40 protein-coding genes and 1 tRNA gene (2 of these 41 running past the window's edge) are annotated in these 57,671 nt (G+C 53.9%); 24 read left to right on the top strand and 17 right to left on the bottom strand.

Going from position 1 to position 57,671, the window contains the following annotated elements:
- The 3 genes from J0A68_RS15445 to J0A68_RS15435 form a co-directional block, all read right to left on the bottom strand.
- Positions 1–242 carry the 5' end (the start) of a bifunctional UDP-3-O-[3-hydroxymyristoyl] N-acetylglucosamine deacetylase/3-hydroxyacyl-ACP dehydratase gene (locus tag J0A68_RS15445; protein ID WP_206579114.1) on the bottom strand. The gene continues 1,153 nt to the left of window position 1, outside the view, so the window shows 242 of its 1,395 coding nt (coding positions 1–242); the start codon lies at positions 240–242; its stop codon lies beyond the left edge, outside the window.
- Between the two features lie 142 nt (positions 243–384).
- On the bottom strand, positions 385–1,407 hold the full coding sequence (gene lpxD, locus J0A68_RS15440) for a UDP-3-O-(3-hydroxymyristoyl)glucosamine N-acyltransferase (protein WP_206579113.1): 1,023 nt from the start codon (positions 1,405–1,407) through the stop codon (positions 385–387).
- 15 nt (positions 1,408–1,422) lie between these two features.
- Positions 1,423–2,655 carry an HD domain-containing protein gene (locus tag J0A68_RS15435; RefSeq protein WP_206579112.1) on the bottom strand — a complete coding sequence of 411 codons (1,233 nt, stop codon included), beginning with the start codon at positions 2,653–2,655 and terminating at the stop codon, positions 1,423–1,425.
- A 59-nt stretch (positions 2,656–2,714) separates the two neighbouring features.
- Between J0A68_RS15435 and porX the strand changes: the two genes are divergently transcribed.
- From porX to J0A68_RS15420, 3 genes are read left to right on the top strand one after another with little or no spacing between them, the layout of a single operon-like run.
- On the top strand, positions 2,715–4,274 hold the full coding sequence (porX, locus tag J0A68_RS15430; RefSeq protein WP_206579111.1) for a T9SS response regulator signal transducer PorX: 1,560 nt from the start codon (positions 2,715–2,717) through the stop codon (positions 4,272–4,274).
- Positions 4,275–4,280: 6 nt separating this feature from the next.
- The gene (tsaE, locus tag J0A68_RS15425; protein ID WP_206579110.1) at positions 4,281–4,712 is read left to right on the top strand and encodes a tRNA (adenosine(37)-N6)-threonylcarbamoyltransferase complex ATPase subunit type 1 TsaE; all 432 of its coding nucleotides are present in this window, start codon (positions 4,281–4,283) and stop codon (positions 4,710–4,712) included.
- Positions 4,702–5,913: an alanine dehydrogenase gene (locus tag J0A68_RS15420; protein ID WP_206579109.1), complete on the top strand. Its 1,212-nt coding sequence runs from the start codon at positions 4,702–4,704 to the stop codon at positions 5,911–5,913. Before tsaE ends, J0A68_RS15420 begins: the two co-directional genes overlap by 11 nt.
- On the opposite strand, the gene J0A68_RS15415 is transcribed toward J0A68_RS15420, so the two are convergent.
- Positions 5,914–6,387, bottom strand: coding sequence for a response regulator (locus J0A68_RS15415; RefSeq protein WP_206579108.1), 474 nt, complete (start codon positions 6,385–6,387; stop codon positions 5,914–5,916).
- A gap of 206 nt (positions 6,388–6,593) precedes the next feature.
- Between J0A68_RS15415 and J0A68_RS15410 the strand changes: the two genes are divergently transcribed.
- The 5 genes from J0A68_RS15410 (at position 6,594) to J0A68_RS15390 (ending at position 12,217) form a co-directional block, all read left to right on the top strand.
- The gene (locus J0A68_RS15410; RefSeq protein WP_206579107.1) at positions 6,594–7,697 is read left to right on the top strand and encodes a ThiF family adenylyltransferase; all 1,104 of its coding nucleotides are present in this window, start codon (positions 6,594–6,596) and stop codon (positions 7,695–7,697) included.
- A complete protein-coding gene (locus J0A68_RS15405) occupies positions 7,687–8,394 on the top strand; it encodes a hypothetical protein (RefSeq protein WP_206579106.1) in 708 nt (235 codons plus the stop codon). The genes J0A68_RS15410 and J0A68_RS15405 overlap by 11 nt, the downstream gene beginning before the upstream one ends.
- Positions 8,391–10,520, top strand: coding sequence for a sensor histidine kinase (locus J0A68_RS15400; protein ID WP_206579105.1), 2,130 nt, complete (start codon positions 8,391–8,393; stop codon positions 10,518–10,520). Before J0A68_RS15405 ends, J0A68_RS15400 begins: the two co-directional genes overlap by 4 nt.
- Positions 10,513–11,607, top strand: coding sequence for a hybrid sensor histidine kinase/response regulator (locus tag J0A68_RS15395; RefSeq protein WP_206579104.1), 1,095 nt, complete (start codon positions 10,513–10,515; stop codon positions 11,605–11,607). Before J0A68_RS15400 ends, J0A68_RS15395 begins: the two co-directional genes overlap by 8 nt.
- A gap of 70 nt (positions 11,608–11,677) precedes the next feature.
- Positions 11,678–12,217 carry an inorganic diphosphatase gene (locus J0A68_RS15390; protein ID WP_206579103.1) on the top strand — a complete coding sequence of 180 codons (540 nt, stop codon included), beginning with the start codon at positions 11,678–11,680 and terminating at the stop codon, positions 12,215–12,217.
- A gap of 17 nt (positions 12,218–12,234) precedes the next feature.
- Here J0A68_RS15390 and J0A68_RS15385 read toward each other — a convergent pair whose 3' ends face one another.
- Together J0A68_RS15385 and J0A68_RS15380 are read right to left on the bottom strand one after the other, a co-directional pair.
- On the bottom strand, positions 12,235–12,693 hold the full coding sequence (locus J0A68_RS15385; RefSeq protein WP_206579102.1) for a hypothetical protein: 459 nt from the start codon (positions 12,691–12,693) through the stop codon (positions 12,235–12,237).
- Positions 12,680–13,285: an acyl carrier protein phosphodiesterase gene (locus J0A68_RS15380; protein WP_206579101.1), complete on the bottom strand. Its 606-nt coding sequence runs from the start codon at positions 13,283–13,285 to the stop codon at positions 12,680–12,682. The genes J0A68_RS15385 and J0A68_RS15380 overlap by 14 nt, the downstream gene beginning before the upstream one ends.
- A gap of 61 nt (positions 13,286–13,346) precedes the next feature.
- Here J0A68_RS15380 and J0A68_RS15375 point away from each other — a divergent pair, with 61 nt between their 5' ends.
- Entirely contained in the window at positions 13,347–15,272 is a 1,926-nt protein-coding gene (locus J0A68_RS15375) for an IGHMBP2 family helicase (protein ID WP_206579100.1), read from the top strand.
- Positions 15,273–15,382: 110 nt separating this feature from the next.
- Here J0A68_RS15375 and J0A68_RS15370 read toward each other — a convergent pair whose 3' ends face one another.
- Positions 15,383–16,525 (bottom strand): DEAD/DEAH box helicase, encoded by a 1,143-nt coding sequence (locus tag J0A68_RS15370; protein WP_206579099.1) that lies wholly within the window; start codon positions 16,523–16,525, stop codon positions 15,383–15,385.
- A 214-nt stretch (positions 16,526–16,739) separates the two neighbouring features.
- Between J0A68_RS15370 and J0A68_RS15365 the strand changes: the two genes are divergently transcribed.
- The 4 genes from J0A68_RS15365 (at position 16,740) to J0A68_RS15350 (ending at position 22,156) form a co-directional block, all read left to right on the top strand.
- Positions 16,740–19,352 carry a DUF7133 domain-containing protein gene (locus J0A68_RS15365; protein ID WP_236025613.1) on the top strand — a complete coding sequence of 871 codons (2,613 nt, stop codon included), beginning with the start codon at positions 16,740–16,742 and terminating at the stop codon, positions 19,350–19,352.
- A gap of 18 nt (positions 19,353–19,370) precedes the next feature.
- Entirely contained in the window at positions 19,371–20,450 is a 1,080-nt protein-coding gene (locus J0A68_RS15360; RefSeq protein WP_206579098.1) for a TIM barrel protein, read from the top strand.
- Between the two features lie 119 nt (positions 20,451–20,569).
- Positions 20,570–21,277 (top strand): DUF2071 domain-containing protein, encoded by a 708-nt coding sequence (locus J0A68_RS15355; protein WP_206579097.1) that lies wholly within the window; start codon positions 20,570–20,572, stop codon positions 21,275–21,277.
- A gap of 84 nt (positions 21,278–21,361) precedes the next feature.
- The gene (locus J0A68_RS15350) at positions 21,362–22,156 is read left to right on the top strand and encodes an SDR family NAD(P)-dependent oxidoreductase (RefSeq protein ID WP_206579096.1); all 795 of its coding nucleotides are present in this window, start codon (positions 21,362–21,364) and stop codon (positions 22,154–22,156) included.
- Between the two features lie 353 nt (positions 22,157–22,509).
- On the opposite strand, the gene J0A68_RS15345 is transcribed toward J0A68_RS15350, so the two are convergent.
- Positions 22,510–23,841 (bottom strand): GntP family permease, encoded by a 1,332-nt coding sequence (locus J0A68_RS15345; protein ID WP_206579095.1) that lies wholly within the window; start codon positions 23,839–23,841, stop codon positions 22,510–22,512.
- A 171-nt stretch (positions 23,842–24,012) separates the two neighbouring features.
- On the opposite strand from J0A68_RS15345, the gene J0A68_RS15340 reads away from it, so the two are divergent.
- Complete coding sequence (locus tag J0A68_RS15340; protein WP_206579094.1) at positions 24,013–26,064, top strand: family 20 glycosylhydrolase; 2,052 nt, start codon at positions 24,013–24,015, stop codon at positions 26,062–26,064.
- 97 nt (positions 26,065–26,161) lie between these two features.
- Here the strand turns inward: J0A68_RS15340 and J0A68_RS15335 are convergent, their stop codons facing one another.
- The 4 genes from J0A68_RS15335 to J0A68_RS15320 form a co-directional block, all read right to left on the bottom strand.
- Positions 26,162–26,635 carry an acyl-CoA thioesterase gene (locus tag J0A68_RS15335; RefSeq protein WP_206579093.1) on the bottom strand — a complete coding sequence of 158 codons (474 nt, stop codon included), beginning with the start codon at positions 26,633–26,635 and terminating at the stop codon, positions 26,162–26,164.
- A gap of 103 nt (positions 26,636–26,738) precedes the next feature.
- Positions 26,739–28,028: an MgtC/SapB family protein gene (locus J0A68_RS15330; protein WP_206579092.1), complete on the bottom strand. Its 1,290-nt coding sequence runs from the start codon at positions 28,026–28,028 to the stop codon at positions 26,739–26,741.
- A gap of 177 nt (positions 28,029–28,205) precedes the next feature.
- Positions 28,206–29,093, bottom strand: a complete 888-nt coding sequence (locus J0A68_RS15325; RefSeq protein ID WP_206579091.1) for a dienelactone hydrolase family protein — start codon at positions 29,091–29,093, stop codon at positions 28,206–28,208.
- A gap of 325 nt (positions 29,094–29,418) precedes the next feature.
- Positions 29,419–29,883, bottom strand: a complete 465-nt coding sequence (locus tag J0A68_RS15320; RefSeq protein WP_206579090.1) for a YehS family protein — start codon at positions 29,881–29,883, stop codon at positions 29,419–29,421.
- A 197-nt stretch (positions 29,884–30,080) separates the two neighbouring features.
- Between J0A68_RS15320 and J0A68_RS15315 the strand changes: the two genes are divergently transcribed.
- Positions 30,081–33,356 (top strand): amidohydrolase family protein, encoded by a 3,276-nt coding sequence (locus J0A68_RS15315; RefSeq protein ID WP_206579089.1) that lies wholly within the window; start codon positions 30,081–30,083, stop codon positions 33,354–33,356.
- Between the two features lie 458 nt (positions 33,357–33,814).
- Here the strand turns inward: J0A68_RS15315 and J0A68_RS15310 are convergent, their stop codons facing one another.
- Complete coding sequence (locus J0A68_RS15310; protein WP_206579088.1) at positions 33,815–35,152, bottom strand: ammonium transporter; 1,338 nt, start codon at positions 35,150–35,152, stop codon at positions 33,815–33,817.
- A 205-nt stretch (positions 35,153–35,357) separates the two neighbouring features.
- Here J0A68_RS15310 and J0A68_RS15305 point away from each other — a divergent pair, with 205 nt between their 5' ends.
- Both J0A68_RS15305 and J0A68_RS15300 read left to right on the top strand, forming a co-directional pair.
- Entirely contained in the window at positions 35,358–36,245 is an 888-nt protein-coding gene (locus J0A68_RS15305) for a hypothetical protein (protein ID WP_206579087.1), read from the top strand.
- A gap of 5 nt (positions 36,246–36,250) precedes the next feature.
- Positions 36,251–36,652: a hypothetical protein gene (locus J0A68_RS15300; protein ID WP_206579086.1), complete on the top strand. Its 402-nt coding sequence runs from the start codon at positions 36,251–36,253 to the stop codon at positions 36,650–36,652.
- Positions 36,653–36,774: 122 nt separating this feature from the next.
- Here the strand turns inward: J0A68_RS15300 and J0A68_RS15295 are convergent, their stop codons facing one another.
- A complete protein-coding gene (locus J0A68_RS15295) occupies positions 36,775–36,999 on the bottom strand; it encodes a hypothetical protein (RefSeq protein WP_206579085.1) in 225 nt (74 codons plus the stop codon).
- A 50-nt stretch (positions 37,000–37,049) separates the two neighbouring features.
- On the opposite strand from J0A68_RS15295, the gene J0A68_RS15290 reads away from it, so the two are divergent.
- The 5 genes from J0A68_RS15290 (at position 37,050) to J0A68_RS15270 (ending at position 53,086) form a co-directional block, all read left to right on the top strand.
- Positions 37,050–39,590, top strand: a complete 2,541-nt coding sequence (locus J0A68_RS15290; protein ID WP_206579084.1) for a metallophosphoesterase family protein — start codon at positions 37,050–37,052, stop codon at positions 39,588–39,590.
- A gap of 81 nt (positions 39,591–39,671) precedes the next feature.
- Positions 39,672–43,229: a DUF6603 domain-containing protein gene (locus J0A68_RS15285; RefSeq protein ID WP_206579083.1), complete on the top strand. Its 3,558-nt coding sequence runs from the start codon at positions 39,672–39,674 to the stop codon at positions 43,227–43,229.
- Positions 43,230–43,247: 18 nt separating this feature from the next.
- Positions 43,248–46,412 carry a hypothetical protein gene (locus tag J0A68_RS15280; protein WP_206579082.1) on the top strand — a complete coding sequence of 1,055 codons (3,165 nt, stop codon included), beginning with the start codon at positions 43,248–43,250 and terminating at the stop codon, positions 46,410–46,412.
- 26 nt (positions 46,413–46,438) lie between these two features.
- A complete protein-coding gene (locus J0A68_RS15275; protein ID WP_206579081.1) occupies positions 46,439–51,310 on the top strand; it encodes a hypothetical protein in 4,872 nt (1,623 codons plus the stop codon).
- A 6-nt stretch (positions 51,311–51,316) separates the two neighbouring features.
- The gene (locus tag J0A68_RS15270; RefSeq protein WP_206579080.1) at positions 51,317–53,086 is read left to right on the top strand and encodes a hypothetical protein; all 1,770 of its coding nucleotides are present in this window, start codon (positions 51,317–51,319) and stop codon (positions 53,084–53,086) included.
- Between the two features lie 11 nt (positions 53,087–53,097).
- On the opposite strand, the gene J0A68_RS15265 is transcribed toward J0A68_RS15270, so the two are convergent.
- From J0A68_RS15265 to J0A68_RS15255, 3 genes are all read right to left on the bottom strand, one after another.
- On the bottom strand, positions 53,098–53,520 hold the full coding sequence (locus J0A68_RS15265; RefSeq protein ID WP_206579079.1) for a hypothetical protein: 423 nt from the start codon (positions 53,518–53,520) through the stop codon (positions 53,098–53,100).
- On the bottom strand, positions 53,517–54,071 hold the full coding sequence (locus J0A68_RS15260; protein ID WP_206579078.1) for a hypothetical protein: 555 nt from the start codon (positions 54,069–54,071) through the stop codon (positions 53,517–53,519). The genes J0A68_RS15265 and J0A68_RS15260 overlap by 4 nt, the downstream gene beginning before the upstream one ends.
- Before the next feature lie 428 nt (positions 54,072–54,499).
- A tRNA-Asn gene (locus J0A68_RS15255) sits at positions 54,500–54,573 on the bottom strand.
- 545 nt (positions 54,574–55,118) lie between these two features.
- On the opposite strand from J0A68_RS15255, the gene J0A68_RS15250 reads away from it, so the two are divergent.
- Together J0A68_RS15250 and J0A68_RS15245 are read left to right on the top strand one after the other, a co-directional pair.
- Positions 55,119–55,577: a (2Fe-2S)-binding protein gene (locus J0A68_RS15250; RefSeq protein ID WP_206579077.1), complete on the top strand. Its 459-nt coding sequence runs from the start codon at positions 55,119–55,121 to the stop codon at positions 55,575–55,577.
- 42 nt (positions 55,578–55,619) lie between these two features.
- Positions 55,620–57,671, top strand: the 5' portion of a protein-coding gene (locus J0A68_RS15245; protein ID WP_236025612.1) for a xanthine dehydrogenase family protein molybdopterin-binding subunit. The gene runs 228 nt beyond the window's last position; the window shows 2,052 of its 2,280 coding nt (coding positions 1–2,052); its start codon is at positions 55,620–55,622; its stop codon lies beyond the right edge, outside the window.

The following is a 57,671-nucleotide window of genomic DNA, read 5'->3' as shown; positions in this document are numbered from 1 at the left end:
AAGACATGCTCGACGGTGTATACTCTCGCTCCGTTTTGCTCCAAAGTGGTGCCACGGGACACGTCCACCACCAAATCGCAGTCGGCGTCCACCGTAGGTCGGCCTTCGAGGTCAATGCGTTGGAATTTGATGCCGTGATTGGGAGGTGCAGGGAGAAAAGTCATGTTGGAAACGACTCCTGTGTGGAGACCCACGCCGGAAAGTTCCACCTGCTTTTTGATGGTATGCTGTTTTACTTTCATATGAATGTCATTTGCCCTTTGGAGGCCCTCCCGAAATCTATCGGGAGGAATCTCGCATGCTTGACATTCACTCGGGGAGTGAAGTCTGGGCGATGCTCGATTTCATCTTGTTTTTTCCTCACGGAATTTCAGGGCAGCAAAATTAGTCCTTTTTTTCCAGTTCTTTGACTCGCTTTTCCAGCACATCCAGATTTTTGAACAGTGCGTAGGACTTAAGAAAGTCCTTCATGTCCATCGCCATGTACCCCAAGAGGGTTTCGCCGGACTTCTTAATGGATTTGCTGATGCCGGTGTTTGCGCCGATGGTCGTGTTGTCGGCGATCTTGAGGTGGCCTACGATCCCGGCCTTTCCGGCGATCACGCAGTTTTTGCCGATCTCGGTAGATCCGGATATTCCCGACTGCGCGGCGATGACGGTGTTTTCGCCAATCACGACGTTGTGCGCGATCTGGACTTGGTTGTCGATTTTGGCTCCCTTGCGGATGATGGTGGATCCCATGGTCGCGCAGTCCACCGTGGTGTTTGACCCGATGCTCACGTTGTCCTCCAGGATCACGTTTCCGATCTGCGGGATGGCCTTGTAAGAGCCGTCAGGCTGTGGCGCAAAGCCAAAGCCGTCGGCGCCGATGACCGCCCCAGGGAAGATTTCGCAGTTGTTGCCGATTTGGGTGTCGGCGCATATTTTGGCCCCGGGATGCACGATGCAGTTGTCCCCCATCTTCACGTTGTCTCCGATGTAGGCTTGGGGGTGGATTTTCACGTTGTTGCCGAGCTTGCATTTTTTGCCGATGTAGGAGAAGGCCCCGCGGAAGCAATTGTCCCCGATGCTGCTGCTGGAGTGCATGTAGCTCGGCTCTTCCACACCCACGAGCATGGCTTTGGTAAACTCCGCGTAGGCTTCCAGCAGTTTGGTGAATCCCAAGTAGGCGTCCTTGACGCGGATCAGCGTGGTTTTGAAGGGTTTGGAAGGGGAAAATCCTTCCGAAACGATCACCGCCGTGCACTCGGTCTCATACAGGAAGGGCTCGTATTTCTCATTGGCCAAAAAACTGATCCCTCCGGGCTTGCCCTCTTGGATCTTGTCCAGCCGGTTGACTTTTTGGTTTTCGTCACCTTCTGCCTTTCCTCCTAGAAGTGCGGCCAGCTGGCCTAAAGTGAATTCCATAGTGCGGGTTTGGATTTATCGGGTTAAAATTAGGCTTTTGGCTTTACAAACGTAGTGTTTCTCGACGATCTTGCTCATCACTTTGATATTTGGCAGGTCGGCGGCCGCAGCCACATCCATCACCTTTCCCTTTTTGGTGAGGATGTTGATTTTTTCTTTTGCCAGGTAGCCGTAGTTGCTCACGGTCCCGGAGGAGAAGAAGTAGTCGATGTCCCCCTCGGGTATTTGGAGCTTCTTCTGGGTTTTGGCTTTGATCTCCTCCAGCTCCTGTGCGGACAAGGCTTCGTTGGCCAGGGTGATCTTGAAGAGGTTTCGCGTCAGAAACATCTGGGAGATATTTCGCAGCACATAGTCCTCGTGTCTTTTCCACAGCTTGATGGCTCCCCAGATATCAAAGTCGTCTAGGCTCAGAAAGTTTTCCAGGATTCGGCGGTCGCTTTTGAAATCCTCCAGCCTGCAGTCGTTTTTCATGAAGAAGCCAAACTCCTCGCTCACGGCCAGGTCCATTCCCGACTGGGCAAGAAACTTCGCCCTGCGGATAAGGTTGATGAGCATTTTTTCGGCACTGACGGTGGTCTTGTGCAGGTACACCTGCCAGTACATCAGTCGGCGCGCGCTCAGGAAATTCTCTATGGAATAGATGCCTTTCTCCTCGATCACCAGCTGTCCGTCCTTCACGTCCATCATCTTGATGATCCGATCAGCACCGATGGTGCCCTCCGAAACTCCCGTGAAGAAGCAGTCCCGCTGCAGGTAGTCCAGGCGGTCGATATCCAATTGGCTGGATACCAGTTGGTTCAGGAATTTCCTTTCATATTGATTCTTAAAAATTCGTAAAGCGAGGTCTAATTTGCCACCTAATTGCTCATTTAGCAGTTGAATAGTCAGGAGGGAAAGCTCCTCGTGGGGTACGCCCATGAGCAGGCTGTACTCCAGCGCATGGGAAAAAGGCCCATGTCCGATGTCATGCAGGAGGATGGCGATGAGCGCCGCCTCGTACTCCTCGTCCGAAATCTCGGTGCCCTTGATGCGCAGGTTGTCCAGCGTGATGCTCATCAGATGCATGGCACCTATCGCGTGGTGAAACCTCGTGTGTAGCGCACCGGGATACACGAAGTCGGTCAAGCCCAACTGTCTGATCCGGCGTAGTCTTTGGAAAAAAGGATGGTCAATGATCGTAAAAATTAACTCACTAGGTATCGTGATGAATCCGTAAACTGGATCATTGAGTATTTTCTGGCTTTTCAATCAGCGCTCATTTGATTGACTCAAAAGTAATTATAATTTTAAAAGAAAGGGAAATCCACATGTCTCAAAAATTCTCCATACTCTGGGCCGACGACGAAATCGACCTGCTCAAGCCCCACATACTTTTTTTGGAACAAAAAGGCTATGAGATCACTACGGCCAATTCGGGGGTGGATGCCATTGACGAGGTCGAAGGTCGAAATTTCGACGTGATTTTTTTGGACGAGATGATGCCCGGTATGACCGGCTTGGAGACGCTCCAGCAGATCAAGCAGCTCAAACCTCAGATTCCGGTGGTGATGATCACCAAAAGTGAGGAGGAGCACATCATGGACGACGCCATCGGCGGCAAGATCGCCGACTACCTCATCAAGCCGCTCAATCCAAGCCAGATCTGGCTCTCGGTGAAGAAAATCCTGCAAAACAAGCAGCTCATCGATACCAAGACTACCCAAAGCTACCAACAGGAATTCATGCAGATCAGCCTGGCTCTGGGTGATGCTCAGGACCCCAAAGATTGGGCTGAGCTCTATCGAAAGCTGACCTTTTGGGAGCTACAGATCGATTCCACCGAAAACAAAAACATGTTGGAAGTGCTCGAAAACCAAAAGTCCGAGGCCAATTCCTCCTTTGCGAAGTTTATAAAGGACAACTACCTGGACTGGCTCGAGGAGAAAAACCAAGAGAAACCCCTGATGTCCCACAAGGTCTTGAAGGAAAAGGTCTTTCCCGTGCTCAGGGACAAAAAGCCCCTGTTTCTCATCGTGATAGACAATCTGCGATTGGATCAATGGGAGGACATGGAAAAGCTCCTGAGCCCCTACTTCAACGTCGAGGAGAAAAGCACCTATTATAGTATCCTCCCCACGACAACGGCTTTTGCGAGAAATGCGCTCTTCAGCGGCATGATGCCCTCGGATATGGCGCGCTTCTACCCGAAGCTGTGGGAAGACGAGGATTCGGATGAGGGAAAAAACAACTTTGAAGAGGAGTGGCTGAGGATCAACCTGACGAAGAACCGGCTAAACCACAAGTTTACCTACAACAAAATCCTCCAGACCAATCAGGGCAAGGCGGTGCTGGACCAGTTTCACACCTTCCTGCAGACTGACCTGAATGTCCTCGTGTACAACTTTGTGGACATGGTCTCCCACGCGCGCACCGACATGAAGATGATCCGCGAATTGGCTCCGGATGAGTCGGCCTATCGCTCCCTTACGCGGAGCTGGTTTGAGCATTCTTCGCTTTTTGAGCTGCTCAAGAAAATACAAAACGCTGGTGCAGACGTCATCGTGACCACCGACCACGGCACCAAGAAGGTGAACAAGCCCTACCGCATCATCGGGGACAAAAACGTGACGACCAACCTTCGCTATAAGCAGGGCAAAAACCTCAATTTCGAGCAGGGGAAGGTGTTTGAGATCAAAAAACCGGAGGACGCAATGCTTCCGCGGCTGAACGTTTCCACCTCCTATGTGTTTGCCGTTGAGGACTATTTTTTCGCCTATCCGAACAACTACAACTACTATGTGAACTATTACAAGGACACTTTTCAGCACGGAGGTATATCTTTGGAGGAAATGATTGTTCCCCTGGTCCACCTGACCCCCAAACGATAAGCTAGCTTGGTTACCTTCCAATACCCCCTTGATCAGATCAAAGAAGCCGTCCGCCGTATCCTCTCCGAAGCCGGGGATGAGAAAATCTGGATCTTTCAGGGGCAGATGGGAGCAGGCAAGACGACACTGATCAAGGCCCTTGCGGCCGAATTGGGCGTGGAGGATCAGGTCAGCAGCCCCACCTTTGGCATCGTCAATGAATACCAAGCGGCCTCGGGCGCCAAGGTTTTCCATTTTGACTTTTATAGAATGGATGATCCTACCGAGGCATTGGATATCGGAATAGAAGAGTATTTTTATGGTGGAGAATATTGCTGGATCGAATGGGCGGAGAATATTGCCCAGTTTCTGCCGGAAGATTTTCTTCTGATCAGGATCAGCCCGGATTCACAAAACACCAGGACCATCACACTTCAACATTCCCGAAATGCCCACTGAACTATCTGAACTCACGTCTGTAGGATTGATAGCCAAGGAGTCCCCGCTTCAGACCAGAAAGGGATCCAAGACCCTCCATGTGGGGATTCCCCGTGAGACCTCTACGCAGGAAAAGCGGGTCGTGCTGACGCCCGAGGCGGTGGGGCTTTTGAGCAACAACGATATACAGGTGGTCGTCGAGTCCGGTGCGGGATTGAGTGCCAAGTTTTCCGACCAGGACTATTCCGATGCCGGAGCCAAGATCGTGTACTCCAGAAAGGAGGTGCTGTCTGCTGACGTGATCCTCAAGATCGACCCCCTCACCATCGAAGAAATCGCGGACATGTCTTCCGGCAGCTGCCTGATCTCGGCGCTTCAGCTGGAGAAGCAAAGCGCTGAATTCATCAAGGCACTGAATGAAAAGAAGATCACCGCGGTGGCCTTTGAGTACCTGGAAGACAAAGTAGGGGGCATGCCCGTGGTACGCGCCATGGCAGAGATCGCCGGCAGTACCGTGATGCTGATCGCCTCGGAGTACCTCTCCAGCGTAAACGAGGGCAAGGGGCTCATTCTCGGCGGAGTCACCGGTGTGCCGCCTACGCAGGTAGTGATCATCGGAGCCGGAACCGTGGCGGAGTATGCTGCCCGTACCGCGCTGGGGCTGGGCGCAAACATCAAAGTGTTTGACAACCATATCTACAAACTGAGACGGATCAAGCAGCTGCTGGGGCAGCAGATCTATACCTCGACGATCGACAACTACAGCCTGGGACAGGCCCTGTCCGAAGCGGATGTGGTGATCGGAGCCCTCCGTGCCGAAAAAGGCCGAAACAAAATCGTCGTCACCGAAGAGATGGTGGCCAATATGATCCATGGCAGCATCATCATCGACGTGGGGATAGACCAGGGCGGATGCATAGAGACCGCCCGCATGACCACGCACGATGATCCCGTCTATCAAGTGCATGACATCATCCACTATTGCGTGCCGAATATTGCCTCTCGCGTGGCCCGCACCGCATCCTATTCCCTGAGCAATATTTTCACCCCGATTATCCTACAGATGTCCGATCTCGGCGGGCCGGAGGAAATGATTTTCAACTACAAATGGTTTCTCCGGGGAGTGTACACCTACAGGGGAAGCCTGACCAACGCGTTTTTGGCGCGGAAGTTCAGCCTAAACCACAAAGAGCTACAGCTGCTGCTCGCGGCGAGGTATTGATCAGGAGAGGAGGTTTTGCCGGAGCAAAAACTCCAGCTGCTCGTTGGCTTTGAGTAGGGAGGAGGTCAGTTTCTCGTTTTCCCTCCGGAGGGCAAATACCTCAAAGGCGTTTTTGATGACCGTCCGCAGATAGTCTTCCTCCCAAGGTTTGGTGAGGTAGTGGTACACCTGACCCTTGTTGATCGCGTCGATCACGGCCTGGATGTCGGTGTAGCCGGTGAGCAAAAGACGGATGGGTTTGGGATACTTCGGGATGATGCTTTCCAAAAATTCCACACCGGTCTTCTCCGGCATACGCTGGTCGGTGATGATGAGATCCACCTCTTCCCGGGCCAGCACTTCCTCTCCTTCTTTTGCCGAAATCGCCAGAAAAATCTTGTAATCCCGTCGGAATGTCGCTTTAAATGCCTGGAGATTATTCTCTTCGTCGTCTACGTACAGGATTCTTATTTTTTCGTCAGGCTGATTTTCCATCCAAAGTTTACCTTAAAGGGGGCGATTGTTGACACTTCAAATATTCTGTTTTTCTAAGAAAAAACAAACATAGGAGGTGATGTCTGTATTATTATGCTAAGCTAGACAGTTTTTAGTTCTTTTTTGGCACAAATTGCGGACTAAATAATTTGAGTTCTTTGCGGAAAAATTAACTTTACTCAGCTTTATCACCCCTTAGTCAAATTATGCCCACCGAACCCCGGATTGATCAGCGCGATCAAGCCCATCCCATGATTTTGAACCCAAATATCCAAAACGATTGGGAGGAGATTCAAACGCTGCGATTGGACAATCGTGTGCATACGATCGATGCCATTGACAGCCAAGTGTCTGATCTGATCAAGGCTGCGCATCCGCAAACGAGGCTTTCCCCCTCCGAAATCGAGAAGAAAATCGGAGAGTTTTTTGAAGGAAAAGACCGCGACAAGTACGGCAACTGGGTGTATTATCCCTGGAAAAATACCCTGGTCCACCTGCTTCCCGAGCGGGAGTTTACCCAGGTAAGAACCTCGCGCAACAAGTACAAATACACCGTGGAGGAGCAAGAACTGATGGCGACCAAGAAAATCGGCGTCGTAGGCCTCTCCGTGGGGCAAAGCGTCGCGGTGTGCCTGGCGATGGAGCGGACTTTTGGCGAATTGAGGATCGCGGACTTTGATACGCTTGAGCTGTCCAACATGAACCGGATCCGTACCAGCGTGACAAATTTGGGGCTGCGAAAGACAGAAATTGTTGTAAGAGAAATCGCGGAGATTGATCCATATCTAAAAATCAAAGTATATTCGGACGGCCTTACTGAAGAAAACATGGAGGCATTTTTCAACGACGGGGGCCAGCTAGACCTGTTGATCGAAGAATGCGATAGCCTGCCGATGAAGATATTATCGAGATTGAAAGCAAAATCCCTGGGAATCCCGGTGCTGATGGACACCAGCGACCGTGGAATGGTGGATGTCGAGCGATTCGACCTAGAGCCTGCGCGCCCGATTTTCCATGGCTTCCTGTCCCCATTCGGAGAGGAAAGCACGCTGCTGCAGCGCCTGGAGGAAAACAGAAACCAGCTGATGATGGCGATTTTGGATTTTGAAAACCTGTCCGAAAGAGCTCGAAACAGCATTCAGGAGATTGGCAAGAGCATCACCACCTGGCCGCAGTTGGCCTCTTCCGTAGTGATGGGAGGGGCGATGTGCGCCTATTTTGCAAAACGTATTCTGTGTGGTCAGATTTCCGGGTCCGGCCGAGTGTATGTGGATTTGGACGAGTTCTTTTTGATTGACCATGAAAGTTAGGATTAGAGTGGTAAGGGCGGTTTCCTCTCCTGAGGAAACCGAAAAGTACATTGCTGGCCACTTTCACGTTTTGGAATCCTATGGAGTGACCAAAGTGACCTCGGCAGACCGCTCTTGGGTAAAGAATCCAAACGTATACCTGCTCCTGGTCGAGGCCATGGATGGTACCGGGAGGATATTGGGCGGCGGTAGGATACAGCTTCGCAACGAAAACTTTCCACTCCCGCTGGAAGGGGCCATCCTCGAGAAAGATGTTCGCATCATCGAGTACATGAAGAAATTCAAGAATCTGGAAGTCGCCGAGTATTGCGGCTTGTGGAACTCCCGGGAAGTGTCCGGCTTCGGTTTGGGAAGCATTTACCTGATCCGCATCGGGGTGGCGATCACCTCGTTTTTGAAATTGAAGAGCTTGATGGCTTTCTGCTCGCCTTTTACGGTCAAAAATTCCCAGTCGGTCGGTTTCGAGATCATCCACTCCCTCGGGGACAACGGAGCCTTCCTGTACCCGAAAGAAGGTTTGGTGGCGACGATCATGGAAATCCAAGACGTGATCAACCTGCCTTGCTCCAGTCCAGCGGAAAAGGAGTACATTGACAACCTAAGAAACAACCCCACCCAGGTTTCCTTGGATGAGAGTCCCAAGGGGCCTTTGGAAATACATTTTGACCTCAATATAGACGACCTTACCCTACAATGAAAGGAAGCATAAAAATCCAAAGCTTGTATTGGGGATTGGCGATACTTGTGTCCTTAGTCCTCGTTTCACTGCTGATCCTTCGTTCAGATTTTTTCAAGGTGGATTACCAAGTCGGCGAAGCGAAGTTTTATCAGCGTACCCAAGAAGGGTTTGAGCTGCTTCCCGCTCCTGAGGGGCCAGTTAGGGGGAATTTCGCAATGGGATTCGTAGCCGATACCGTATGGGTAGAGCTGGACTTGAGCGACTTTCCGCAAACAGGCGAGGCCTCTATCATCGAGGTAAGAAACCCTGCCTTTCGCTCCGTCTCCTTATATAAGAGTGAAAATGGCGAGGGTATCGCCCAATCCAAGCTGCTTTCCAAAGAACATTTGGGAAAGTCCAACCCTATGACCTTTCCCTTTCCGGTTTTTCGTGCCGTCATCCGCCCAGGGGAAACCTACTACCTGAAGATCTTCTCCACAGAGCCGATCAATTTTTCTGTAGCCGTGGCTCCCGCATGGGAGTTTTACAAAAAATATACGCGTACCATCCTGCTGGTAAGCATGTATATGGGCATCATGCTGGCCCTCTTCCTGTACAATCTGCTGCTGTATTTCTCGGTCAGAGACAGGGTGTATCTGTACTATTGTCTCTATATTCTGCTGATCTCTGCCACCCAGCTTTCGCTGCTTGGCTATAGCTATTTCTACTTTTTCATGGAAAATGCGCTGCTGTACGAACACAGCATTGTCGTCTTCTCTTCCCTGTCCGGCATTTTTGGGGTGCTCTTTTTGAGGAATTTCCTAATGACCAAAAAGTACGTGCCTTGGCTCAACCGTGCCCTCTCCCTCATCGTGATCGTCTATTCCGCAGGAGCGATTTCGAGAATTTTGGGAATGGTGCCCTTGAGCTACTCCTTTACCGATATAGGGGGCTTGCTGGTGGTGGTGCTGTTCGTGACCACCGGCGTATCGATTGCCAGAAAGGGCTATCGGCCGGCCTTCTACTTCCTGGCCGCTTGGGTTTTCTTCCTCTTTGGCTTGCTGCTATTTGTCTTCCAAAACCAGGGAGCGATAGACTTGGGCTCCTTTGCCAATCTGCCCATGCTCTTGGGGACGGCCTTTGAGGCGATCGTCCTTTCTCTCGCGCTTGCCGACAGGATCAATACCCTGAAAAAAGAAAAGGAATTGGAGCAGACCGAAAAGCTCAAGGTGCTCAATGAAAACCAAATCCTCATCCGAGAGCAAAACAACATGCTGGAGGAAAAGGTAAGGATCAGAACCGACGAACTGGAGCAGGCACTCAGGTCACTGCAAAACACCCAGAGCCAGCTCGTCAACCAGGAAAAAATGGCATCCCTGGGTCAGCTGACCGCGGGCATCGCCCATGAGATCAACAACCCAATCAACTTCGTGAGCTCCAATATCACCCCCCTCAAGCGGGACATCAAAGACATCATGGAAGTCATCGAGTTTTATCGGGACTCGGGGCAGCGGGAGTTTACCGAAAGTACGAAGAAGGAGGCGAAACAGCTCGAAGAAGACCTGGAGCTGGACTATGTGCTGGAAGAAGTCGAGCAGCTCCTCAAGGGGATGGACGACGGCGCAAAGCGTACCGTGGAGATCGTGAAGGGGCTTCGTATCTTCTCCCGTGTGGACGAGCAGGACGTCAAAAAAGTGGATCTGCATGACGGGATCAACAGTACGTTGATCTTGTTAAACAGCTCCATTCCGGGAAAAATCCGCGTCATTCGGGAGTTTGGCGAGTTGCCGATGGTGGAGTGCTTGGCCGGTAAGATCAACCAGGTGTTCATGAACATCATCAACAACGCTATCCATGCCCTGGCAGACCACATGGAAGAAATCACCGATCCCAAGATCACCGTGAGGACTACCGCCTTTGCGGACCATGTGGTGGTGGAGATCGAAGACAACGGCCCAGGGATGCCGGAGCAGGTCAAGCAGCGGATTTTTGAGCCTTTTTTCACTACAAAGCCCGTTGGGAAGGGCACAGGTTTGGGGCTTTCCATAGTTTATTCTATTATTGAAAACCACAAGGGAACCCTGGAAGTGAACACCGAGGAAGGGCAGGGTACTACTTTTATTATTTCTCTTCCCATCTACCAAAATGCCCCAAAGTATGAGTGATAAAATTCACGTGCTCTATATAGACGACGAGGACAACAACCTCAAGTCATTTAGGGCTACCTTACGCAAGGATTTTAAGATTTTTACGGCTATCGATGCTGAGGAAGGACTCAAAATCGCCCAAGAAGAGGAAATTCACGTGGTAATAGCCGACCAGCGCATGCCCGGGCTCACCGGTACGGAGTTTTTTGAGCGCATGGTCAAGATCAACCCCGATCCTATCCGTATCCTGCTCACGGGATATTCCGATATCGCAAGCGTAATCGACGCGATCAACAAGGGCGAAGTCTATCGCTTTATAGACAAACCCTGGAACATCGAGCAGATCAAAAACTCCATCAAAAATGCCGCGGACATCTTCTTCATGCGCCGCGAGCTCAAGGAGAAAAACCTCAAGCTGCAGAAGTTGCACTCGGAGATGAACCAGTTTGTCTACAGTCTCTCCCATGAGCTGCGAGGCCCCCTGATGAGTATCTCCGGCGTTTCCAAGCTTGCCAAAATGGAGCTCAGCGATCCCAACGTGCTGGAGTACTTTGAGATGATCGACTCGGCTACAGGCAAGCTGGACGATTTTATCTATAAAATGCTGGACTTCTATCGGTCGACCAAGATCGACCACAAGATCACGCGGATTGACTTCCGTGAGATCGTGGACAACCAGATGTCCGCCTACAGGGAAAAGTTTGACCTTTCCCACTTCCACATGGACGTGCAGGTCAACCAGCGTGAAGACTTCTATTCGGATGATGCGAAGATCCGCGTGATCCTCAACAACCTGTTCAGCAATGCAGTCCAGTTTCAGAAGGAAGAGGGCGAAAAGCGCATCAGCATCACCGTGGATGTGGGGGATGGACAGGCTGTCATCGTGGTCGAAGACAACGGGATAGGGATAGAGGAGCGCTATCGCGAGGAGGTGTTTAACCTTTTTGCCCGCGCTACGCAGAAAAACGTGGGAACCGGCCTGGGTCTGTACATGGTCAAGGAAGCGGTGGAGCAGATGGGCGGGCAAGTCGTCCTCGACTCTGAGCCCAACGAAGGGACGACCATGACCGTCACCCTTCCTAATTTGAATAAAGAGACACTTTAGGAGATGGAATTTACCGGGGCCTTGTATCTTTGCCCCGGCATTAGGCCATTTTTTAACAAAATAGAAAAATATGATTAACCCCTGGCATGACGTCAACATCGGGAAAGAAGCTCCCGAGTTTGTAATGGGCGTGATAGAAATCCCAAAAGGAAGCAAAGGAAAGTACGAGCTGGACAAGAAGACCGGCATGTTGAGCTTGGACCGCGTGCTGTTTTCAGCGGTGCACTATCCCGCCAACTACGGTTTTATCCCGCAGACTTTCTGCGAAGACCATGATCCACTCGATATACTGATCATCTCCCAGATCGACATTCCTTCCATGACTCTGGTCAAAGCCAAGGTGATCGGCGTGATGCGCATGATCGATGGTGGCGAGGCCGATGACAAGATCATCGCCGTGGCGGCAGGAGACCAGTCCGTGAACTACATCAACGACATCGACGAGCTTCCTCCGCACCTGATGAAGGAAGTCCACCGCTTCTTTGAAGACTACAAAAAGCTGGAAAACAAAGAGGTAAAGGTGGAGGATTTCCTCGGCAAGGAAGATGCGATGAGAATCATCAACGAGAGCGTCGCACTCTACGACAAAAACTTCAGAACCCCACGTTAACATAAAAGGCCTGTTTTTCAGGCCTTTTTCGTTTTTATCATCTGCTTCCCGGCTTTCTTTTTCAGATAGTTCACCAGCTCGGTATAGGACTCATGCTCATGGTTGGAGACTGCGATGGAGTTTCGGTCCTCGAAGGCTATCGTCACCTGCCTGAATTCCTTTTTGTTTGCCAAGATGACCTCTTCCTCCCAGGCCAAAATCTCGGAGACCGGATAGGCTTTGGTGAGGCGTTTCAGTGGCAGTCTGACCACGATATGGTCCCTGCCCGCGGTGATAAACCTCCATCCGGCCAGCATCTTGACCAAAAGCATCAGGATCACCACCGTGATCAGCGAGCAGGCGATGAGATAAAACCACAAGCCGAAGGAGCCCTTGTAGGCAAAATCCCGCAGGAGAAGGATCAAGCCGGTAAACAGGACTGCCAGAATCAATCCGAGAGAGACGTAAGTGGATATTTTTGGCTTAATGACTACCATGGATTTGCCGCAGTTGGGTGAGTTTTTCCCGGGCAAAAGTCTCCAATTCTCGGAAGAATGCGAAGAAAATCGTCTCAAATTCCCCTTCTTTTTCCAATAGCAGCTCCGGGGCTTCGTCCATTTTGGAATCGAAGACGGTGCGTTTGCTCAGGCCGCTGAGCGTTTTTTGGATGCCCGAGATCTCCCGGTAGTGGTAGAGCCAGTTTTGCTTTTTCATCCAGTAAAACATCTCCCCAAAGGAGCCAGGCAGCTCCGGCAGATGGCGGTCCATGATGTCATAGGTTTGGTTTACAAAGGTTTCCAGCGGGATGCTGGAGAATTGGTCCCAATGTTTTCCCAGGAAATAGTCGAAGAAAATATCCGTGATCACCGTGGAATAGTGGCGAAACCGGGGGCGAAGGTAGCTTTGCCCCGCCTTGACGAGCGGGTGGGAATCGGTAAAGGCGTCGATCTCGCGGTGCAGCATGATGCCCGTGAGCAGCTCTCCGTGATAGCGGCGCAGTTCCTTGCCCTTGATGAAATCAGCCGCGAAGTTTCCCACCAGGATTTCTTCCTGGCCAAAAGAGAGGTAGGCGTGGGCGAGAAAGTTCATGGTGTTTTTTCGGGGATAGCCCTTTGGTTTTTGCTTAGTTTGTACCCTAAAATAAGGATTGATGCCGAATATCATCGAAGAACTCAAGCAAGGTCTCAAACTGCTCAAGCTGGAATGGAATGAAGACCTCGCCCAATACCGCAGGAAATTCCTCCATACCTCCCTGGCCGAAAAGAAAAAAGAAGGCATCACCTGGCATCCTATCCAGCTCAAAAAGAGCCGTATCGGCATGGGCGAGCGCCTACTGGTAGAGGTGGAGCGCTTGGATTCGGGCTATCCTTCTTCCTTCTCCTCGGGCAAATCGGTGTCGTTTTTTTCTACCCACGAGGGCTATCAGGGTGCTGAAAACCGCGTCAATGGGGTGGTCAACCAAGTCTCCCGGGACTCCATGGTCGTCACCCTGCAGGCCGATGAGATCCCCGACTGGATGCAGGACAGCCGTTTGGGTGTCGATTTGCTTTTTGATGAAAACAGCTACCGCGAGATGGAGGCAGCGATGAAAAAAGTCATCAGCGCCGACCATCCCCGCCTGGCCGAGCTGCGGGATATCGCTTTGGGGGAAAAAACGGCCAAGTCATCCGACCTGGTTTCCGTCGAGCTTCCCGCCCTTAATTTTTCGCAAAATGAAGCCTGCCAAAAGATCGCCGCCGCCCGGGACATCGCCGCAGTGCACGGCCCTCCGGGTACCGGAAAGACGACGACGCTCATTGCGGCGATTCGCCAGGCAGTCGAGCGGGGACTGAGTATACTTGTCACCGCGCCGAGCAATGCCGCCGTGGATCTCCTGGTGGAAAAGCTCGTAGATGCGGACATCGCCGCCCTTCGCCTCGGTCATCCCGCCCGCGTGGAGGAGAAGATCCTCAGCCAGACCCTCGATGCCAAGATCGCCAACCATGACAGCTTTCGTGACCTGAAGAAGCTGCGAAAGGATACCGAGGCCTATCTCAAACTGGCCAAGCAGTACAAGCGCAACTTTGGCCCGGAGGAGCGGGCGCAGCGCAAGCTGATGTACCAGGAAGTGTCCCGGATGCGTGAGGCCGCTGGCCATCTGGAAGACTACATTCGATCCGATATTTTTCAGAAAACCCAGGTCTTTGCCTCGACACTGGTCGGTGCCGCCCACTCCAATCTCAGGGGAATGGTCTTCGATGTGGTCTTCATCGACGAGGCCGCACAAGGGCTGGAGGCTGCGACCTGGATTCCCATTTTGAAAGCGAAAAAAGTCGTCCTGGCCGGAGACCATTGTCAGCTGCCCCCCACGATCAAGTCCTACGAGGCGGCCAAGGCAGGGCTTTCGACCACACTTTTTGAAAAGATCATCGCCCGGCAGCCCCATACTTCCCAGCTCCTGCAGGTGCAGTACCGCATGCCCGAGGAGGTGATGGGCTTCTCCAACCGATGGTTTTACGGAGGAAAGCTGCAAGCGGCAGAGAATACCCGGAGCCACCAGTTTCCCGATGGAGAGGCGGTATTGGAGTGGATAGACACGGCGGGATCCGGCTACACCGAGCAGCTGGAGGCGGAGAGCCTGAGTATCTTCAATCCCGAGGAGGCCCGCTTTGCCTGCTCCTATCTGAACGAGACGATCACGCGAATCGGCGTAGCCCGCTTCAAGCAGGAAGGCTGGACCATAGGCCTGATCGCGCCTTATTCCGCTCAGGTGCGCATGTTGAGAGGTCTGATTTTCGAGGGCTTTGAGTTTCCCAATCTAAAGGCCTTTGCCGAGCTGATCACCATCGATACGGTGGATGGCTTCCAAGGTCAGGAGCGGGATCTGATGCTGATCTCCCTGACCAGGTCAAATGATAAGGGTGAAATAGGCTTTCTCTCGGACACCCGCCGGATGAACGTCGCCCTCACCCGTGCCAAGCGCAAACTTATCCTGATTGGTGACAGCGGCACGCTTACCCAAAATCCCTTCTTTGACGCGCTGCTGGGGTACTTTGAGGAAAAAGGAGCCTATCGGAGCGTGTATGAGTTTTTGTAGGGTAAGATTGAAAAATTGGAAGATTTTGAAATTGGAAAATTGCGCTGACGCTCTCAGAAGGTCGTAAATCCCAAATCCCAAATCCCAAATCCGAAATCCTAAATCAAAAATCACTCCTCCTGCTTTCCGAAATCCTCTTCGTGGACTAGTTTGACCCACTTTCCCATCTTTTTCTGGATGACCTTGAAGTGGTGCATTTCCTCGGGGGTGATGAGCGAGATCGCTTCTCCGCTGGCACCCGCCCTGCCGGTTCGGCCGATGCGGTGGATGTAGTCCTTGGGCGAGCGAGGCAGTTCGTAGTTGATCACCAGGGGAAGGAATTGGATATCGATGCCCCTTGCCGCCAAGTCGGTGGCGACCAATACCCGGGTTTTTCCGGATTTGAATCGTGCCAAAGCTTCCGTTCTGGCGCCCTGGCTTTTGTCCCCATGAAAGGCGATGGCCTCGATGCCGTTTTTGCAAAGCTTACCTACCACATTGTCCGCCGTGCGGATAGAAGAGGCGAAGACCAGGATTTGGCTCCAGTCACCTGAATTGATCAGCTGGCGGAGGAAAGGCCCTTTGTTTTCAGGGCTGACGCGATAGGCTTTTTGGTCGATCTGGTCGGGGGTGAAATTGGGCGCTTCCACCCGGATGCTGACCGGGTCGTGGAGCAGGTTTTGGGTCAGCTTTTCCACCTCTTCGTCCATCGTCGCGGAGAAGAGGATGTTTTGCCGCTTGGCAGGCAGGAGCTCCAGGATGTGCTCCAGCTCCTCGCGAAAGCCCATGTTGAGGACTTTGTCCGCCTCGTCCAGCACAAGTGTATGGATTCTCGACACGCCCACCGCCCGTCTTCCGACCAGGTCGATCAGACGGCCTGGAGTCGCGATCAGAAGTTCCACGCCATGCAGGCGCATCATCTGGGGATTGATCGACACGCCGCCAAAGACCGCCATGGACTTGATCTTCCTCGGGAGGAAGCGGCTGAAATTTTCCGTCACCTCGGCCACTTGCATGGCCAGCTCCCGGGTAGGTACGATCACCAAAACCGGTACGTAGCGCTCCCTGGGAGCATCTTTGGCGAGCAGGCGCTGGAGGATGGGCAGGATGTAGGCCGCTGTCTTTCCCGAACCCGTAGGTGCCAAGCCCAGCAAGTCCCGCTGCTGCAAGATTGCGGGAATGGCCTCCACCTGGATAGGATAGGGGTTTTCATAGTTAGCTCTTGTGATGGAGTCGGTCAGTGCGGGTGAGAGGCCTAGTTCGGAAAAATTCATGGACGGGATTTTCGACAAAGGTAGCACAAGTCTGCCAAAGCCTCGGCCTCCGCCGCTGTCCTGTTGGCAGGCCGGTTTTTTCGGTTTAGGCCAGGTAGCCGGGCTGCGCCTCCACACGGGCCTTTCGCTTTTGGGTAAAAGTGTGATGATTCTGGGATTTTTGCCTTGATCGATCATGTAATTCGCCTTGTAAATCAGGGGAATAAAAACCATCTTGGAAAAACGGGATCGGAAAATTCTTCAGGATTTCCTTTCCCACCAAACCCAAAATGCCCAAATCACCATGCGTCGAAGTGCCTCGCTGTGCTGTGGACTTGTGTTGCTGTTTTTGAATTCCTGCCAAAATCCAGGGCCTAGTCCGGAGACTCCGGACAGTCCTCCCAGAAGTCCGGAGGAGGAAGCGAAGACCTTTCAGTTGGAACCCGGCTTTGAGATACAGCTCGTCGCCTCGGAGCCCCTCGTGGAGTCGCCGGTGATCATCCAGTTTGACCAAGACGGCAGACTCTGGGTGGTGGAGATGCGGGGCTACATGAATGACATGGAGGGCTCGGAGGAGCATCTGCCGGTAGGTTCGGTGGCGATCCTGGAAGACACGGACGCAGATGGCAGGATGGACAAGCGCACCGTGTACCTGGATTCCCTGATTATGCCCCGGGCCTTGGGACTTTTTCAAAATGGCGCTTTGGTCGCCGAAAACAATGCCCTTTGGCTTACCCAAGATTTGGACGGAGACTGGCGGGCAGACTCGAAGATCCTGCTGGATTCCACCTACTCGGCCAACGGCATCCCGGAGCACTCAGACAACGGCTTCGTCCGAAACGTGGACAACTGGTACTACAGCGCCAAGTCCCGCCTCCGCTATCGCTTCGAGGAAGGAAATTGGGTTCGAGACTCTACCGAGTTTCGGGGGCAGTGGGGAGTCTCCCAAGACGACCAAGGACGCCTGATCTACAACTACAACTGGTCCCAGCTACATGGAGACCTGGTGCCAGCCAACTACTTGTCCAGAAACAAAAATCACAAGCCTTCCTCTGGCATAGACCATGGACTGACCATTGACCGCAAGATCTTTCCGATCCGTTCCAATCCCGCAATCAACCGGGGCTACATTCCCGGAACGCTGGATTCGGCGGGGCGACTGCTGGAGTTTACCTCTGCCTGCGCGCCCACGGTGTACCGCAGTGGCTTGTTTCCGGAGGAATATTTGGGGAATGTGTTTGTGCTGGAAAATGCCGGAAACCTCATCAAACGCAATGTCGTCAGCGAAAACGGCGTCTTGCTGGATGCGCACGATCCGAATCCCGGACGGGAATTTTTGGCGTCCACAGACGAGCGTTTTCGTCCCGTGCAGGCCACCGTCGGGCCGGATGGCGCGCTGTATGTCGCCGACATGTACCAGGGCATCGTGCAGCATGGCTCCTACATGACACCTTACCTGCAGGAACAAACCAGAAAACGTGGTTTGGACTCTCCCGGGCACATGGGGCGGATTTGGAGGATGGTACCGAAAGGGGCAGCCCTCGGCCAGACCCCGAAACTCTCCCAAGCCAGCAACGAGGAATTGATCGCCTATCTCAGCCATGAAGACGGCTGGTATCGGGATATGGCGCAGCGCCTGCTGGTGGAGCGGAACGAGCCCGCTTCCGTGCCGGGATTGAAATCTCTCGCAAAAGCCGGTAGGTCCGAACTGGGAAGGTTTCATGCGCTGTGGGCTTTGGAAGGAATGGGAAAAGTGGATCCCGAGCTTCTGCTGGGATTGTTGGAAAAAGACACCGACCTGCTTCGGGCCACGGCTTTGCGACAGCTAGAGAAGCCCGCGATCCAAAACCCAGCGCTAAACAGTCGCATAGAGGAAGTGGTGTTGGCTTGGCCCAAGGACGTTTCGGAAAAGCTTTCGCTCCAGTTGGCGCTGAGTGCGGGGATTTTTTCCCCCGAAGCCAAAGGCGAGATACTGATTCGAATCCAGAGGCGGCACGGGAATCTGGCGCTCATGCGCGACGCCATGCTGAGCAGTTTGGAGGGAGAGGAGTATGGCTTTTTGAAAAGACTCTTGGCAGATCAGGCTTGGAATGAGGCTACTCCGGACCGTGAAATCCTGCTGGAGATGTTGACCATGGCGACCGTTACGCATGGGGATCCCGCTGAAATAATCGGACTTTTGGCGTTTGCGGACGTTCCGACCTTGGGCTGGAAGGAAGAAACTATCCTCGGAGGCATGGCCATCAAGGCAGCCGAAGCGGATCGGTTGGGACTCGTGGCGCTTACCGAAGCACCGGGCATTTTCGCAAGGCCTGACTTGCCCCTGGACGCTGGAAAAGCGGAGATGCTCAAGCGGCTTTTTTCCTGGCCGGGATACCAGCCGGAGAAGACGCTAGCGGCGGTGGGGAATCTGGACGAAAAAGCCATGAAGCAGTTTGCCTTGGGCCGAACGAAATACCTGACCTCCTGTGCGGGCTGCCACGGCAGCAACGGCAGGGGAGCTTCCCGAATGGGGCCGCCTTTGGCTGGCTCGGAGTGGGTCACGGGCGATGAAGTCCGGCTGTCCCTGATCCTGCTGCATGGCATCGAGGGCCCGATCGAGGTGGCTGGCCGGAAATACGACGCTCCGGAGATCTTGCCGGTGATGCCTTCCCACTCTACGATGGACGACGGCGACATCGCCGCCGTGTTGACCTATATCAGAAACGAATGGGGCAACCAGGCCCCGCCGGTCACCGGCAGGACGGTGGGTTCGACCCGCCACCTCAACCAAGGCCGGGTATATCCTTGGTCCGCTGCCGAGCTCACCCAGCATATGGCCAGCCTGGCCTCTGCCTCCAAACCTTAACTCCAAGACCCACAAGCCATGGAAAAACACCCCGACGACCTATCCAGAAGACAGTTTCTCAAGACATCCGGCCTTGCCGCCGCAGCGATGGCTTTTCCTTTTTCCACGCTTCCGGAAAGCCTGAAGAACGTGTCCATGGGCGTAGTGGTGCACTCCTACAGCCGATACGGCTCCAAGGTCGAGAGCCAAAACTATCCGGGTTTTAAGGATGCGCTGGACTTGATGCGGCATTGCCATTCCATCGGCGCTGGGGGCATCCAGACTACCGTCGGCGGTTGGGCGGGGGATTTTGGGAAAAAGGTAAGGGACGAGCGGGAAAAGCTCGGGATGTACTTGGAGGGAAGCATAGGGCTGCCCAAAGATGCCGAAGACCTTGGCCGATTTGAAACCGAGCTTTTGGCGGCAAAGGAGGCCGGTGCGACGGTGCTGCGAACGGCCTGTCTCAGTGGCCGTCGCTATGAGACATTTAAGACGGAGGCCGATTGGAGTACCTTCAAGTCGAATTCTATCAAATCGATTCAATTGGCTGAGCCGGTCATGGCCAAGCACAAAATGAAATTGGCCGTGGAAAACCACAAGGACTGGAAGGCCGCCGAGCTCAGGGAGATCATCCAAAACCTGGACAGCGAGTGGGTAGGGGTGACGCTGGATTTTGGCAACAACGTCTCCCTGCTGGAAGATCCGACGGAAGTGATCCGAACCTTGGCTCCGCTGGCATTTTCCACGCATGTGAAGGACATGGGGGTGAAGAGCTACGAGCAGGGCTTTCTCCTCTCGGAAGTCCCCCTCGGCACCGGCATTGTGGATCTGAAGGAAGCCGTGTCGCTCTGCCAAAGGCATAATCCCGCGGTCACGTTCAGTCTGGAGATGATCACGCGGGATCCCCTGCGGATTCCCTGTTTGGAAGAAAGCTATTGGGTGACTTTTCCCGATCCTTCTGCACTGGAACTGGCAAAAACGCTGAGGCTCGTTAGGGATCATTCCTATTCCAGCCGCCTTCCCGAGGTAAAGAATCTGAGCCCGGAGCAACGGCTCGCTTACGAAGAAGAAAATGTATTGAAGTGCCTAGGCTATTCTAAAAAGGAATTGTTGGGCTAAATTGAAAAAAGTATCAAGTAGCAAGACTTCAGTATCAAGAATACTTGGCTGATTGTCAGACTGAGCGGAGTCGAAGTCGGTGGTTTTCAATAAAAGAGAATAAAAAAAAACAAGTTTCAATGATGGTTCCGACAATCCACGGATATATCGACCGAAGAATATTGATCAACTTCACCGCGGATCCAAGTGCAGTTGAGAAGATTATTCCGTCGGTTTTTCGTCCAAAGATCTATAAAGGCAAGGCGATTGTTGGCATTTGCCTAATTCGGCTTAAAGGCATAAAACCGAAAGGACTTCCAGATTTCGTTGGGGTAAATTCGGAAAATGGTGCTCATAGAATTGCCGTCGAATGGGATGAAAACGGTGAGACGAAATCAGGTGTATATATCCCGCGCAGGGACACTTCTTTAAAATTAAATTCCCTTGTCGGAGGCCGCCTATTTCCGGGGAAGCACCATCAGGCAGATTTTGCGGTAAACGAACAAAATGGAAAATATAGCATGGATATTAGGAGTTCTGATGAAACTAGGATAATGATCGAAGCTAACGAAACGCACCTTTTTAACAGCGACTCAATTTTTGAAACGCTGGACAATGCCTCAGGCTTTTTTGAAAAAGGAGATCTTGGTTATTCGCCAAACAAAGACAAATTTGATGGATTGAGACTGAAAGCTTACAGGTGGGAAGTGAGGCCGCTTGAGGTCTTGAAAGTGAAATCCAGCTTTTTCGAAAACGAGGAGGTTTTCCCACAAGGTTCGGTAAAATTTGACAATGCGCTATTAATGACAAACATTGAACACGAATGGAAAAGCGAGGCCGATAAGTAAACGTCGGCTAGACCTGATTCCCGCAAGCCGTTGACTGTCTTCAGTCGACCGTTGACAAAAAATTGAAACCTAAAACGACCCATCATGCCCACCCTCGACTTCTCCCAACTTCCCGGAATTTCCCTTTTTTCACTCCAAGGCAAGTCAGCCATCATCACCGGCGGTACCAAGGGCCTTGGTTTGGCAATGGCTGCCGGTCTCGCTTCGGCTGGAGCCAACGTCCTGTTGGTCAGTAGAAACGCCGCCGACGGAGATGCCGCTGCTGCTGAGATCGCCGCGCAGTATGGGGTGAAAGCCCTGACTTTCGCAGCCGATGTGGTGGACAAAGCCGGTATGGAAGCGATGGCGGAGTTTGCGCTGGAAGCCTTTGGCAGGATCGACATTCTGATCAATTCCGCCGGGATCAACATCCGCGGCGCCATCGACGAACTGAGTCCGGGCGATTTTGCCAAGGTCATGGAGGTGAACGTGACCGGCACCTGGCTGGCCAGCCGCGCCGTGACCCCCTTTATGAAAGAGCAAAAAGGCGGCGCGATCATCAATCTTGCCAGCACCTTGGGCTTGGTGGGGCTCTCCAACCGCACCCCCTACGCGTCCAGCAAGGGAGCGGTGGTCCAGATGACCCGAGCCCTTGCGTTGGAACTTGCCCCATGGAATATCACCGTAAATGCGATCTGTCCGGGGCCGTTTCTGACGGAGATGAATCTACCGATAGCGGATACCGAGGAGGGCAAAAAGTTTGTTGTCGGTGCCACGGCCTTGGGTCGCTGGGGCGAGCTTAAGGAAATCCAGGGGGCAGCTATTTTTCTGGCCTCGGCGGCCGGTACGTATTTGGTCGGCTCCATGCTTACCGTGGACGGAGGCTGGACAGCGAGATGAAAGCTAAGTGCGATTTTTGATTTGCGAAGTACGGTGTCTGAGCCATAGCAGGTGCCCTTTTTCTTCATGATTATCCGCAATCTTTCCAGTAAGCGAATTTGCTTCTTCAATCGGACCTGTCTGCTTAGGCAGGCTGGAAGACCGATGACCGAAGACCGAAGTAGGGCAAAGCCCCTGTTTAAGCGTTTTTTCGGATTGTTACGGCTGCCTACTGGCATAAAGGCGAATAGTCAATTTTTTCTTTTCGAGCCCGCTAGCGTACCAACAGAGACGCCCAATTTTGCAATTTTCAAATTTTGCAATTTTTCAATACCGAATCTCGAATCCCGAATCTCAAATCTCAAACTTTGAACTTATCCCAGCACCAAAGTCAAAACATAAATCGACACAATGGCCGTCACGCTGGCGATGACCGTGCCCAGACTGTGCGACATGTTACCCTGCTTGATGGACATGCCGGAGAGCTGGGTGACCACCCAAAAGCCGCTGTCGTTGGCGTGGGACACGGCCAATGAGCCCGCTCCGATGGCCAGGCAGGAGAATACCTTCATGGTCTCTGAGTCCAGCCCAAGCGGTCCGAGAATGGGGGCGATGATGGATGCAGTCGTGATCATGGCGACGGTGGTAGATCCTTGGGCGGTCTTGAGGGCAAAAGCAATCAGGAACGGCAAAAATATCCCCCAATTGGCATCGCTCATGCTGGAGGTGACTAGGTCTCCGACGCCGGAGTTTTGAAGCATTTTTCCAAAAACAGCCCCCGCTCCCGTGATGAAGATCACCGGCGCAGCGAGCAGGATGGATTCCCCAATCCAGCCCGAGGAGGAGAGCAGTCTCATTTCAAATTTTTTGGGCAAGGTGAAGGAGAGAATCGCTCCCAAGAGTAGCGCAATGACGGGCGTACCGATGAACTGGATGACGGTGAAAAACTGTCCCTCGCCAAAAGGGTGCGTTGGATAGTTGGCGATCGAGGCAAGAATAATCAACACCAAAGGAACCAACACCGGCGTAAGTGCCGCAAAAAATGGGGGGAGGTGTTTCCTTTCGAGCTTGTTTTCGTCTATTCCCATTTTTGCTTCCAGCGGGATTTTGACCACGAAGCGAGAGACAAAGATGTAAAGCGGGACCAGCGCAATGAGCGAGACAATCACCCCCCAAAGGATCACCTGCCCGAGATCCGCCCCGAGTATCCCCGCCGTGGCGATGGGGCCCGGGGTCGGTGGCACCAGGGCGTGACTGGCCATGGCTCCGAGCGAAAGGGCGACGATGGTGGCGGCGTAGGAGATCTTGCTTTTGACCGAGAGGGACTTGGCGATGGGGTTCATCATGATGATGGTGCTGTCCCCAAATACCGGGATGGACAGCACCCAACCGCTGATCATCATGGAGAGGTTGACGGACTTTTCGCCTATCCACTTGAGGATGCGGTCGGCGATGACGATGGCTCCGCCGGTTTTTTCCAGGAAAGTCCCCATGATCACCCCCAGCAAAATGAGCATCCCCACGCTGCCGATTACCCCGCCAAATCCGTCCGAGATGGATTTGATGATCAGCTCGGTGGGCATGCGCATCATCAGTCCATAGAGGATCGCTCCTGCAAAAAGTGCCAAAAAAGGGTGGATATCAAACTTGACAATGGCAATCAGGATCATGGCCAGAGCGACCAGGATAATCAAAAGTGTCAGCATTTTGGGTTTGTTGTGGTTATGGTTTCCACCCGGCAATTTTCCGCATGGATGCTAAAAATTAGGCAAAAATGGGGAATATCAAAGGCCTGTCGTGGAATTGGGGCATCCTGCCAAATTTTGGGGCGGGGATTCGGGCATTTTCCCTATTTTCGGCCAAAACCAACATAACCCATGCGTTTCTTTCCACTTGCCGCCGTCCTGGCACTTTTTCCTTCCCTGTATTCCTGCTCACCACAGCCCAAGTCTGAGGCCCGCTTTGTGGTCTTGCCCAGCCCCACCTCATTTGCTGTCACCGGCGATTCGAAGCTGGACGTCGCCGAGGTCGAGCAGTCTTTTCAAAAAGCCAAAGACACGTATGTAGGCGGTGGAGATTTGCTGGCTTTGGACAGCGAGGAGCTTGTTTTTGAGCTCGATCCCGATTCGGGGATTGCCGCCGAGGGCTACGAATTGGCGATTGCATCCGATCAGATCCAGATCAAGGCCAGCGAAAAAGCGGGTCTTTGGTACGGGCTGATGACGCTTTCGCAGCTCTTGGAGGATGCCAAAGACCAGGATGCGCCGCTGCCGGTTTGTAAGATTGCCGACGCCCCGGCCTTGGCCTATCGTGCCGTGCACTTGGACGTGAAGCACCACTTGGAGACCAAGGAGTACTACTATGAGCTCATGGACCGCTTTGCTGCGCAAAAAATCAACGCGGTGATCGTGGAGGTGGAGGACAAGCTGGGCTATGAGCTGCAGCCCAAAGTCGCCTCTTCCGACGCTTTTTCCATCGCCGAGTGGAAAGCGCTCAGCGACTACGCCATGGCTCGCAATATCCGCATCAGCCCGCTGGTGCAGGGCTTGGGCCATGCCTCTTTTATCCTCAAGCATGCCGAATACAAGCCGCTTCGCGACGATCCCGAGAGCGACTGGGCTTTCAATCCCTTGGATGAAAACACCTACAAGGTGCAGTTTGACCTCTATGCCGATGCATTGAAGGCTTTTCCCTACGCCAACTACCTGCATGTAGGCGGGGATGAGGTGCATACCACGGGAAGGGGAAGTGGCAAGTCTGCGCTGGAGCTCCAGCTGACTTGGCTCAATCGGGTCAGTGACTTTGCTGCGCAAAAAGGACTGACGCCCATTTTTTGGGACGATATGCCCCTGCAAAATGCTGGCGTCTATGGCTCGATGTACAACCGAAAGCTCACCGAGGCCCAGGTGGACAGCATCTGGACGGCCAACGAATCCAAGCTGGACGAATACGTGGGCATGTTTCCCAAAAACTGCGTGTACATGCGCTGGAACTATAATATGCCGGAGTCTCCCGGCAATATCCGCGCAATGAAGTGGTTTGCCGACAACGGGCTGAAAGTGATGGGCGCGACCGCCGGGCAGACCCGCTGGAATCTCTTGCCCCAAGACCAGAGCAATACAGCCAACATCCGGGATTTTGCCCTGATCTCCATCCGCAACAAGGCCGACGGCCTGCTGCTGACCCTCTGGGATGACGACTCTCCGCACTTTGAGTTGTATGGACGAGGCATTGCGATCTTTGCGGAATATACCTGGGCGGGGGAAAAGCGAAACACCGAGGAGCTGCATGCTGCCTACCGGCAGCGGGCGTTTGGGCCTGCCTTGGCCGACGCCGACATGGAGTTTATCAACCGGCTTGAGGAGCCGGTGGCCGCTTGGAAAAATGCGCTTTTGGACAACAAGCGTGATCGAAACAGACTCCGAAAGCTTGAGAATCCGGTGGAAGAGGCTGTGATCCCTTTTCCAAAGGCGGATTCTGCGGGTGCATGGACTCAAAAATACCAGGACAAAATCACCGCCGCCCAAGCCAATCAGGCATCCATCGATTCTGTGCTTCAATTGATCCAGGAGTCCAAAAAGCTGGCCGTACGGAATACCTACGCGCTGGAGATCTACGAGCAGGTGGCTCAGGCGGCACAGTTTTCCAACCGGGCGCTGATCACCCTTGCTGAGCTGGATGAGCCGAGTGGTGAGAAAAAAGCACAAGCCGAAGCCAAACTTGCCGGAATGCGTGAGGAGTGGACGGCGATACAAAGCCAGCTGGAAAGTGTCTATGGCAAAACCCGTCAGCTCAACAAGCCGGCTGACTATATCCTCGACCAGGACCATCACGTGCACTTGGCCAATCAGGCGCTGAAGTTCTCTGACTGGCAGTTCTATGTAGAGGGGCTGTTTTTGGATAAAGTAGAGAAGGAGCTGAAGAAATAGGAATTGTCAGCAAGACCTTCCAGGTTTTCGAAACCTGGAAGGTCTTTTACTTTCTCAACCCTCCAAGGGTTCAAAACCCTTGGAGGGTTCGGTATTCTTACTCATTAAAAAACGGCCGCATTTCCTCGTGGATTTCCCCACGAAGCCTTTTGAGCTTTTCGGCGTATTCTTCCAGCTTCTTTTCCTGATCGGTTTTGGGTACCCATGGACGCACTTTCTTGGGTTCGCCGTTTTCGTCCACCGCCACAAAGATGATGATGCAGTGGGTCTTCTTCTCGAATTTTTTCTCCGAAAAAGCCCGAGAATAGACCTCGACCATGATGTGGATGCTGGAGCTGCCGGTGAGGATCACCTGGCAGTCGATCTTGATCAGGTCGCCGATGGAGATGGGCTTGTAGAAGCGTATCCCACCGACATAGACGGTCACGCAATAAGTCTCCGCCCAAGTTCGCGCGCAGGTGTAAGCGGCTTGGTCTATCCATTTCATCACAGCGCCGCCGTGGACTTTTCCTCCAAAGTTGACGTCGGAGGGCTCGCTGATAAACTGGAAGGTGGTCTTGTGTGAGGGCATCTGGTGTAGGTCTATAGGATTGGGTAAAAATAGTCTTTTTCTCCGGTGAAATGCTTGTCTAGATCGGTGGAAAAGGCACCAAGGCTTGAAGTCTGGGAGATTTTCAAACCAGAAATACCAAAGTAGCCAAAGCCACGAGGAATACCGTTCCATAGCCGATGGAGAGATTTTTACGCAGCGCCTTGCTGCCTGCGTAGAGCCCTATGCCCATCTTGACCAAGGTGTTGGAAATGGAGGCGACCAAGACGGCGAGGGAAGCGATCCGCAGGTCTAGGGATCCGCCGGCAAGTTTGGAGATGGAGATGGTGATCGCATCGATGTCGGAGAAGCCCGCGATGGCGCTGGAGATGATGGTGCCGCCGGTGCCGAGGTTTTCGTTTGCATAGCTCACCACCAGCAGGATCAGCGTGTAGATGAGTCCAAAGATCAGTGCCCCTTTGAGGTCGAGCGCCTTTTTGAGTGGCATTTCGGCATTTTCGGAGGTCTTGCTTCTTCGCTTGAAGTAGATGTACAGCGTGACGCCGATGGCTGCGAGGAAGACGATGCCTATGGGCAGGAGCATTTTTTGGAACAGCGCTTCGCTAAAAATGGATGTCCAAATCAGAACCCTCACAAACATGATGGAGGAGGCGCCGAGTATGGCGGTCGCGCAGCTGGCGGCGAGACTTTCGTTGTCCTTGCTCTTTTTGGCATAGATCCAGGTCACGGCCGTACTGGAGACCAGTCCTCCTACGATGCCTCCGAGCAGGATGCCCCGATTGGTCCCCAGAAACTTGGTCAGCAGGTAGCCCGCCAGCCCCAGCCCGGAGGTGAGGATGACCACCCAGCCGATTTCCCGGGGGTTGAGCACATCATATGGCCCAAAAGTCTGGTCTGGAAGAAACGGAAAGATCAACAGCGCGATGACCACAAAGCGGATGAAGTCATACATCTCCTCCGCCGTGATCATGCCCACGATGGTTTTGATCCTAAACTTGGACGAAAGCACGAGCACGACCAGCACGGTGATCATCAGGCTGACCTCGATCAGGCCGAGCAAACTCATCGAGCCCAGTACAAAAGCCAGCAGGGAGCTAAACTCCGTCGTGGCGCCATGGTCGCCTCTCGCGGCGGTAGCCCAGTAGGATACGCCGATCAGGACGCTCACCCCAAAAACCAGCGCCACATACACCCAGGGCGATATCAGAAAGCCGAACAGAGCCGCAATAAATCCCAGCAGGGTCACAAAGACGAAGGTGCGGATACCCGCAAACCCTCTACTGTCTTCCTTCATGGCGCTGTATTGGCGCTCCAGGCCGATCACGGCACCTATCCCGATCGCGACAAGGAGTCGGATGATAAAGTCACCCTGACTGAGTGTGAGTGATTCCTGGTCGATGAGCAGCGTTTCCAAATTTTGGCGAAAAATGTAATGGGATGTCGCGGAGCGGGAGGTGATCCTTGTCCCGTATCGATCAAATATTCGGATTTAATAGAACAGAAGCAAATCGGGCCGTGGACCACTGACTCGCTCCTGTGGCATTGCATGCGGGGTTTTGGGCAAAAAAAAGGAGGCTTTCGCCCCCTTCTGTCAGCTTAGGTGTTCCTTGAAAAATGCGATGGTCTTTTCCCAGGCCTTGGTCGCCGCCGCCTCGTCGTAGCGTGGGGTGGTGTTGTTGTGAAAGCCGTGGTTCACTCCCGGGTAGTTGATCATCTCGTAGGTTTTGTCGGATGCCTTCAGGGCCGCCTCATAGGCAGGCCAGCCTGCGTTGACCCGCTCGTCCAGCTCGCCGTAGATGATCAGGAGAGGGGCGTTGATTTTTGGGACATCTTCCACCGGCGGCTGTCCGCCATAGAAAGGGACCGCAGCTCCCAGATCGGACACGCGCACGGCCATCATGTTGGAGATCCAGCCACCAAAGCAGAATCCGACGACTCCCACGTTTCCATCGCAATCCGGATGGTTTTTTAGGTATTGATAGGCAGCGATGAAGTCCTCCAGCATTTCGTCCCGGTTGCGCTTAGCCTGCATTTCACGGCCTTGGTCGTCATTGCCGGGATAGCCACCCAGCGGTGTGAGTGCGTCCGGGGCGATGGAGATGAATCCGGCCACGGCACATCTTCTGCCCACGTCCTCGATGTAGGGGTTCAGTCCGCGGTTTTCATGGACCACCACGATGCCGGGAGACTTGCCTGCTTTTGCAGGTTTGGACAGCAGCCCTTTGATCTGGCCGCCTCCCTTGGGCGAGTCGTACATGACGTAGTCGGAGCTTTGCATGCGCCCGTCGTTGGGCTCCACGGTCCGTGTGTTGACGTAGTCGGGCATCATCGAGCTCATCAGGGCGGTCACGGTGATACCGCCCACGGCATAGGCGGAGAGCTTCTCGACAAAAGTCCTGCGGTCCAGCTTGTTGTGGCAATAGTAGTCATACAGGTCAAAAGCCTCCTGGGGGATGTCTTCCTTTCGTAGTTTTTCCATGGGTTTATGGTTTGGTTAGTGGGAATAAGTTATTCAAAAGAATCGGAAGATTGGAAGCAGGGGGGCAGGAAGTTGGGAAGTGGGAGGAATGATTGAAAAATTGGAAGATTTGAAAATTGGGGCTTAAGTTGAAAGGTGGTAAAGTGGGAAGGTGGTAAAGTTGGAAGGTTGGAAAGTGTCCGACGGGGAGGGGTTCGACATTCAGACTTGGGAGTTCGCTGTTTTTTTCTAATCGAAAAATTGCACGGCTGTCAAAACCTTCGAGGTTTGAAAAACCTCAAAGGTTCTCCAAAACGCGCGTAAATCTTGAATCAACAATCTAAAATCAAGACTCGCTTCGGTACTTCATCTGCAAGCCTTGGAGGAAGTTGCGAAGGACCTGGTCCTTGCATTGGCGGTATTGGTGTTGGTTGGGATTTCGGAAAAAAGCACTGAGCTCATGCTTGCTCAGCCGAAAGCCCCGCAGGCCAAAAATCTCCAGCATGTCCTCATCCTTCATGTTCAGGGCGATTTTCAGCTTTCGAAGCACGAGGTTGTTGCTCACGGACTTCTCCGCAACCGGCGTGGTGTCATCCTTTGGGCCACGCTTGAGGATGATCAATCCATTGAGGAAGGCTGCCAGCTCCTTGTCGTAGATGGCCTGAAATTCCTCGTCTTCCTCCCGCTTCAGCCAGTTGCTGACCTGTGCCCGATCCACGGTCAGACCTCCCTTTGCGAAGAGGTCAATCATCACAAAGTCATTGAAATCAAAGGTGTAGCGAAGGGTTCGGAGGACGTCGTTGTTGCTCATGCGGAAGGTTTTGGGGCAAAGATCGCATTTTTGGGCAAGCAGGGAAAACTGATTTGCCTTCCTGGCCACGGCTATCCCGTTTTTCCGAAGAAAAGGCAGCGTCCTTTGCATTTGGACAAGCCCCCGCGTGATGGAGGGTCGTGGATGATTGCGGCCTTTTTCCTTACTTAGAGACTTCAAAAGACCACGCAAACCCCATGAGATTAAAACTACTTCTTTTCGCAGTGCTCCTGTTCCAGGGGGCCGCCCCACTTTTTGCCCAGGAAAAATGGGACGTGAGCAAGGGCGGCAAAGGCGACAACCACCACTCTGTGGACCTCCAGACCAACGAGGGGACCTGGATGTCGCTCGATATCAGCCCTGATGGGAATACGATTGTGTTCGACCTGCTGGGTGACATCTACACCATGCCGGCCGCGGGCGGCAAGGCCACGGCTTTGCGTTTGGGTTTGGCAAACGACCTGCAGCCCCGTTTCAGTCCAGATGGCAAAAAGATCCTTTTCACCAGCGATGCCGGAGGAGGGGACAATATCTGGGTCATGAACGCCGACGGCTCCGAGCCCAAGCAGATCACCAAGGAGACTTTTCGCCTGCTCAACAATGGCGTCTGGTCGCCAGATGGGCAGTATATCATTGCCCGCAAGCACTTTTCCTCCAGCCGATCCCTGGGTGCGGGGGAGATCTGGATGTACCACATCACGGGAGGTGCTGGCTATCAGCTCACCAAGCGCAAAAATGACCAGCAGGACGTCAACGAGCCATCTGTCTCCCCCGACGGCAGGTATGTGTACTACTCCGAGGACGTGTATCCTGGGGGCTATTTTCAGTACAACAAAGACCCCAACAGCCAGATCTACGTGATCCGCCAATACGATCGGGAGAAAGGCGAGATCGAGACCATTGCCGGAGGTCCGGGAAGTGCATCCCGTCCGGTCATCTCCAAGGACGGCAAAAAGCTGGCGATGATCCGCCGGGTGCGTACCAAGACGGTGCTTTTCGTCAAAGACCTCGAGACCAAGGTGGAACTGCCCGTGTATGATCAGCTGGACAAAGACCAGCAGGAGGCTTGGGCGATCTTTGGCTCCTATCCCAACTTTGCCTGGCATCCGGATAATACCCATATCCTGGTTTGGGCAGGGGGAAAGATCAAGAAGGTCAACACCCAGACCTATGCGGTGTCAGAGATTCCTTTCGAAGTCAGCAGCAAGATCCAGGTAGCCGAGGTGGTGCGGTTTGAGAATCCTGCCTTCGAGGAAGAGTTTACGGCCAAAGCCGTACGCCAGGCGGTCACCTCTCCGGATGGAAAGTGGCTGGTGTTCAATGCCGCGGGACATCTCTGGAAAAAGTCCCTGCCAAATGGTGCGCCCGAGCGCCTGACCCAGCTTGCTGATTTGGAGTTCGAACCGGCTTTTTCGGCGGATGGCAGACAGCTCGCCTTTGTCACATGGAACGATGAGGAAAAGGGAGCGATTTATCTCTACAATTGGACTGTCAAAAACGCAGCTCCGAAGAAGATCACTTCCGACAAGGGGATCTTCCGCACCCCGTCGTTCAGCCCAGACGGAAGCAAGATCGTCTTCAAGCGCGATGGAGGGAATGGCCTGCAAGGCTCGACCTACACCGGGCAATCGGGAATCTATTGGATGCCGAGCCAAGGCGGAGCCGAGACCCTGATCACCGAGGGCGGGGATTTTCCGATGTTCAACCAAGCGGGTGACCGTATCTTTTTGCAGTCTGGTGGTTACTTCTTTGGTTCCAATACCAAAACGCTCAAGAGCATGGACCTGAGCGGTAACGACGAGCGCGTGTTGGTCTCCTCCAACTATGGCAACCGCATCCTGCCCAGCCCGGACGAAAACTGGATTGCCTTCATCAACCTGCACAAGGTGTACCTGGCTCCTTTCCCCAAGACTGGGCAAACCGTCGAGCTAGCGCCCACGGGTTCTTCCGTACCGGTCAGCCAGCTCACCCGTGATGCGGGGATCAATATCCATTGGTCGGCAGACTCCAAAAAGATCCACTGGACGCTGGGAGAGGAATATTTCACCAACGAGGTGGAAAAGCGTTTCACCTTCCTGCCCAATTCTCCTGACAGCCTACCGGCCATGGATACCACCGGGATCAAGATCAATCTGAAGATCAAGTCCGACGTACCGACCGGCAGGGTGGCCTTTACCGGCGCCCGCATCATCACCATGAATGGGGACGAAGTGATCGAAAACGGCACCATCCTAATCGAGGGAAATAAAATTCAGGCACTTGGAAGCAATGTGGAGATTCCGGCCAATACCAAGGTGATCGACGTAAAGGGCAAGACCATCATGCCTGGCCTGGTCGATGCCCATGCACACGCTGGGCAATCGTACTCGGGGCTGAGCGCTCAGAAGCACTGGCAATACTACGCCAATCTGGCCTTTGGCGTGACAACGACCCATGACCCGTCCAGCAACAGTGAGTTTGTGTTCAGCCAATCGGAAATGGTGAAAGCGGGTTACATGGTTGGGCCACGGATTTTCTCCACCGGCATCATCCTCTATGGAGCGGACGGAGACTTCAAGGCGGTCATCAACAACTTGGAAGACGCCCGCGCGGCGGTCCGAAGGACCAAGGCTTTCGGGGCTTTTTCGGTGAAAAGCTACAACCAGCCCAGAAGAGACCAGCGTCAGCAGGTGATCCAAGCGGCGCGGGAAAACGGCGTCATGGTCGTGCCCGAAGGCGGCTCCACCTACTTCCACAACATGTCCATGATCATGGACGGCCATACCACCATCGAGCACAATGTCCCCGTGGTGCCACTCTACAAAGACGTGCAGACGCTCTGGAGCAACAGCGGCACGGCTTACACCCCGACGCTGATCGTGAATTTCGGAGGACTTGCCGGAGAGTATTTTTGGTACCAAAAGGACAACGTTTGGGAAAACGAACACCTGCTGAAATACACCCCACGATCCATCATCGACAGCCGCTCGCGGCATCGTATCATGGTGCCGATGGAAGAATATGAAAACGGCCATATCCTCGTTTCCAAGTCGGCCAAGAAACTGTCCGATCTAGGAGTCTTGGTCAACACGGGAGCGCATGGCCAGATCCAAGGCCTGGGCATGCACTGGGAAACGTGGATGATGCACCAGGGCGGCATGAGCAATCTCGAATCCCTCAGGGCAGCAACCCTGAACGGCGCTAAAACGCTAGGTCTCGACCATCAGATCGGCAGCCTGGAAGTAGGGAAATTGGCCGACTTGATCGTGATCGATGGCAATCCCCTAGCGGACATCTACCAGTCCCAAAACGTCCAGTTCACCATGATCAATGGCCGCCTGTACGATACCGCGACGATGAACGAGGTAGGCAACCACGAACACGCGCGCACCGCATTCTGGTGGGAGCTCGCTCCGTACAACGATACCTTCAACTGGCATGAGGAAGGCGAGGCCTTCGGGTTGACCGTACCGCATTGCAGCTGCGGGAGGTGAGTTTGCAGTCGCAGTGGCCAGTAGGCAGAATGACTGAATTGGTTTCCTGATGAATGGTATCTGTATAATCGGTCGCTGCTTGCCTCAAATCGTCAAATAGAGAAAGTACGGTAAGATTTTGTCAGCCTAGCACTGACCATAGTTTGGATAGGTGCGGAGGGAGGATTTGCCCCTGTCTGCCGACAGGCAGGAGCGAGCCAGCGTTCGGCCTTGTGCGGAGGGAGCTTTGGCAAATCTTGACCTTTTGGTTCTTTTGGGTCAAGCCAAAAGAACAGATGAAAAATGAGCCTAAACATATTGGAACAGCATTCGAATGCCTAAAGGGTAAATTTTGATGTAAGTCGGAATAAAGCATCTGCAGACATTGGTGGCTTAGCTGATCCTTTCTTGAAAAAGACAAAGGCCGCTTCATGTCTATCGAAGCGGCCTTTTTGTGAAAATTAATTTCTGGTATACGTTTATTGCCCTAATGTCTCCCCATGCTGCGAGAGATCAAGGCCGATTTCCTCATACTCTTCCCGTACCCGTAGGGTAACAAACTTGTTGAGCACGAAAAAGATCGCGTAGGACATCACAAAGGAAAATACGACCACGCCCACCAGGACGACCATGTGCGAGGCAAAGATTCCCCAGCCGCCGTTTAGGAGGCTGGAGCCCTCTTTTCCCGCAAAAATCGCAGTCAGGATCATACCCATGATGCCGCCTATGCCATGGCAAGCGAGCACATCCAGCGTGTCGTCGGCCTTTTTGAGAAACTTGGCATGCATGGCCAGGTTGGAGGCAATCGCGCCAATCATTCCGAAGAAGAAACTTTGGGGAACGGTGATAAATCCGGCCGCCGGGGTGATGACCACCAGTCCGACTACCGCACCGATGCAGGCCTGGAGGGCGGAGATTTTTCTGCCCTGAATACGGTCAAACAACACCCAGGTCATCATCGCCGTGGCGGAGCAGATCGTGGTGGTGGCGAAAGCCAAAGCGGCGGTGCCGTTGGCAGCCAGAGATGAGCCGGCATTGAAGCCAAACCAACCAAACCACAGCATCCCGGTACCCAGGATCACATAGGTGATGTTGGAAGGGGCGTGGTGGGGATTTTTTCTTTTTCCCAGGAAAATAGCTCCCGCCAGCGAAGCCAAGCCAGCGCTGATGTGCACGACCGTGCCTCCGGCAAAGTCAAGCACGCCAAAGTACGCTCCGATCAGGCCGCTGGGATGCCAGACCATGTGGCAAAGCGGCGCGTAGACAAACACGCAGAAGATCCCGATGAAAAACAGGTAGCCGATGAAGCGTACCCGCTCGGCGAAAGATCCCGTGATGATCGCCGGGGTGATCACGGCAAACTTCATCTGGAAAAGGGCGAAAAGGATAAAGGGAAGCGAAGAGCCCAGGGTCAGGTGGGGCAACGCGCCCACTTGGTCAAAAAACATGTACTGGAAAGGATTGCCGATGAGGCCATACTTGGTGCCGTCGATGGTGATGCCGATCAGCGGGTCGCCAAAGGCCAGGCTAAAGCCGACTACGACCCAGAGCATGGTCACCACGCCCAGCGAGATAAAGCTTTGCAGCATGGTGGAGATGAGGTTTTTCTTTCCGACCATGCCCCCGTAAAACAGGGAAAGGCCCGGGGTCATCAGCAGCACCAGACAAGAGGCCGTCAGTAGCCAGGCGATGTCCGCAGAGACCAATTGGTCTTCGGTGCCGAAGTTTTCGGCGATGGGAGGACTTTGGGTCCAGAAAAGCCCCAGCACCGGGGCGGCGATCGTGATCAGGAAAGCGACTTTCCACTTGAATTTCATTCCGGTTTTTTCCATCTGGCTACAATAGGGTAATGGTGTTTTATTCTGTTTTGCTCCAAAAATACAGAATGAAAAATCAAACATTCTCTAAAAGTTGATCAAAAAAGTGGCTAGTCTGTTCTCGGTGTGGATTTGCAAAGTCTTCTTCGTATCTTTTTAGGGCCTTGCCGAGCTGGGTTCAGGCAGTTTTTTTAAACTTGGATTTTTGACCGCATTTGCTATGGTTTTCAGTCGATTGTGCCGCGTCGGAGTCTCGCTGGTCTCTGTTTTGAGCCTCTCCTTCGGGCTCTTGGGTTGTGTCAACCTGAAGGCCGTCCGGGATTTTTCCGGAAGCTCCCTGAGCGGGATAAAAAGTTTCGAGCAACTGGGCTACACTTTTGAGGACCACTGTGTGGACAGGTGTGCCTACGAGGCCATTCGGAAGTTTGAGTTTAACCGTGTGCTGGACTGCGACTGCGGGCTATACCTCGAGGCGGACAGCGTGATGGTGAGCATGTATCAGGTGGTGGGAGGCTATTTCGAGGCTTTGGGCCACCTCGCCCAAAATGAGCTGACCGAGTTCAGCACCGAGGGCTTGGTCACTTCCCTGACTGCCGAGGAACTCGGACCGCTGACGGTGGACGCAAACATGGCTGGGGCCTATTCGTCGATATCCAACCTCATGCTGAGAAGTACGACGGACTTTTACCGAAGAAGGAAAATAGCGGCCTACATCGAGGAGGCCAATGCGCCGCTGCAGGTGTTGCTGGAGGCATTTCAAAAGACTACGCGGGAAAACCTGAAAGGGGAGCTGCGCTTCAAGAAGGAGCGGCTGTACGCCTACTACATGGACATGAAAATGAACAACACGCTGCAGTCCGACTATGAGAAAGGCAAGGCGGCGACGGACTACTATCAGACGCTGGGTGAGATCGAGAAAAAGGAAAAGCAAATGGAGCTCTTCGCGGATGCGCTACTCGAGATCGCCAAGGGACACCAGGAGCTCTACGACAAGCGGGACAAGCTGGTGGCCAAAGACCTAGCCCTAGCCATGTTGGGCTATTCCGGCCAGGTCAAGATCTTGTTGTCTGAATTCAACAAACTTAAACCCTGAGCACTATGGCCAAGCTGACCTCCGAGCAAGCAAAGCGACTTTCCGATGACTTCTTTTTCCTGGGCATGGCCATCGGGGATTTCCGCTATGAAAACTGGGGCAAGCTCACCCTGGAGGAAAACAAGGAGCTGAGCGACATGCAGGCCGCCATACTCCGCTGCGGGGAAGACATCCTGGCCTACTCGACTACGCTGGTGATGGATGAGGTGGCTGAGTCCTTGGCCAAGATCAGCGCTGTCACCGCTGAGATCAGGAATACTATCAAGAAGCTGGAGACCGTCCAGAAGGGGCTGGACACCGCTTCGGCCATCCTCATCCTCGGCGCAGCCATCTTAAACAGGGATCCCATGGGGATAGGGAATTCGATCAAAGATCTGTTTACCGTGTGGAAAGGGCCGCTGGAATAGGAGTCCGACAAATTTGATTTTTTGGGCTCCTGGCCGAGAGATCGAGGCGTTTTTAGTTTGATGATATTCCGCCCGCGAGGCCTTTTTTGTGCCTGATGGCTTGCAAAGCTTGTGGTAAGATTCTAATTTAGAAAGCTTACTGCTCTCAATTTTTGAACTTTGCTGGAGTCCATTTTTGATATCAAACCTGGACTTTTGATTCGGTACTGGATATCCGCCCCTTTGTTGGAATGCCTGTTTTTGCGGTTTGGGCGATGACATTGTCCAGTTTCTTCTGATTTGGCTTTTAGTTGCTTTTCTTCAAAACGCTCCGGTTGGGCTTGCTTGATGGGTGGTTTTTGATCCAAGGCTTTTTGGAACTTTTGCTTTCAAGGATTTTTATATGCCCTTCCAGAAAATGATTTGTGGCCCCATCCTCCGTCGTGTGGAGAAGAGCAAGGTGTCGGTATGGGCGGCCTTCATGGCCAACAACCACCTCACCCTCAAAATATGGGAGGGAGACAACATCGAGCATTCCAGCGGCACGCTTTTCACGACAGGCAACACGCCCATAGCCGAGGGGGAAAGCCACACGCTCCAGTTTGGGACAAACCTGTGGATAGGGCTGGTGACCGTGGACATTCCCAGTCCCGGGCTCGACCCCACCAAGGTATACAGCTACAACATGGTGTACCATGAGATAGACGATCCCCAGGATTTTGACTTTTTGAAGGATAAGTTTCTCGAAGATGGCAAGACGGTGGGAGACAGACCCCAGCTTGCTTTGGGATACAAAAAAAACGTGTTGCCCTCTTTTTGCCTGCCCGGCGAAACCCCGGACAAACTCAACATCGTCCACGGCAGCTGTCGGAAAATGCACGGCCATGGCCAAGATGCCTTGGCACTGCTGGACTCCAAGATCAAAGACAACCGCCAAGATCCTCTCAAGCGTCCCCAGGCGCTCTTCCTGACGGGAGACCAGATCTATGCCGATGAAGTTCCTGGTTTTTTTCTCAGAAGTCTGGGGGCAATGGACGGCAGCTCGATTTTTGGCCCCAACATCGAGAAGATGAAAATCAACGCCGAAGGTGGTGCGGCGCCGGAGCATGAAGCTGATGTGGTGAACTATCCGCCTTTTTTTCGCCAGCGACTGGTCAACAAGTTTGCCGGATTCTCCAGCCAGGCGGCTGCCAACCATCTGCTGAGCTTTGAGGAATATGCCGGTACCTACCTGAAATACTGGAATATCCGATCCTGGAGCGGGGACATGATCTCGGAGATCAAGAAGATAGCTGACGCGAGCCCCGAGCAGCTTTCCGCCAAGCTGGACGAAGTCATTACCAAGTTTGTCGATGATCCCAGTCCGGCGGCGGACACCAACCTGGTCAATCTCATCAAGGCTAGTCGGCCTACCGATGCGTTTGTCTTTAGCGAGGACTCGATCACAAGGGCGCAATTCTCCGATTCCAATTCGGACAAGTTCAAAGCCTGGCTGAAGGAGACCAAGTTTACGCTGAAGCATGAACTGAAGGATATGGCTGCCTTTATGAAAAAGCTCCCCGAAGTCAGCCGTGTACTCGCCAACGTGCCCACCTACATGATCATGGATGACCACGAGGTGACCGACGACTGGGCCATTACTAAAAGATGGAACAACCAGGTGCTCTCCAAGCCCTTTGGGCGGGACATCATCCGAAACGCCATGATGGCCTATGCGGTCTTTCAGGACTGGGGAAATAGTCCAGAAGATTACAAGGAGGCGATTCCCATGATCTTTGACGACATGACTCCCAGTACCCACAAAAAGGCCCAGTTTCTCCTTTATACGGGAGAATATGCTTTTCGCTACGCAAACAACACCAAGCTCAATACGCTGAGGACGGATGTTTTGGAGAAAATGGAAAACCTCCTGGGCATGGGAAGCCAGCCTACCTCCCTACACTGGAACTATGGCCTGAAGCTGGGCACATCCCAAGCGATTGTCTTGGACACGCGCACCCAGCGCCACTACGAAAGCCTCAACACGGTGCCCGAGCTGATATCCGAAACCTCGCTTTCGAGCCAGACTCCAAGTACCCTGACTGACAACCCTCCCTTTGTATTCATCGTCTCCCCCTGTCCGGTATTGGGCCTGCCCAACTTTGAGGAGCTGGTGCAGCCGGCCGCCACTGCGGTGATCGCTTTGAAAGGGAAAAGCGACGCCAATCCCGGGATCATCGGAGGCAATCTGAATTTCGATTTTGAGGCATGGGGCTTTAGCATTCCTGGTTTTGAAAGGCTGATTGCCAGGCTAGACAGCTACAAAAGCGTGGTTTTGCTATCCGGAGATGTGCACTACGGCTGTACCACGGTGATGGACTATTGGAAAGGCAACGCCACCGCTCCCAGCAGCCGTATCGTCCAGCTGACCTCCAGCGCCCTCAAAAACGAATGGCTGCCCAATGTGCTAATCCTCAAAAGTGCTGTGGTCCAGAAAATCCTGACGGCCTTTGGGGATGGGCTGTCCAAGTTTGGGTGGAAAGACAAACTGGTCTCTGCCGGTGGGGACGTCACTGCCCGCAATAGGCAAAGACTCAGACAGACCACTGCTGCCATCCCCATCGAGGGCTGGACTCCCGGAGCGACGGTCAGTCCTGCGCCAGACTGGAGGTGGAAGGTGCGGGTGCTCAAGGACAAGGAAGGCCTGAAGGACGATCCTGTCGGTGCCACGGATATCGTCGTCGGAAATGCCACCTCCATGAAGGATGGCTATTTCAACGTAGTCTCCAGGCACCAAAAGGCCTACATGGAAGGCAAGTCCCCGAGGATCGCCTGGAACAGCAATGTGGGCTGGATCACTTTCACCGCTGATGGGGACAGCTGGAAGCTGAAGCATGAGCTGCTGGGGGCAAAGATGGTCTATGAGGTGCCATTGAAGACGCCCGTGGGAGAGCAGGCGAGGCCCGAGTTGCCGACCTAGCGGACAGGGGCCTGCCTCTGCGGGTGTATGAGTAGTCGAGAGTTGGATGAAAAAATGGGATTCCATGTAAACTGAATCAAGATGGCAGAAGACGATAGCCAGGATTTTTTCCAGAAAGTGCTCAAGCTTTTCTACGAGATCATCAAGCCCGGTCTGGATATTTTTTCGGATGACCAGGCCAGAAATGAGCTGCTGGGTTCGCTGGGGCTTCCCCCCACGGGTGCACCCAATATTCCCATAGGCACGAGTCTGGAAGAATACGTCAACAAGGCGGACGACGAGGTGCAGCCCTTCAAGCTGGCTGGCGCGATCGCCGACATGACGGCCATCGTGGTGGCCATCGAGGGGATCGTGAGGGCGGCGATTGCTGCCAGCGGAGGAGACGAAAAGCGTACCGCAAACGAGCTCGTCACCGCTATCCTGAACCTCTTCACACTCGAATACCTCAGAAGGCGCATGCCGGCTGTCCACTCCGTGATCAGCCTGCTCAATGCCCTCGACACCAAGATGGCCGCCGCAGGTGGCTCGTCCAACTTTATCGTGGATGACATCGGTGGGTTTTTGAAAAGCCTGGGCAAAGGGCTGGAGGATGAAGACTCCGCCGATGCGCTTTCCGACTCCCTGTTTTTGGCAATTGCCGGAGGACTGTTTTTGTTGGACCATTTCCTGAGAAAGGGAGGGGTAGAAGACCTCACCATCGGCTCCAACTACGGCTACGAAGGCGTCGAGACCAGCACCACGCCTATTGCCGACAGGATCTCGAATCGCACGTTCACCTACAGCGTGGACGCTCGGATAGCGGGCGAAGTTCCTTTGCAGCTCTACAATACCTTGCTTTTTGCCCCCAAGTCCCATGGTGGAGTAGCTTTCGTCACCAAGCTGCTGGGCAAAAGTGCCCGCACCTTCAACATTGGGGAAGGGGATAGGCATTCGGTAGGCTACGATGTGACTGGGGATGGCCTTTTTAGGATCGGCACCCTGCCTGAGGCAAAGGCCGGGAGTGCAAACAAGTTTATCGTATTCTACAGCTACAATACGCCCAATCCCACCAAGATCGCGCTGCTCGACAAGCCAGTCATCAAGTTTGCTTTTGGCACCGCGAAGATGGGGGTGATGGTGCAGCCCGACGATCTATTGGTCAAGGGAATTCTCAATATCCACTACGAAGTGGGCAAAGGAGGCCTGACGGGCTTTCCTTTTAGCTTGATTCCGGATCTGAATGACAAGTTTCCGTTGGGAATAGGCTATTCCCTCAAGCATGGCTTTATCGTCGACGGAAATGGCAACATCGGCATAGACGAAAAGAAAAAGCCGGAATCGGGTTCAGGGGGTGGTTCCTCTGCGCCTGCGTCGGGCGGAGACGCTTCTTCTACGCCCGCAGCGTCGGGAGGCGATGCCGAGCCATTGGCTAAAATCCTCACCACCCTCCTCAATGCGCTGAACATGCGCCTTCCCATCCACAAAAACCTCGGCGATATCGTTGGCCTGGAAGTGCTCACCATCAAGGTGAACGTGAGCGAAGACATGAACACCATTGAGCTGGAGGTTTCCCTGGACTTTTGGCTGAAATTTGGCCCTCCGGTCACCCTGACCATCAATCGGCTGGGGCTAAACCTACAGGCCAAAAAACTGGAAGGAAATGGGGGCGTGTTTGGCTATGACCTGATTCCCGCAATCAAGTGGCCCACCGGCGCCGGCATCCGCATCAACGCAGGCGTGGTCACAGGTGGGGGATTTTTGTACCTGGATCCGGACAAAGGGGAGTACTTCGGCGCGCTGGAGCTTTCCTTCAAAAACATGTTTGATCTCAAGGCGGTCGGGATCATCAATACCAAGATGCCCGACGGCAGCGAGGGCTTCTCCCTGCTGATCATCATCACCGCGGAGTTTTCCCCAGTGCAGCTGGGCTTTGGCTTTGCCCTGATCGGCGTCGGTGGCCTGCTGGGGATCAACAGACGGGCCGAAGTCGAGGCGCTGCGTGTGGGCTTGAAAACCAATGCGCTCAAAAGCATCCTCTTTCCCGAGGATGTCGTCGGCAACATCTCCCGCATCATCAGCGATATCAAGCAGATTTTTCCCATCAAGGAGGATACCTTCCTGATCGGTCTGATGGGCAAAATAGGCTGGGGTACCCCTACGCTGATTTCCGTGGAAATCGGGATTATCCTCGAGCTGCCGGAGCCAAAGATCATCATCATCGGCGTGGTCAAGATGGTACTGCCGACCGAAGAAACCGCACTGGTCAAGATCCAGGTCAATTTCCTCGGCGTGATCGACTTCCAAAACGGCTTTGTGTATTTCGAGGCCAGGCTCTTCGATTCCAAACTGGTGGGCTTTCCCCTCACGGGAAGTTTGGCGCTGGTGGTGGCATGGGGAGGCAGTGATGCCTTTGGACTCAGCATCGGTGGCTTTCACCCCGACTTCAAGGATTATCCCACGGTGCCGACCCTGCCTGGGGCCTTCCGGGACATGGATAGGATCAGCCTGCAGCTCTTGAGCGGGGACAATCCCAGACTGAGCGTCGAGTGCTACTTGGCCGTGACCTCCAACTCCGTGCAGTTTGGGGCCAAAGTAGAGCTGCTGGCCGAGGGTCCACTAGGATTTAACCTTTACGGGGCCCTGGCTTTGGACGTCCTGTTTATTTTTGATCCGTTCAGCTTCATCGTGCGGCTGGAAGCCACCTTGGCGATACGGCAGGGCACGAGTGTGCTGTTTGGCATCCACTTTATCGGGCGGCTTTCGGGGCCCACGCCATGGAACATTTCCGGGGAAGTGTCCTTTGGTTTGCTGTTTGTCACCGTCACGATCAGCTTTGACGAGACCTGGGGAGATCCCAAGCCCGATGTGGCGATCGAGACGGAAGACCTTCGCGCCTTGCTGACCGCAGAGCTTCAAAAGTCTGGCAACTGGCGGCCGATCATTCCGGAAAACAACCACCTCCATGTCAGTCTCAGGGCCATTCCGGAGGATCAGCAGGTGGATCTGCTGATTCAGCCATTCGGCTCGATCACTTTCAGCCAGAGGAGCCTTCCGCTGAACATGGACATCAAAAAGTACGGCAACCGTAAGCCTCTGAAGGCCGACGAAGCTAATTTCCGGATTTCTGAGGTGTCCATAGGTGCCGCTAAGCCCGCATTGACCCAGGCGAAGGAACTTTTTGCCATAGGCAACTATCAAGAGCTGTCAGAGGACGAGAAGCTTTCTCGCAAGTCCTTCGAACGGCTCGAGAGCGGCGTGACCATCAATGACACCGGAGAACTGCAGCTGGCAAAGGACGAGTTGGATTCAGTGGTTTTGGACTACGAGCTGGACTACACCTATGACGACGATCTCGCCCCTCCCCGCCGCTTCATGAAGATCCCGCTGGGTGGCTTTAAGCATCTGGTCAGGGGGGCTGGGGCATCCGGCTCCAAGCTTTCCTGGAAAAACGAGGCCGCCAAATCCCTGAATGCCCCGGAGAAGGTCGCCTTGCGCACCACGGGTTTTACCGTCGCTTCCAACGATGACCTCAAGGAACTCAATCCAACCTTCCGGGCGGAGAGCTATGCCGAAGCGCTGGAGAACCTGAAAAAGGCCAGCCAGAAAAACGGGGTAAAAGAGGCAAACTATCAAGTCGTAGGCATGCATGAGTTGGTTTAGGACAATAAAATGACAGCTATGAATTTTGGGCAATACAACTTCTTCTCTTGGTCCAGGCGCGGCATCTCGGCCAACGTCATCGAGAAAGACACCTTGGGGGCAAACCCCGGGGTGCAGGTCGAGCGTGCGCAGATCCCGGTGGATATCAAGCTGAACGGTACGATGGCCGTGCCGAGGATGAATTTCACCCTCCAGGGCCCCGGCGACATCACAGGCGTCAATGCGGACATGGTCGTGCGGACGGAGCCGAGAGACGGGATTTCCAATTTCGAGCCCAACTACCTAGCCTACATCGAATTTTACGATGAGGATTTTCCTTGGCGCTATACCCCCGCATCTGCTACGGATGAGGGAAGAAAGCTCAGGCCTTGGCTGAGTCTCATCGTTCTAAAAGAGACGGAGTTTGAGGATACCAAAAGACAGAAGCCGCTCCGTTCGATCAAGGTATTGGATGCCGCGGCGCTACAGCCTCACGGGGAAATCCACCTTTGGGCGCACATGCATGCCAACCTGCCCAAATCGGGAAATGTCTTTGAAAGCAATATCGCGGCATTTCGCCAGGGGGTGAAGACCGATCCGGATGGGGTCTACAGTCGGGTGATGTGCCCAAGAAAGCTGGAACCCAACGTGATGTATCATGCATTTCTTGTTCCGAGTTTCGAGACCGGGCGATTGGCAGGACTGGAGCGCGATCCGGCAGGTGTGATGGCCCAGCAGGCCGCTTGGGGTACGGGCTCGGATTTGGAGTTTCCCGTCTACTATAGATGGCATTTCCGTACCGGAGCCAACTTCGACTTTGAGTCTTTGGTGAAATTGATCGAGCCGCGTGTGATGGACGAGCGGGTGGGATCTAGGCCGATGGATTGCTCCGCTCCGGGATATTTTCGCGCGGACTCTACCGAGGAAATCCCCGCTCCCAGCCCAAAGACCGTTTTGCTGGAGGGGGCGGTAATGGCCCCGACGGCTGTTTCGACACAGATCCAGCCCAATGAATTTCAGACGGAACTGGGCAAGCTGCTCAACCTCAACCGTGGGCAGGTCGAAAACCCCGATGAAGACCCGATTGTGACGATGCCTTTCTACGGGATGTACCATGCGATGCGAAAGGATCTGAGCAAGCCGGGGGAAAAGGTGATTCCGACTTTTGATCCTGCGTCCGAAGTGTGGTACAACGACCTAAACCGTGACCCACGAACCCGCGTGCCGGCGGGATTTGGGGTGCAGGCCGTACAGGATGACCAAGAAAATCTGATGGATCAGGCCTGGAAGCAGCTAAACGACGTGTTGGAAGCCAACAGGAAGATGCAGATGGCGCAGCTCATGGCCCAGACCATGGAGCGCGCCTATATCAAAAACATTCTCCCCCAGCCCAAGGAAAACGTGCTTTCCTTCAGTAGAAATCTTTCCTCCAAGATCCTATCTGGGGGACTCACGGTGAAGAAAACCGTGAATCAGGGGAAAATTCCGGATGCGACCCTGATGGCGGGTTTTCAAAAAATCCTCCGGCCAAACACGTCTGTGGTGCGTGCCATCGAGAAGCAGGCCTCAGTGATGCCGTCTTTCTCCCTGCTTCTGCAAAAAACCAACGCCGTCGGAGGCTTGACTGCCGCATCGATCGACAAATTCATAGGACTCGCCTCCCTGAGTGGAATCAATGTGGTGGCGATTCCGCCCAAGCTGGAAAACTTGAAGGTGTGGAGTCTGCAGTCCAACTTGGACAAGGATGCCGTTTTCTTCCAGAAGGACTTTGCTGGGGGACTTCCGGAAGTCGCTGCTTGGGACAAGCTTCTCAACAAGGATGTGGTCAAGGCGGTGAACCAGCCCAAAGTCACCGTGCCCAAGGTGACCGGCCCGACAGCAATCAAGAAGACTACCCCTGTTTCGGCGATTAGGCTGGATTCCATTGTGCTCAAGGTAGATGCCGTCTCTGTGATCAAGCCTATCGACGTGGTGAAAGACACGGGCTTTGCAGCCCATACGGCCTACAAAAATGCCTTTGTGGACTACGATGTGGTGTTCAAGTTTAGGGACATACCGCCTGCGCCGCCCAGTGTTGATACCAATAAGCTGGCTATCGACAGCCTCCAGACCTTCAAGCCGCTGGCGGCATACAAGAAGCTTCTGGACTCGAGGATTTTCTGGGGCCCGGGTACGAAGAGGCCGAGCGTGGATCCGGACTTTCTTCCGGCGATGGCTTATCCTGATTTTCCGGCTCCTTCCTATAAGTTTTTGGTGGATCGGGACAAGGAGCTGCTCCTGCCCAATCTCCACCTGATCCAGCCCAATACGTTTTCGCTGTTGCGCACCAACCAGAAATTCATCGAGTCCTATCTGGTGGGCTTAAATTTTGAAATGGGCCGGGAGCTGCTGTGGAGGGAATACCCGACTGATATGCGGGGGAGCTATTTCCGGCAGTTTTGGGATGTGAAAGGCTTTGTGACACCGGACAGCAGTCCTACCGACTCGGAGTCGTTGAAGGACATCGCACCGATCCACAAGTGGCCCAAAGCGGCCAAGTTGGGAAGGAACAATGCCCGGGACAAGGAGGGTGATTCCGAGCAGCTCGTTTTTGTGATCCGGGGTGAGCTGCTCAAGAAGTTTCCCAACACGGTCGTCTATGCCCAGAAGGCATTCAAGAAAGACGGGAAATGGGTGATCACCCAAGATCTGGACGAGACGAAGTTTAAGAAGGAGGTGCGCTTCCCGATCTATCAGGCCGAGTTGCCACCGGACATCAAGCTTTTGGGCTTTGACCTGACCATCGAGGAGGCGGCGGGCATCACGGCGATGGCGGATTTTCCGGGGAACAAGGAGGGGTGGTTTTTTGTGATCGCCGAAGTGCCGGGAGAGCCTCGCTTTGGCATGGACATCAAGTTTGACCCCGTAGACCCGACCAAGTTTACCTGGAACGATCTCTCTTGGGAAAACTTCGGTGCCGAGGCCTTGCCATTTGCCAGCGGCAGCAAGCAGCCAAACAAAAAGGATCCGACGGCAGCCAAGGGTGTCTGGGGCAGAAGCTCCGCCGACATGGCCTCTATCCTGATCCAGCGCCCGGTGATGGTGGCTGTGCACGCCTCCGAGATGCTGGACAAGGAAATCAACGAGCAGAACCAAGGGGCAAAGGTCCGCACGAGCCTACTGCAGCACTATGGGGTGTACAAGAGGGATTTCTGGAAAAAGTAGAATGGGCAAACGGTAAACTTTTCGCTATGGCAACTTTCCTAGAGCAGATAAAAAAAATCAAGCAACTGCGCGAAACCTACAGCTCGGCTGAGAAATCAAGCTATTCGGATAAGCTGGAGATGGCCTCTAAGGCCAAGAAGGGGACTTCCGTGACCATGAGCAGCGCATCCAAGCAGAAAGAGCTGCTTTTCAGACAAACCGAAGTCTCCCTCAATGCCGCCATCACGGGCCTGCTGGCTGTGAACCATCGTACGCTCACCCGCGAACTCAGCGGGGACTTGCCCATAGTCATGCTGCCTGTGAGGATCGAGACACGGTTCGTCACTCCCGTGGGTGCGGCCCAGGAACTTTGGGTCAGGATCTTTCCAGACGACATCCACGCCGATACCCATGAGCCCTTGCTTGCGGAAAAGGAAGTGGAGGCAGGGGAGGAATACTGGGCCAAGAGGGCAGGTTTGCACAGTTTTCCTCCGGGAGAAGAGGCGGAGTCGAAGAAGAAACTGGCTTGGGAAAACCTCAAAGCCGTGTCCATCAGTCCCCAGCGCGCCATTTGGATAGCCAAGGCGACCCGGCCGCTCAATTGGCCCAAGACCGACAGCCCTCCGCCTGCCAACTTGGACTTTCCGAAGCATACCCAATTCAAGGAAAGCAGCTGGACGCGGGCCGCAAGGACGCAGGCTCTGCCGGACAGGTTTGTACTGACCATCTTTGCCCATGGCAAGGCCGTCCACGAGCAGGTGGGCGCAGTGATCCCTGATACGGTTTTCTTGGGGCCTGACCCCCTGGCCACCGAGCAGCCTTTTGCCAAAAAAGAGGATGAGATTGTCTTTCAGGAGGAAATCGCCTGGCTCCAGAGTTTTGACAAGGCAGTGGCAAAGGGGCTTGGGATGAAGGTGAAGCTCAGTCCAGCGATGCGGGTGGCGGACGGATCGATCGAGCGGATCACGGTTTTGGGCCTTCTTCACTCGGCGGATCCCGAGTCCGGCAAAAAGCTCGTTGAAGACCTTTTTGAGAATCACCACTACTCCTCCAAGGGCCTGTCTTTTTTGCCGCAAGGCACTCCCACCAACAACACCGAAACCGGCGCGTCAGGCTATTCCCGCAACGAGGACAACCTGTCCAAAGGGTACTATGAGGAACAGGCCGTGCCTGCCAATCCCCAGTCGGATTTGGACTTGTTTGCGCAAGGATTTGGGATAAACAGGGAGGTGCTCAAAGACCTCTCCCACGCGGCGCAGATGGACCATTTTGACAATCTGATGATGAATCGGGCACTGTACGCCGCCACCCTTGCCTATTACTTTGAGGAGCTCATGGAGCCGGCGATCAAGGAGGCCGACGCTGTCCAGATACGGAGCTTTTTCACCTCTTTTGTCACAGCCCGAGGTCCCTTGTCGGCAATTCGGGTAGGAGACCAGCCCTATGGGGTGCTGCTCACCAGTGACCTGTCCCGCTGGAATGAAGCCGCATCCGGAAAGTTTTTCATCGGCTTGGCGGAGGTGCTGAAGCGCCTGCAGTCGGTGTGGGACCAGCTTTCGGCCAAAGTGCCGCGCGTGGGGATGCCTGGGGACAGCTGGGAGATTCTGCTGAAAATACTGGGACTTCAGCCGGGCTCGGTGGCTTTTCGCCAGCGCCTGGGTAACCTCCCCGACTATAGTCTGGCTTCCCCGTTGGTGAACCAGTCCTTTTTCAATGTGGAGATCAAAAACCTCAACCAAAGGATAGTAGAGTTTCTTACTACGCTAGGGTTCAATCCCCTTGCCAAGGGCAATTTTTACCCCTTGATCTCCAACATGGTCTTTTACCAGTGGACCAATCCCATCGGCGCAGACAAGCTGATCTTGCCGGACGTGGCTGCCTCGGACGCGGAGTTTCTGCCCAAGCTGCCCAAGTCGGGACTGAACTACGCCGAGTATATGGGGACAAGGTGCACGCTCGCCGAGATCGAGACGGTGAATTTTGGAGGAGATAAGCCCCCACGGTCACTGCTGGCCCTGTTGATGCGCCATGCGCTTCTCTCGGAACTGAAGCAGGCGGGAACCAAAGCCTACCAAGCAAACAACCAGGTGATCAAGTCGGCCATGTTTGAAAAGAGTTTTTTCAACATGGACAAAAATAACCAGGACCTCACCAGCTTTGAACTGCTGAAGGGAGATCCCAAAAAAATCAATTCCAACGCCTTTGCCAACGTCAATACCAGCCTCGGCGACCATCTCCTCAATCCAAGGATCCGGCTGCCTTGGAATCCGAACATTGCCCCGATGCGGGCAGCGATGAACTATCTCGGAGGGCTTTCTACCAAAGCCTTGGAGCGAAATCTCGCGGACTTCGTGGACCTCTGCTCGTATCGGCTGGATGCCTGGCAGATGGGCTTGTTTACCAGGAGGCTCCAACAAAACAGGGCAAAAGCTCCAACGGGCGTCTATCTGGCCTCCTATGGCTGGGTGGAAAACCTCCGTCCGGAGCCCAAAAAAGTCTTGAACCAGCGCACCGTCCCCAAGGAGCTTTGGCCAAAAGACGGGACGCCTCCAATCAAGCTCAAGCAAAACGCGGGATTTTCACACGTCCCTTCCCTCAACCATGCGACGGCCGTCGGCCTGCTCTTGGCTGGCTATAAAAACCACGCCAGCCCCTCCAATCCCAGTCTTTTTGCCATGAACCTCTCCAGTGACCGAGCGAGACGGGCGATGGCGCTGTTTGAGGGGATACGCAATGGCCAAAGACTGGAGGTTTTGCTCGGATACGAGTTTGAGAGGGGGCTGCACGATGCCACTACCAGCAATCCCGCCCACAACCTGAATCGGTATATCCAGGCTTTTCGAAGCAAATACGAGATCGAAAACCTGTCGATCCCTCAGCAGGGAGCCACGGAGGCCCAGGAGACCATCGACAGCTACCCTGTGGTCAATGGGCTGAAAATCCTGAAGGCTTCAGATGCGGAGGTCAGCAGTTTGGTCACAGTGGCGGCGCATAGACCTTTGGTGCTCGCACTCAAAGCCCAGCTGGCAAATACCCTGGACGCGTGCAACGACCTTTTGGTCACCGAGGCGGCTTTTCAGATCACCCAGGGAAATAGAGACCGGACCTCCGGCGTGTTGAACTCGGCGCTGATGGCCGATACGCCTCCCGAGATACAGGTGCTGGATACGCCCAGATCGAGTCTGCTGACCTATACGCATAGAATCGCGGCGCATTTGGATGTCAAAAAGTTTTCCCCTCCGGGAAAGGGCTGGCCTGCCGACCCGAGTCCCCGAGCGGCATTCGAGCCGGGATTGAACCGATGGGTTGCCGAGCTGATCGGCGATCCCCGCAAGATCATGTGCCGTGTCACCTCGATCCCGGAGACGGGAGCCCGGTCCAAAACCGAACTGGTGTCCCTCGATGACCTAGGGCTCCAACCCATCGATCTGGTGTACTTGCTGTCCGAAGACCTCTCCGCTGGCGCCACGGAGCTGGAGAGCCGGATCGCCTCTTATTTTAGGAAATCTAAGAGGCTGGAAGCCTCCGTGCGTCTCCAGATCGAGTTTTCTCCCGAACTGCGTGCCTCTGCGATCAGTTTGGCTTCCGCTTTTCCCCTTTTGCGAAGCATCAAGATGAGCTTGGGCCAGAGCCGCGTGGCAGACGCGAGAGACTTTGCGAGCAGGGCAAAATCGGTGGTCAATTCGCTCGAGTTGACAGGGGTGGATTTTGAAGACTACAGGCAAAGAATAGAAGAAGGGCTGGGCTCGCTGCGAAGCATGGTGGAGGCATTTGGTGCCATGGTGCCAGGGCCGTCCTTGCCCAAAGACGAGACAAATCCTCCGAGCATGTCGGCGCTGTTTGGCCTGGCAGAGGCAAGTGTTGAGCCGTCCCAGCTCTATCAGGCAGTGGATCTTTCGCCGGAGACGCTGTCGGGGATCAGAGAGTTTCAGGAGTCCGCAAGCTTGTTTGGCGTGCAGCTGGCGTATCCTCAAAGCTTGGGGCCAGAGGTCGGTGAAAGCCAGGAGGACCTGCTGTCCAGGGTTGGAAACCTTTGGAAAGTAGTAAATGCCAAGATCGAGCTGGGTGCGGAAAGGCTCGCGAAGGCGGCAACAGAGACGGAGGTGATTCCTCGGTTGAAGTCGCTATCTGAGGCCGCAAAGGCCTTGTTAGGGGAGGACTTTTTGCCGATCCCCCGCTTCCTATACTCCAATGAGGACGTCATGAAAAAGACCCTGAAAGACGAAAAGCAGCTCCTGAAGTATATCAATGGGAAGACCGGGCTGAGTGGGGAGGTAAACAAGGAGTCTTGGCTGCAGTCGGTGGCGAGGGTGAGACCCGCGGTGGCGCGTTTTGAAACGCTGCGGTTTATGAGCGAGGCCTTGGGCAACGAAGCGATGGACCTTTCGCTGGCGCAGGTTCCTTTCCGTCCTGACGATAGCTGGCTCGGCTTTGAGTTTCCCAAAGAATACGCAGGCAAGCCATTCAATATCATGGAGGATACCGTTTCCCTTGCGTGCCTAGGGGCGCAGGCTGCGCAGACCAAGGACTTGCAGTCGGTGTTGATTTTGGATGAATGGACGGAAAAAATCCCCGTGGAAGAGGAGATCACCGGGCTTGCCTACCATTATAACCAGCCCAATGCAACGGCACCCCAAGCGGTGCTGCTGGCCGTGGAGCCTACGCAAAGTGGGAAATGGGACTGGGACGTGCTGCAGGGCGTGCTGAATGACACCATCCGGCGATCTCGGTCCCGGGCTGTGGAGCCGGATCAGCTGATGGAGCACGATGTGCTCAAGATCCTTCTTCCGATGACCATCGCTTCCTATGACGTCAAGGAAGCCAACGTGTCCTTGGACTACCTGACCCTGAATGACAAATTCATGCAGCTGGTCAAGTCCACCAATATGCAACTGTACACCAAGTGGGAAAAAAACTGACAAGACATGCTGACTTTGAGTGAATTTGCCAAGCTAAAGGCCAGCGCGAATCTGGCGACTTCCGTTTTGGACAAGCGCTTTTTTGAGCCTTTCATTTCCAATCGCAACCGTCTGGAGGGACTTCCGAGACAGGCGGAGTTTGAGAAAAGCCTCCGGGCTGAGACGGCCGACCCCCTATGGATGCTGACTCGGCAGTGGCAGCTCGGGGAGTTTCAGGGGGAGGATGCGGGGACTGCCTGCCAGGCAAAAATCCTCTCTGAGGAACAGGAACCCGGTGTGCTGGCGATTTCGGGAAAAGCGTCTAAAAAATACGACCCGAGCCAGACTCCCCTGGAGCCAGAAGTCGAGCACGAGGCGGTGGAGGTCAACCTGTTTTTGCAGGTGCAGATGGGCAGGCAATTTTTTAGGATACTAAGCGAGCAGGGCAGGAAAAGATTGCGTCCGGCATTCCTCGAAAGATTCCCGCTCTCGTCCGATCAAAATGCACAGGATAGGGAAGGGGTTCTTTTTGCGCAGACGGTGTTGGGCAAGTTTCCCGATGGACACGCGATCCTGCAGGCGATGACGGACGGGACGTTTCAAGACTGGGTCAACAATGAGGCTGCCTTCAAGGCCGCTGACCGCAACCTGCTCACGACGACCATAGCAGAGCAATTTCAAGTTTGGTACAAGGCGCTCTACTATCAGGGCGAATCGGGCCAAAATGCGTGGACGCCGGAGCGAATGGAATACAATTTTCACCTGGAGATGCCGAATCCCGAAAATGGCAAAACAGTCGTGCTCGAAGCTGACCAGTATGCCTCGGGAAAGTTGGATTGGAGCAGCTTTGACGAGAATGTCAGATCTACGCCTTCGGAGATCCAGCAGACCGGCCAGCTGAGAGTGGGTGTGCAGACTTTCATTCCCACCCCACTGCAATACTCCGGGATTCCTAATCCCCGTTTTTGGCAGATGGAGGATGGCCAGATCGACTTTGCCAAGATCCAGTCAGGAACCACCGGGCTGCTGTCCATGCTCATCACCGAATACGGGATTACCTATTCCAACGATTGGTTTGTACTGCCGTATCCCATGAAGATCAATACCTACTGTGAGGTCAAAAATATACTCGTCACCGATGTGTTTGGGCAGCACGTACTGATCGAGCCGACCTTTACCGATCCGGAAGTGGCCTGGCACGAGTTTGCGATGTTCCGCCACAACGAGCGGCATGACCTACAGTCGCCCAGAAACAGATTTTACCTCGCTCCCTCGATCCTGAAGCTCCAGCAAAGCGAGCCTTTGGAAAAGGTGAATTTCATGCGGGACGAGATGACCAATATGGTGTGGGCGATTGAAAACACCGTTCCCTCAATCGCCGGTGGGGGAAGGGAGGTGAAGCTGATCCGGCCACGTTTTAGCCCGCTGGATGAGCCCGACAATCCTGAGTCCAAGGTCCGATACCTGGCCGGAACTTCCGTTCCAGAAAACTGGATCCCTTTCATCCCGGTCCACAAAAACGGAAGTGAGCAGGAGATTCGCCTGCAAAGGGCAAAAATCCCCAATGCCCCCGCGCCAAGCAGCCTTTTGCTCAAAGAACAGCAGCCGGTTCACTTCATCGAGGAGGAGGAAGTGCCCAGGGCGGGCGTGATTGTGAAGCGTGCCTTCAAGCGAACGCGCTGGATCGACGGCAAAACGATACTTTGGGTAGGAAGAACCAAGACCACAGGCAGAGGCGAGGGCTGGAGCGGATTGATGTTTGATCGCCTTTTACCTATCGAGAAGAAAGGAGAATAAAGTCTTCCCGCCTATCGGCCAGAGCGTATCCAGGCTCTTTTGACTTTCTGCCTCGATCGCTTGACCAGCCTTCTCCAGCTGACGGCCGTCAGCACGGAAATGCAGGCGGAGGTCCCCAAGGCCCCGCCATACCCCTCAAAAAACTGGCTTGATCGGGCAAAGAGCACCCCGAATATGAGAGAAGCCAAAAGGATGGATTCGATGCCTTTTACGTACTTTTTGCTGCTCATCCCGATGAAGGAACCACCGATCGCCGCATAGGGGACGGGGCCTAGCCATTCGATGCCATCTCCCCATAGCCATACCGCCAAGGCGAACACCAAGGTGACAAGGGAAGAGGCCATTACCGGGCTTGCGTGGAGGCGGTGATGAATCCAAAAGGTGCCCAATGCCGCGACCACCGCACTCCCGATCCAGACTAGTTCCTCCATCATAGCAGTGCAAGGCTGTATTGGACAAAATAGGCGAAAACTACCCCAATGAAGGCCATGGTCCCCAGGCGCCCGCCAACTCCAACCAGGACGGATTTGCTGACGAAGAACAGCAGGCAGGTGAAGACAGAGGCCAGAAGGATGAAACCCGCGTCATTGCTCAGGTTGGTCATGGAAATGAACGCACCGCAATAGACTGCCGAGGGAACTTGGCGAAAATAGGCCTTGGCAGGAAAGGCAAACTGGAATAGTCCGCCAAGCAAACCCACGGTAGCAGTGGCTATGACAGTTTCCATGCCGAGTTGTCTAAGTCCAAAGGTGGCAAAGGCCCCAAAAAACACCCAAATCGCCACTCTCCATCGGTCAAACTCCACACGGATTCCCTTGGCCGAATAGCTTTGGAAATGGGAGGCGAGGATCAATGCGAAGATCAAGACGAAAAGACTGACCTCGAGCTGCCCTGCCTGCTCAAAAATGATGGTTCCCAGGAAAAGGCACTGGATCGAGGCGAAAAGCAGAAGCAAAGAAGGGAGTACGGCTTTGTGTTCTTTCATTTTCTGGAACGGCAAAGGTAGGCCTAAGCCATGGCTTTTGGGCAAAAAAGCTGCGGGTAAATGAAGCGGAGGCGGTCATTTACAGTTATTTGTGTGTGCTTGGGCGCGTTGTTTTTCGAACCTAGAAATAGCAAGCTGGTATGTCTGATGTTTTTTTAGGCTTGAAAAGCAACCGCAATTCTGCTCTTGAGGTAGGGAAGGTGATTGGACGGTTTCTAGTCTGGCCGTTCCAGCTGTTTTTGATATTTTGTCCAAAAGTAGTTTTGAAAGCAGACTGACCTAGAATTGTGAAGGTAGGCTTTGAAAAATGTTCACCCTTTTGCCACCCCTTATATTAAACTTTAGGAAAATCGACACGAACTGTCGATCAGCCCAAAAAGGTATATAAGCAAAAAAGCCTTCAGAAGTGAATCTGAAGGCTTTTGAAGCTCCCCCTCTAGGGCTTGAACCTAGGACCCCATGATTAACAGTCATGTGCTCTAACCAACTGAGCTAAGGAGGAATTTGTGGTTTTCCGCTCTAACCTCCCGATGGCTATCGGGATGGGCTAAGGAGGATTTTTTTTGTTTTTTCGTGATCCCTTTCGGAAAACGTGTTGCAAATGTAGGGGCATGTCCCATTTATTCCAAATCAGGATCCGAAAAATTCTCGCTTTTTGCCGGTTGGGGCCTTTTTCTGTTTCTGCCTCAGGGACTTATTTTTTGGAAAAAATATGCCGATTTGAAGTCTTGGCCATTTTTGATCCAAACAGGCAGCCATATTCCCAGCCCCTGGCTATGTGTCCTCCTTGCGTATGGGGACTTTTTTGCTGAGCATTGATTGACGCGATCATTTGCCTTTCCACCCGTTGGGTGAAAAATCCAATCCCCTGTTTGAAAACCTTAAGTGCATTTGGGGGATCTTTTTTTCTTTTGCCCCGTCCATCCATAGGATCAAAGCGGGCGATGGGTTGGATTTAGATTGGTTCCAGGTTAGTCGCTTGAGTGTGAAAAAGTTGACTTTCTCGTAAAAAACCAGGAATTTATTAGGTAGAAACGACAGGAAATTATGGACAAATATGTGATCAAGGTAAATGGCAAGGATCAGGAGGTGACCGCTTCCGAGGACATGCCGGTGCTGTGGGTACTTCGGGACCTGCTAGGCATGAAAGGGACGAAGTTTGGCTGTGGCCAGGCGCTTTGCGGAGCCTGTACCGTCCATTTGGATGGAGAGGCCGTGAGGTCTTGCAGCCTGCCGATTTCGGCCGTGGGCGATGGGGTGATTACGACCATCGAGGGTCTGTCCGAGGGTGGAGACCATCCTCTACAGAAAGCTTGGGTCGAGCACATCGTCCCTCAGTGCGGCTATTGCCAGTCTGGGCAGATTATGAACGCAGCGGCTTTGCTTGCCAGGAATCCCAGCCCTTCCGAGGCTGAGATCGAATCGGCCATGGCGGGAAACCTCTGCCGCTGCGGTACCTACAACCGTATCAAGGATGCCATCGTCACCGCCTCCAAATCCCTCTAAACGCAGCGAACTATGAAGACTATGATGCCTAATCTGCCATTTTTGAACAAAAAGGAAGCTGCTGCTTCCACTCCGAAAGGGACTGTGGACCGCAGCGAAATCTTTCGAGCCTCAAGACGGGATTTCCTGAAAATTGGTTCACTCGCCGCTGGTGGCTTCGTCCTGGGAGTCAATTTCCAGTGTAGCGGTCCGAAAGGAGAGTTGGTCAGCTTTGCTCCCAATGCCTTCGTGAGCATCGCCTCGGACAATGTCGTCACCATCATCGCGCATCGCTCCGAGATGGGTACGGGTATACGGACCTCCCTGCCCATGATCGTCGCCGACGAGCTCGGTGCCGACTGGAGCCAGGTGAAGATCGTGCAGGCCGAGGGAGACGAGGACAAGTATGGCAACCAGAACACGGACGGTTCTTTTTCTGTGCGGATGTTTTATGAGCCGATGAAAAAGGCCGGAGCCACTGCACGGCACATGCTGATGCAGGCTGCCGCCAAAGAATGGGGAGTTGACGTGTCGGAATGCGATACCGAAAACAGCCAGGTAATACAGAAGGGTGGCAGCAAGAAGATAGCCTTTGGCGACCTGGTGGAGCAGATCAAAGTGATGGAGCTTCCCAAGGCGGAAGACGTGCCGATGAAGGATTTTTCCAGCTACAAGCTCGTGGGAAAAGACGTGCCGATCTATGATCTGGAAGACATTGCCACGGGTAAGGCAGTGTTTGGAGCGGATGTGGATCTGCCCAATATGCTCATTGCCGTGGTGCGGAGAAGTCCCGTGGTCGGTGCGAAGGCGCTTTCCTACAGTGAGGAAAAAGCCCTGGCGGTGCCCGGCGTGAAGAAGGTGGTGAAAATAGACGGAGTGGGCCTGCCAACCGGGCTGGATAAGCCCCTGGAGGGGATTGCAGTGCTGGCTGAAAATACCTGGTCGGCGATCAAAGGCAGTGAAGCACTGGAAGTCGAGTGGGACCTCGGTCCAAACCAAACCTACAATTCCAGCGTCCAGCTGGAGGAAATGGTGAAAAGCACTGCCTCCAACGGTACCGTCAAGCGGGAACGTGGAAACTTCAACCAAGCGAAGTCTTCTGCGGGAAAAACATTTGAAAAAACCTATTTGGCGCCTTTCTATGCGCACTCGACCATCGAGCCACCCGCAGCCATCGCCGATGTCAAAGCCGACGGTTCTGTGGTGATTTGGGCACCGAGCCAGCACCCCCAGTGGGCTAGAGGAGCGGTAGCAGGTGCCTTGGGCGTGGATTTGGCCAAAGTCAGACTGAACGTGACGCTGCTCGGCGGAGGCTTTGGCAGAAAGTCGAAGCCCGACTACGTGGTGGAGGCGGCGCTTCTTTCCAAGGCGGCAGGAGTGCCCGTAAGGGTACAGTGGACGAGAACCTGCGACTTGCACCACGACTACTATCATTCCCACAGCGCCCAGCGGATCGTGGCGACCTTGGATGGCTCTGGCAATCTCAGTGGTTGGAATCACCACACGGTGTTTCCTGCCATTGGCTCCGGTCTCGACGCAGCCCCACCGTCTGATGGGGAGCTGGACTTGGGCTGTCGGGATTTTCCCTACGATGTGCCAAACATCCGCGTCGAGGCGCACGAATCCACTGCCCACACGAGGATCGGCTGGCTGCGCTCGGTGAGCAATATCCACCATGCTTTCGCCATCGGCGCGATGATGGATGAGCTGGCCGAGGCGAGGGGACTTGATCCCGTGGATCAGGCACTACAGCTCTTGGGCGATGACAGGGACTTGGTTTTCGCAGGTGAGATGGTCGGTGACTATGGCAACTACGGGGAAAAAATCGAGGATTTCCCTTGGAGCACAGCCCGCATGAAGAAGGTGATAGAGACCGTGGCGGAAAAATCAAACTGGAAGGCAAACCTTGCCGCCGGCAAGGCAGTGGGCTTTGCGGCGCACAAAAGCTTCCTGACCTACGTCGCCTGCGTGGTGATGGTCGAGAAAGACGCCAACGGAAACCTGCTCATTCCCGAAGTGCACTACGCGGTGGACTGCGGTATTGCCGTCAACACGGATCGGGTTCGCTCCCAGTTTGAGGGTGGAGCGCAGTTTGCGACGAGCTTGGCCACGACC

The organism is Algoriphagus oliviformis (genome assembly GCF_017254915.1).
GTDB classification, from domain to species: Bacteria; Bacteroidota; Bacteroidia; order Cytophagales; family Cyclobacteriaceae; genus Algoriphagus; species Algoriphagus oliviformis.
This window is presented reverse-complemented; position numbering and strand designations above follow the sequence as displayed.

Bases quoted from the DNA above. Each gene is read 5' to 3' on its own strand.
- J0A68_RS15350 (WP_206579096.1), top strand. From the start codon at position 21,362: ATGCCCACCCTCGACTTCTCCCAACTTCCCGGAATTTCCCTTTTTTCA.
- J0A68_RS15280 (WP_206579082.1), top strand. From the start codon at position 43,248: ATGAATTTTGGGCAATACAACTTCTTCTCTTGGTCCAGGCGCGGCATC.
- J0A68_RS15410 (WP_206579107.1), top strand. From the start codon at position 6,594: ATGCCCACCGAACCCCGGATTGATCAGCGCGATCAAGCCCATCCCATG.
- J0A68_RS15400 (WP_206579105.1), top strand. From the start codon at position 8,391: ATGAAAGGAAGCATAAAAATCCAAAGCTTGTATTGGGGATTGGCGATA.
- J0A68_RS15380 (WP_206579101.1), bottom strand. From the start codon at position 13,285: ATGAACTTTCTCGCCCACGCCTACCTCTCTTTTGGCCAGGAAGAAATC.
- J0A68_RS15260 (WP_206579078.1), bottom strand. From the start codon at position 54,071: ATGAAAGAACACAAAGCCGTACTCCCTTCTTTGCTTCTGCTTTTCGCC.
- J0A68_RS15405 (WP_206579106.1), top strand. From the start codon at position 7,687: ATGAAAGTTAGGATTAGAGTGGTAAGGGCGGTTTCCTCTCCTGAGGAA.
- J0A68_RS15310 (WP_206579088.1), bottom strand. From the start codon at position 35,152: ATGAAATTCAAGTGGAAAGTCGCTTTCCTGATCACGATCGCCGCCCCG.
- J0A68_RS15370 (WP_206579099.1), bottom strand. From the start codon at position 16,525: ATGAATTTTTCCGAACTAGGCCTCTCACCCGCACTGACCGACTCCATC.
- J0A68_RS15340 (WP_206579094.1), top strand. From the start codon at position 24,013: ATGCGTTTCTTTCCACTTGCCGCCGTCCTGGCACTTTTTCCTTCCCTG.
- J0A68_RS15285 (WP_206579083.1), top strand. From the start codon at position 39,672: ATGGCAGAAGACGATAGCCAGGATTTTTTCCAGAAAGTGCTCAAGCTT.
- J0A68_RS15415 (WP_206579108.1), bottom strand. From the start codon at position 6,387: ATGGAAAATCAGCCTGACGAAAAAATAAGAATCCTGTACGTAGACGAC.
- J0A68_RS15320 (WP_206579090.1), bottom strand. From the start codon at position 29,883: ATGAGCAACAACGACGTCCTCCGAACCCTTCGCTACACCTTTGATTTC.
- J0A68_RS15315 (WP_206579089.1), top strand. From the start codon at position 30,081: ATGAGATTAAAACTACTTCTTTTCGCAGTGCTCCTGTTCCAGGGGGCC.
- J0A68_RS15290 (WP_206579084.1), top strand. From the start codon at position 37,050: ATGATTTGTGGCCCCATCCTCCGTCGTGTGGAGAAGAGCAAGGTGTCG.
- porX (WP_206579111.1), top strand. From the start codon at position 2,715: ATGTCTCAAAAATTCTCCATACTCTGGGCCGACGACGAAATCGACCTG.
- J0A68_RS15375 (WP_206579100.1), top strand. From the start codon at position 13,347: ATGCCGAATATCATCGAAGAACTCAAGCAAGGTCTCAAACTGCTCAAG.
- J0A68_RS15390 (WP_206579103.1), top strand. From the start codon at position 11,678: ATGATTAACCCCTGGCATGACGTCAACATCGGGAAAGAAGCTCCCGAG.
- J0A68_RS15335 (WP_206579093.1), bottom strand. From the start codon at position 26,635: ATGCCCTCACACAAGACCACCTTCCAGTTTATCAGCGAGCCCTCCGAC.
- J0A68_RS15360 (WP_206579098.1), top strand. From the start codon at position 19,371: ATGGAAAAACACCCCGACGACCTATCCAGAAGACAGTTTCTCAAGACA.
- J0A68_RS15270 (WP_206579080.1), top strand. From the start codon at position 51,317: ATGCTGACTTTGAGTGAATTTGCCAAGCTAAAGGCCAGCGCGAATCTG.
- J0A68_RS15385 (WP_206579102.1), bottom strand. From the start codon at position 12,693: ATGGTAGTCATTAAGCCAAAAATATCCACTTACGTCTCTCTCGGATTG.
- lpxD (WP_206579113.1), bottom strand. From the start codon at position 1,407: ATGGAATTCACTTTAGGCCAGCTGGCCGCACTTCTAGGAGGAAAGGCA.
- J0A68_RS15420 (WP_206579109.1), top strand. From the start codon at position 4,702: ATGCCCACTGAACTATCTGAACTCACGTCTGTAGGATTGATAGCCAAG.
- J0A68_RS15325 (WP_206579091.1), bottom strand. From the start codon at position 29,093: ATGGAAAAACTACGAAAGGAAGACATCCCCCAGGAGGCTTTTGACCTG.
- J0A68_RS15345 (WP_206579095.1), bottom strand. From the start codon at position 23,841: ATGCTGACACTTTTGATTATCCTGGTCGCTCTGGCCATGATCCTGATT.
- J0A68_RS15275 (WP_206579081.1), top strand. From the start codon at position 46,439: ATGGCAACTTTCCTAGAGCAGATAAAAAAAATCAAGCAACTGCGCGAA.
- J0A68_RS15300 (WP_206579086.1), top strand. From the start codon at position 36,251: ATGGCCAAGCTGACCTCCGAGCAAGCAAAGCGACTTTCCGATGACTTC.
- J0A68_RS15250 (WP_206579077.1), top strand. From the start codon at position 55,119: ATGGACAAATATGTGATCAAGGTAAATGGCAAGGATCAGGAGGTGACC.
- J0A68_RS15395 (WP_206579104.1), top strand. From the start codon at position 10,513: ATGAGTGATAAAATTCACGTGCTCTATATAGACGACGAGGACAACAAC.
- J0A68_RS15355 (WP_206579097.1), top strand. From the start codon at position 20,570: ATGATGGTTCCGACAATCCACGGATATATCGACCGAAGAATATTGATC.
- J0A68_RS15265 (WP_206579079.1), bottom strand. From the start codon at position 53,520: ATGATGGAGGAACTAGTCTGGATCGGGAGTGCGGTGGTCGCGGCATTG.